This is a genomic window from Aeromonas sp. CA23, assembly GCF_002587065.1.
GTDB lineage: Bacteria > Pseudomonadota > Gammaproteobacteria > Enterobacterales > Aeromonadaceae > Aeromonas > Aeromonas bestiarum.
In genome coordinates this window covers 2,439,741-2,497,411 of record NZ_CP023818.1, presented here as the reverse complement: position 1 = coordinate 2,497,411, position 57,671 = coordinate 2,439,741, and the positions used below count along the sequence as shown (strand labels likewise).

General features: G+C 62.2%; 45 protein-coding genes, 2 tRNA genes and 2 pseudogenes (2 of these 49 cut by a window edge). 26 read left to right on the top strand and 23 right to left on the bottom strand.

What is annotated here, in order from left to right; all coding sequences use genetic code 11:
* From CK910_RS11800 to CK910_RS11790, 3 genes are all read right to left on the bottom strand, one after another.
* Positions 1 to 283 carry the beginning of an AAA family ATPase gene (locus CK910_RS11800; protein ID WP_098983187.1) on the bottom strand. It extends 3,476 nt beyond the left edge of the window, so only the first 283 of its 3,759 coding nucleotides appear in the window; the start codon lies at positions 281 to 283; its stop codon lies off the left edge, out of view.
* Positions 280 to 1,506: an exonuclease SbcCD subunit D C-terminal domain-containing protein gene (locus CK910_RS11795; protein WP_098983184.1), complete on the bottom strand. Its 1,227-nt coding sequence runs from the start codon at positions 1,504 to 1,506 to the stop codon at positions 280 to 282. Before CK910_RS11795 ends, CK910_RS11800 begins: the two co-directional genes overlap by 4 nt.
* A 105-nt stretch (positions 1,507 to 1,611) precedes the next feature.
* A complete protein-coding gene (locus tag CK910_RS11790; protein ID WP_043556397.1) occupies positions 1,612 to 2,040 on the bottom strand; it encodes a GNAT family N-acetyltransferase in 429 nt (142 codons plus the stop codon).
* Positions 2,041 to 2,220: 180 nt separating this feature from the next.
* Here CK910_RS11790 and rdgC point away from each other — a divergent pair, with 180 nt between their 5' ends.
* From rdgC to CK910_RS11770, 4 genes and pseudogenes are all read left to right on the top strand, one after another.
* On the top strand, positions 2,221 to 3,132 hold the full coding sequence (gene rdgC / locus CK910_RS11785) for a recombination-associated protein RdgC (RefSeq protein WP_042870993.1): 912 nt from the start codon (positions 2,221 to 2,223) through the stop codon (positions 3,130 to 3,132).
* Positions 3,133 to 3,312: 180 nt separating this feature from the next.
* Positions 3,313 to 5,095, top strand: a pseudogene (gene ggt, locus CK910_RS11780) (gamma-glutamyltransferase).
* Positions 5,096 to 5,480: 385 nt separating this feature from the next.
* Complete coding sequence (gene ybaL, locus CK910_RS11775; protein ID WP_098983181.1) at positions 5,481 to 7,124, top strand: YbaL family putative K(+) efflux transporter; 1,644 nt, start codon at positions 5,481 to 5,483, stop codon at positions 7,122 to 7,124.
* A gap of 384 nt (positions 7,125 to 7,508) precedes the next feature.
* Positions 7,509 to 8,690 (top strand): M28 family metallopeptidase, encoded by a 1,182-nt coding sequence (locus CK910_RS11770; RefSeq protein WP_098983179.1) that lies wholly within the window; start codon positions 7,509 to 7,511, stop codon positions 8,688 to 8,690.
* 70 nt (positions 8,691 to 8,760) lie between these two features.
* Here CK910_RS11770 and CK910_RS11765 read toward each other — a convergent pair whose 3' ends face one another.
* Entirely contained in the window at positions 8,761 to 8,979 is a 219-nt protein-coding gene (locus CK910_RS11765) for a hypothetical protein (RefSeq protein ID WP_098983176.1), read from the bottom strand.
* A 303-nt stretch (positions 8,980 to 9,282) separates the two neighbouring features.
* On the opposite strand from CK910_RS11765, the gene pykF reads away from it, so the two are divergent.
* From pykF to pgl, 4 genes are all read left to right on the top strand, one after another.
* Positions 9,283 to 10,695 (top strand): pyruvate kinase PykF, encoded by a 1,413-nt coding sequence (pykF, locus tag CK910_RS11760; RefSeq protein ID WP_042870985.1) that lies wholly within the window; start codon positions 9,283 to 9,285, stop codon positions 10,693 to 10,695.
* Between the two features lie 147 nt (positions 10,696 to 10,842).
* On the top strand, positions 10,843 to 14,163 hold the full coding sequence (gene mscK / locus CK910_RS11755) for a mechanosensitive channel MscK (protein ID WP_098983174.1): 3,321 nt from the start codon (positions 10,843 to 10,845) through the stop codon (positions 14,161 to 14,163).
* Positions 14,164 to 14,387: 224 nt separating this feature from the next.
* Positions 14,388 to 15,221 (top strand): hypothetical protein, encoded by an 834-nt coding sequence (locus tag CK910_RS11750; protein WP_098983171.1) that lies wholly within the window; start codon positions 14,388 to 14,390, stop codon positions 15,219 to 15,221.
* A gap of 65 nt (positions 15,222 to 15,286) precedes the next feature.
* Positions 15,287 to 16,294, top strand: coding sequence for a 6-phosphogluconolactonase (pgl, locus tag CK910_RS11745; protein WP_098983169.1), 1,008 nt, complete (start codon positions 15,287 to 15,289; stop codon positions 16,292 to 16,294).
* 74 nt (positions 16,295 to 16,368) lie between these two features.
* Here pgl and CK910_RS11740 read toward each other — a convergent pair whose 3' ends face one another.
* Positions 16,369 to 17,607 (bottom strand): uracil-xanthine permease family protein, encoded by a 1,239-nt coding sequence (locus tag CK910_RS11740; protein ID WP_172955298.1) that lies wholly within the window; start codon positions 17,605 to 17,607, stop codon positions 16,369 to 16,371.
* Positions 17,608 to 18,003: 396 nt separating this feature from the next.
* Entirely contained in the window at positions 18,004 to 19,719 is a 1,716-nt protein-coding gene (locus tag CK910_RS11735; protein WP_098983163.1) for an NAD-dependent malic enzyme, read from the bottom strand.
* Between the two features lie 237 nt (positions 19,720 to 19,956).
* Here CK910_RS11735 and CK910_RS11730 point away from each other — a divergent pair, with 237 nt between their 5' ends.
* Entirely contained in the window at positions 19,957 to 21,087 is a 1,131-nt protein-coding gene (locus CK910_RS11730; RefSeq protein WP_098983161.1) for a hybrid sensor histidine kinase/response regulator, read from the top strand.
* Between the two features lie 92 nt (positions 21,088 to 21,179).
* Here the strand turns inward: CK910_RS11730 and CK910_RS11725 are convergent, their stop codons facing one another.
* The 9 genes from CK910_RS11725 to CK910_RS11685 form a co-directional block, all read right to left on the bottom strand.
* The gene (locus CK910_RS11725; protein ID WP_098983158.1) at positions 21,180 to 22,151 is read right to left on the bottom strand and encodes a formate dehydrogenase subunit gamma; all 972 of its coding nucleotides are present in this window, start codon (positions 22,149 to 22,151) and stop codon (positions 21,180 to 21,182) included.
* On the bottom strand, positions 22,148 to 22,771 hold the full coding sequence (fdh3B, locus tag CK910_RS11720; RefSeq protein ID WP_042865547.1) for a formate dehydrogenase FDH3 subunit beta: 624 nt from the start codon (positions 22,769 to 22,771) through the stop codon (positions 22,148 to 22,150). The genes CK910_RS11725 and fdh3B overlap by 4 nt, the downstream gene beginning before the upstream one ends.
* Positions 22,772 to 22,775: 4 nt before the next feature.
* Positions 22,776 to 25,652, bottom strand: a complete 2,877-nt coding sequence (locus CK910_RS11715; protein ID WP_098983156.1) for a formate dehydrogenase subunit alpha — start codon at positions 25,650 to 25,652, stop codon at positions 22,776 to 22,778.
* A 23-nt stretch (positions 25,653 to 25,675) separates the two neighbouring features.
* Entirely contained in the window at positions 25,676 to 25,879 is a 204-nt protein-coding gene (locus CK910_RS11710; protein ID WP_043137891.1) for a transcriptional initiation protein Tat, read from the bottom strand.
* A gap of 73 nt (positions 25,880 to 25,952) precedes the next feature.
* Complete coding sequence (locus CK910_RS11705; protein ID WP_172955297.1) at positions 25,953 to 26,585, bottom strand: TorD/DmsD family molecular chaperone; 633 nt, start codon at positions 26,583 to 26,585, stop codon at positions 25,953 to 25,955.
* A gap of 10 nt (positions 26,586 to 26,595) precedes the next feature.
* Positions 26,596 to 28,326 (bottom strand): 4Fe-4S binding protein, encoded by a 1,731-nt coding sequence (locus CK910_RS11700; protein ID WP_441296864.1) that lies wholly within the window; start codon positions 28,324 to 28,326, stop codon positions 26,596 to 26,598.
* Between the two features lie 104 nt (positions 28,327 to 28,430).
* Positions 28,431 to 29,099, bottom strand: a complete 669-nt coding sequence (locus CK910_RS11695; RefSeq protein ID WP_098983148.1) for a DUF3306 domain-containing protein — start codon at positions 29,097 to 29,099, stop codon at positions 28,431 to 28,433.
* On the bottom strand, positions 29,092 to 29,661 hold the full coding sequence (locus tag CK910_RS11690) for a DUF3305 domain-containing protein (protein ID WP_098983145.1): 570 nt from the start codon (positions 29,659 to 29,661) through the stop codon (positions 29,092 to 29,094). Before CK910_RS11690 ends, CK910_RS11695 begins: the two co-directional genes overlap by 8 nt.
* Before the next feature lie 426 nt (positions 29,662 to 30,087).
* Positions 30,088 to 31,410, bottom strand: a complete 1,323-nt coding sequence (locus CK910_RS11685) for a HEPN domain-containing protein (protein WP_157774613.1) — start codon at positions 31,408 to 31,410, stop codon at positions 30,088 to 30,090.
* A gap of 240 nt (positions 31,411 to 31,650) precedes the next feature.
* On the opposite strand from CK910_RS11685, the gene CK910_RS11680 reads away from it, so the two are divergent.
* Together CK910_RS11680 and CK910_RS11675 are read left to right on the top strand one after the other, a co-directional pair.
* On the top strand, positions 31,651 to 32,508 hold the full coding sequence (locus CK910_RS11680; protein WP_098983140.1) for a formate dehydrogenase accessory sulfurtransferase FdhD: 858 nt from the start codon (positions 31,651 to 31,653) through the stop codon (positions 32,506 to 32,508).
* An 89-nt stretch (positions 32,509 to 32,597) separates the two neighbouring features.
* The gene (locus CK910_RS11675; RefSeq protein ID WP_005312265.1) at positions 32,598 to 33,464 is read left to right on the top strand and encodes a helix-turn-helix transcriptional regulator; all 867 of its coding nucleotides are present in this window, start codon (positions 32,598 to 32,600) and stop codon (positions 33,462 to 33,464) included.
* 124 nt (positions 33,465 to 33,588) lie between these two features.
* Here CK910_RS11675 and CK910_RS11670 read toward each other — a convergent pair whose 3' ends face one another.
* Together CK910_RS11670 and CK910_RS11665 are read right to left on the bottom strand one after the other, a co-directional pair.
* Positions 33,589 to 35,709, bottom strand: coding sequence for a sensor histidine kinase (locus CK910_RS11670; protein ID WP_098983137.1), 2,121 nt, complete (start codon positions 35,707 to 35,709; stop codon positions 33,589 to 33,591).
* A gap of 25 nt (positions 35,710 to 35,734) precedes the next feature.
* Entirely contained in the window at positions 35,735 to 37,090 is a 1,356-nt protein-coding gene (locus CK910_RS11665; RefSeq protein ID WP_098983135.1) for a sigma-54-dependent transcriptional regulator, read from the bottom strand.
* A gap of 250 nt (positions 37,091 to 37,340) precedes the next feature.
* On the opposite strand from CK910_RS11665, the gene CK910_RS11660 reads away from it, so the two are divergent.
* From CK910_RS11660 to CK910_RS11635, 7 genes are all read left to right on the top strand, one after another.
* Positions 37,341 to 38,186, top strand: a complete 846-nt coding sequence (locus CK910_RS11660; protein ID WP_098985064.1) for a substrate-binding domain-containing protein — start codon at positions 37,341 to 37,343, stop codon at positions 38,184 to 38,186.
* Between the two features lie 64 nt (positions 38,187 to 38,250).
* Positions 38,251 to 38,379 (top strand): hypothetical protein, encoded by a 129-nt coding sequence (locus CK910_RS24510; protein WP_290065050.1) that lies wholly within the window; start codon positions 38,251 to 38,253, stop codon positions 38,377 to 38,379.
* Positions 38,379 to 39,080, top strand: a complete 702-nt coding sequence (locus tag CK910_RS11655) for an ABC transporter permease (protein ID WP_043137869.1) — start codon at positions 38,379 to 38,381, stop codon at positions 39,078 to 39,080. The genes CK910_RS24510 and CK910_RS11655 overlap by 1 nt, the downstream gene beginning before the upstream one ends.
* A 115-nt stretch (positions 39,081 to 39,195) precedes the next feature.
* Complete coding sequence (locus tag CK910_RS11650) at positions 39,196 to 39,891, top strand: energy-coupling factor ABC transporter ATP-binding protein (RefSeq protein WP_098983132.1); 696 nt, start codon at positions 39,196 to 39,198, stop codon at positions 39,889 to 39,891.
* Positions 39,863 to 40,507, top strand: coding sequence for a molybdenum cofactor guanylyltransferase MobA (mobA, locus tag CK910_RS11645; RefSeq protein ID WP_098983129.1), 645 nt, complete (start codon positions 39,863 to 39,865; stop codon positions 40,505 to 40,507). Before CK910_RS11650 ends, mobA begins: the two co-directional genes overlap by 29 nt.
* The gene (locus CK910_RS11640; RefSeq protein ID WP_098983127.1) at positions 40,504 to 42,249 is read left to right on the top strand and encodes a bifunctional molybdopterin-guanine dinucleotide biosynthesis adaptor protein MobB/molybdopterin molybdotransferase MoeA; all 1,746 of its coding nucleotides are present in this window, start codon (positions 40,504 to 40,506) and stop codon (positions 42,247 to 42,249) included. The genes mobA and CK910_RS11640 overlap by 4 nt, the downstream gene beginning before the upstream one ends.
* A 63-nt stretch (positions 42,250 to 42,312) precedes the next feature.
* Positions 42,313 to 43,371, top strand: a complete 1,059-nt coding sequence (locus CK910_RS11635) for an FUSC family protein (RefSeq protein WP_043556363.1) — start codon at positions 42,313 to 42,315, stop codon at positions 43,369 to 43,371.
* A gap of 47 nt (positions 43,372 to 43,418) precedes the next feature.
* Here the strand turns inward: CK910_RS11635 and CK910_RS11630 are convergent, their stop codons facing one another.
* The 4 genes from CK910_RS11630 to CK910_RS11615 all read right to left on the bottom strand — a co-directional run bounded on the left by CK910_RS11630 (position 43,419) and on the right by CK910_RS11615 (position 46,527).
* Entirely contained in the window at positions 43,419 to 43,976 is a 558-nt protein-coding gene (locus CK910_RS11630) for a DUF3332 domain-containing protein (RefSeq protein ID WP_098983124.1), read from the bottom strand.
* 167 nt (positions 43,977 to 44,143) lie between these two features.
* A complete protein-coding gene (locus tag CK910_RS24505) occupies positions 44,144 to 45,445 on the bottom strand; it encodes a methyl-accepting chemotaxis protein (protein ID WP_043136011.1) in 1,302 nt (433 codons plus the stop codon).
* Positions 45,446 to 45,493: 48 nt separating this feature from the next.
* A complete protein-coding gene (locus CK910_RS11620) occupies positions 45,494 to 46,000 on the bottom strand; it encodes a GNAT family N-acetyltransferase (protein WP_098983121.1) in 507 nt (168 codons plus the stop codon).
* Between the two features lie 326 nt (positions 46,001 to 46,326).
* A complete protein-coding gene (locus tag CK910_RS11615) occupies positions 46,327 to 46,527 on the bottom strand; it encodes a YbfA family protein (protein WP_043136007.1) in 201 nt (66 codons plus the stop codon).
* A 214-nt stretch (positions 46,528 to 46,741) separates the two neighbouring features.
* On the opposite strand from CK910_RS11615, the gene CK910_RS11610 reads away from it, so the two are divergent.
* Positions 46,742 to 47,035 carry a hypothetical protein gene (locus tag CK910_RS11610; protein WP_043136003.1) on the top strand — a complete coding sequence of 98 codons (294 nt, stop codon included), beginning with the start codon at positions 46,742 to 46,744 and terminating at the stop codon, positions 47,033 to 47,035.
* 83 nt (positions 47,036 to 47,118) lie between these two features.
* Here CK910_RS11610 and CK910_RS11605 read toward each other — a convergent pair.
* Both CK910_RS11605 and CK910_RS11600 read right to left on the bottom strand, forming a co-directional pair.
* A tRNA-Cys gene (locus CK910_RS11605) sits at positions 47,119 to 47,192 on the bottom strand.
* Between the two features lie 57 nt (positions 47,193 to 47,249).
* Positions 47,250 to 47,325: transfer RNA gene (locus CK910_RS11600), tRNA-Gly, on the bottom strand.
* A gap of 248 nt (positions 47,326 to 47,573) precedes the next feature.
* Between CK910_RS11600 and CK910_RS11595 the strand changes: the two genes are divergently transcribed.
* From CK910_RS11595 to CK910_RS11565, 7 genes and pseudogenes are all read left to right on the top strand, one after another.
* Complete coding sequence (locus CK910_RS11595) at positions 47,574 to 51,011, top strand: ATP-binding protein (protein WP_172955296.1); 3,438 nt, start codon at positions 47,574 to 47,576, stop codon at positions 51,009 to 51,011.
* A 403-nt stretch (positions 51,012 to 51,414) separates the two neighbouring features.
* On the top strand, positions 51,415 to 53,100 hold the full coding sequence (locus tag CK910_RS11590; RefSeq protein WP_098983115.1) for an ABC transporter substrate-binding protein: 1,686 nt from the start codon (positions 51,415 to 51,417) through the stop codon (positions 53,098 to 53,100).
* Between the two features lie 117 nt (positions 53,101 to 53,217).
* Positions 53,218 to 54,201 (top strand): ABC transporter permease, encoded by a 984-nt coding sequence (locus CK910_RS11585; RefSeq protein ID WP_042867464.1) that lies wholly within the window; start codon positions 53,218 to 53,220, stop codon positions 54,199 to 54,201.
* Position 54,202: 1 nt separating this feature from the next.
* Entirely contained in the window at positions 54,203 to 55,111 is a 909-nt protein-coding gene (locus tag CK910_RS11580; protein WP_098983113.1) for an ABC transporter permease, read from the top strand.
* Positions 55,108 to 56,127: an ABC transporter ATP-binding protein gene (locus CK910_RS11575; RefSeq protein ID WP_043556351.1), complete on the top strand. Its 1,020-nt coding sequence runs from the start codon at positions 55,108 to 55,110 to the stop codon at positions 56,125 to 56,127. Before CK910_RS11580 ends, CK910_RS11575 begins: the two co-directional genes overlap by 4 nt.
* 11 nt (positions 56,128 to 56,138) lie before the next feature.
* Positions 56,139 to 57,131, top strand: coding sequence for an ABC transporter ATP-binding protein (locus CK910_RS11570; protein WP_098983110.1), 993 nt, complete (start codon positions 56,139 to 56,141; stop codon positions 57,129 to 57,131).
* A 114-nt stretch (positions 57,132 to 57,245) separates the two neighbouring features.
* Positions 57,246 to 57,671, top strand: a pseudogene (locus tag CK910_RS11565) (glycoside hydrolase family 9 protein) (it continues 1,333 nt past the right edge of the window).

Sequence of the window (57,671 nt, the reverse complement as noted above, 5' to 3'; positions counted from 1 at the left end):
GGCCACGGCTGAGGATGTTTTTCACATCATTGGCGGTTAACTTTTCTTTTTCGTCTTCATCCGCTCGGCCAATTTTCTCAACATTCTTGCGGTTGGCGATAAAGCGCGGCATCTCGTCGTACAGCGCCAGACAGATGGCATCGAGCAAGGTGCTCTTGCCGGCGCCCGTGTTGCCCGTGATGGCAAACAGACCGGCGGCGCCGAGCGCCCCCTTGGTAAAGTCGATGGTGAAGGCCCCGGTCAGACTGGCCAGGTTCTCACCGCTGAGGGACAGGATCTTCATGCGCCGGACTCCTTCACCTGTTGCAATATCTCTTCAAACGAGGCCACCAGTTCGGCCCCGGGTTCACCGTCAAACTGGCGCTGATAGCAGAGCCGGAACACCTCCGTGGGGGAGAGCTCATCCAGCCTGCGCTGGTTCTGGCCATCGGCCAGCCCCTGCCCGGATCCCAGATAACGGGTGCTGATGCGGGCCAGGCGCACCGGCTTGCCGGCCATGGCCGCCAGAATGCGCTCGCGGATGCGGGCCTCAGGTCTGGGCAACAATAGTCGTACTTCGAGGAAGGGCTGTGCTTCTTGTTGGCAAGCGGGTAGCGCCAGCGCCTCGATGGCCTTGAGCGCCCCTTCCAGTTCGCTCTCTGGCAGCCGGATCATCTCCACCGCGCGGGGCACAGGGAGCCGCTCCAGCCCCACCAATTGGCCCCCCTCAAATGTCACTTCCAGCACCTGATGGTTGTAGTTGGCCTCGGCGAGCGAGAGCGGCAACGGCGAGCCGCTGTAGTGCACGCCGGGGGCCGGGCTCTGGGCCAGATGCAGGTGCCCGAGCGCCGTATAGTCGGCGGCGGCGAAGATGTCGGCCGGCAGGGCATGCTGGTTGCCGCCAAGCACCCGCCGCTCGGAGAGCTCGGAGAGCTGGCCCGCCGCCAGATAGGCGTGACCCATAGCGATCAGCGCCTGATCGGGCTCGCAGCGCGCCCGCCCGGCACTCAGCACCTCTTCATAGACCTGACGAACCCCCTCGATCAGCCGATCCTGCCCCTCTTCAAGCTGCTCGACCCTCAGGTCGCTGCTGCGCAGGAAGGGAACGGCGGCGCACCAAGCGGCTATCTTGCCCTCCTTGTCTTGCAGCGGCACCAGCAGGCGATCTGTCTCAAGCCTGCCATCACTGTCCCGGCTGATGCTGCCCACCAGATGCAGGTCGAAGGCCCGCAGCAGCTCGTGGGGCGCATCCAGCTTGGAGGGAGAATCGTGATTGCCGCCGATCAGCACCATGTTGAGGCGGGGCATCTCGGCCCGCAGCCTCGCCAGGAAGCGATAGAGCTGCTGCCAGGCGCTGGCGGGAGGGTTGGCGGTGTCGAACAGATCGCCCGCCACCAGCAGGGCGTCGATCTGCCGCTGCTTGATGGTATCGGTCAACCAGTCGAGAAAGGCGTCGTGTTCGAAACGGCGTTCATGGCCATGGAGTTGATGGCCAAGGTGCCAGTCGGCTGTGTGCAGGATCTTCATGAGAAAACGGCTCGAAATGGAGGAGTGGTGCCCACGGCACCCAATGCAGACAAGATGAGGATACGCCACCCTTTTTTCAAGCAAAACAGGCCGGTGGCGTCAGATTCAGGCGGGCTCGCAACACATCTTGTACTGAGGATGGCCGGTGAGGGGATCGAACTCCTCCCCCTCGATCACAAAGCCGTGGCGGCGGTAGAAGCGCACCGCCTGATCGTTTTCCACGAACACCCGCGCATGCAGCCTGGCCCCCTGCGACTTGGCCTCCTGCAGCAGGGCATGGCCCACGCCGCGTCCCTGCCGGTCGGGGCGCACGAACAGGGCGGCGAGGTAGTCATCCACCAGCGCCATGAAGCCGAGCAGCTCGCCGCGCTCCTCGAATACCCAGATGCGGGCGTGGTCGAGATAGCGGGTGCGCAGATCTTCCTGGGCCTGCCACCAGCAGGAGGCATCGACGAAATCGTGGGCCTGCAGGGAGGCCAGCAACCAGATTTCGACGATCTCTTCCATGTCCTCTGACCGACTCGGCCTCAACATATCTGCATCCTTGTTAACAACTTGAACACCCGCAGTCTAGGGGAGTTTGATGACAGGGTTGGGGGCGAACATGGCTCCCTGTGAACTCGATCGCCCTTTATTTAGCGAGAATGATTGGCTGATCACAAAGCGCCTCTCTAGTACAATGCCCGCCGGACAATCTATGAGACCGAGGACGCCATGTGGTTTAAAAACCTGCAGATTTATCGCTTTACCCGCCCCTTTGACCTGACAGTGGATCAGCTGGAAACCCAGCTCGAGGCCTGCGCCTTCACCCCTTGTGGCAGTCAGGACATCTCCCGGTTCGGTTGGGTCAAGCCCCTTGGCAAATTCGGCTCGACCCTGACCCACTCGGCCGCCGGCCACATCCTGCTCTGTGCCCGCAAGGAAGAGAAGATGCTGCCGGGCTCCGTCGTCAAGGAGATGCTGGCGGAGAAGGTAGAAGCGATCGAATTCGAGCAGGGCCGCGCCCTCAAGAAGAAAGAGAAGGAAGCGCTGAAGGAGGAGATACTCCACACCCTGCTGCCCCGTGCCTTCAGTCGTACCAGCCAGACCTTCGCCTGGATCAATCCGGCCGACAATCTGATGGTGGTGGACGCGGGCTCCGCCAAGAAGGCGGACGATCTGCTGGCCCTGCTGCGCAAGAGCATAGGCACCCTGCCCGTGGTGCCCGTGGCCCTCAAGAATCCGCCCGAGATCACCATGACCGAGTGGCTGAGCGAGGGCAATCTGCCCGCCTCCTTCGCGCTGGAAGACGAAGCCGAGCTGCGCAGTGCCATGGAGCACGGCGGCATCATCCGCTGCAAGCAGCAGGATCTGATGACCGACGAGATCAAGAACCACCTGGCCAACGACAAGCTGGTGACCAAGCTGGCCCTCAACTGGGGCGAGACCCTGAGCTTCGTGCTGGGAGACGACATCTCCATCAAGCGCCTCAAGTTCAGCGAAGAGCTGCGCGAGCAGAACGACGACGTGACCAGCGAAGATCCCGCCGCCCGTCTGGATGCCGACTTCGCCCTGGTGACCGCCGAGCTGGCCCAGTTCATCCCGGCGCTGTTTGCCGCCCTGGGTGGCGAAGAGCAGTCCATCTAGCCCGGCCTGCTTCACCAAATTGCAAAAACCGCCCCAGGGCGGTTTTTTTATGGCCGGCGCTGACGGGTGGGGCCTATTGATAAATGAGTAAGGCATTGATCCTGTTCAACAACTTGAGTAACCAGTGCCAATCGTGACATAGTCGCCCCTCATGGTCATAAAACAGACAAGGAGAGTGTCATGTTGCTCAAACCCCTGGGGCTGACCCTTGCCCTCGCCCTGCTGGCCGGTTGCGCCAGCGACAAGGGCTTTCACTATGCCCCGCCGCCCCAGACCCTGCTTGCCCCCGAGGCGGCCAGCGGCTGGATCGACAAACAGGGCTGGCAGGGCCATGACTTCATGGTGGCGGCCGCCAACCCGCTGGCGGTGGATGCGGGCTACCAGATCATCCGGGCGGGTGGCAGCGCCGTGGATGCCGCCATCGCGGTGCAACTGGTGCTGACCCTGGTGGAGCCGCAATCCTCCGGCATCGGCGGTGGCTCCCTGCTGCTGGTGTGGGATGGCAGCAAGGTCGCGGCTGTGGATGGTCGCGAGACGGCCCCTGCCGCCGCCACGGATCAGCTGTTCATGAAGGATGGCAAGCCGATGGCCTTCTATGACGGCGTGGTGGGTGGCCGCTCGGTCGGCGCGCCGGGCACGGTGCGGGCACTGGCGCTGGCCCATCAGCGCTATGGCAAGCTGCCCTGGGCCACGTTGTTCGAGCCCGCCATCACGCTCGCGGAGCAGGGTTTTGTGATAAGCCCGCGGCTGGCCACCCTGCTGGCAAAAGATCCCTACCTCGCCAGGGACCCGGATGCCCGTGCCTACTTCTATCTGCCGGATGGCACACCCCAGGCCCGCCGGCAGCACGCTCAGCAACCCGGCGCTGGCCAAGGTGCTGCGCACCCTGGCCACACAGGGGGCGGATGCCTTCTATCAGGGACCGCTGGCCCAGGCCATGGTGGCCAAGGTGCGCCAGCATCCCACCAATCCCGGCGTGCTGGCGGCGGCGGATCTGGCCAGCTACCGGGCCAAGCTGCGGGACGGTCTCTGCTTTGACTATCGCCAGAGCCAGATCTGCGGCTTTCCCACCCCCTCCTCCGGCACCATAGCCCTGGGCCAGATCTTCGGCATGCTGGAGAGCCGCGACATGGCGGCCCTCAAGCCGATCGCCACGACGGAAGGGGGACTGGCCGCATCAAGCGAGGCCATTCACCTCTACAGCGAGGCGGCGCGGCTCGCCTTTGCCGATCGCAACCAGTATGTGGCGGACGGCGATCTTGTCAGCGTGCCGGTGAAGGGGCTGCTGGACAAGGGCTATCTGGCCGAGCGGAGCAAGCTTATCGGCGAGCGTTCCATGGGCCTGGCCCAACCGGGCACGCCGCCGCTGGCACTGGCTCGCGGCAAGGATGCTACCCCCGAGCTGCCTTCCACCAGCCACGTCTCCATCGTCGACAAGGCGGGCATGGCAGTCTCCATGACCAGCTCCATCGAGGATGGCTTCGGTTCGCGACTGATGGTCAACGGCTACCTGCTCAACAACCAGCTCACCGATTTTTCCTTCACCTCGGTGGATGCCGCCGGTCTGCCGGTGGCGAACCGGGTCGCGCCCGGCAAACGGCCGCGCTCCTCCATGTCCCCCCTGCTGGTGTTTGACAAGCACAGTGGCGAGCTCGAAATGAGCCTGGGCTCTCCGGGGGGCTCCGCCATCATCAACTACGTGGGCAAGACGCTGCTCGGCACCCAGGATTGGGGGCTGAACCTGCAGCAGGCCATCAACCTGCCCAACTTCGGCAGCCGCAACGGCCCCACCGAGCTGGAGGCGGGACGCACCCCCGAGGCAGTGGTCGAGGGGCTCAAGGCGAGGGGACACGAGGTGGTGCTGAGCGAGCAGACCTCGGGCCTGCAGGGGGTCGAGCGCAATGCCGGCGGCTGGTTCGGCGCCGCCGATCCGAGGCGCGAGGGGATTGCCAAGGGCGAATAAGTGCCCGCGTCTATGCAACAAGGCGACCTCAGGGTCGCCTTGTTGCTTGTTGCATCCTGGCGCCGCCCCGGGGCGCACACTTTGCAGACCAAAATCATCGCAGATTAATTACTCCTGCCAACAAAATGGAGAAAGGCGCCCCTTCCCCCCTGCATTTCGATACTTATGCACTTTTAATCGCAAATAAGCGTTGAAATGTGGATAAATATTGCTTTTAGGCAAAAAATGTATTATTTTTCAACAGAAACGACAACTGTTGTCCCCAATATCCAGTGTTTGTCGCGGCCAACATCTGTCTCTTTCGCCCCCTGCTCATTGACAGCTGCCCTGTTCATCCCGCGCGGTGATCTGGTAGCCCCCTGACTGCCATTAGCGAGGTGACGACATGGACCACTCCCTTCCCCTGATTACCACCCTGGTTGGCGGCTTCGTGCTCGCCTACGTGCTCGGCATGCTTGCCCATCGCCTCAAGATCTCGCCCATGGTGGGTTATCTGGCGGCCGGGGTGATCTCGGGCCCCTTCACGCCTGGCTATGTGGCCGACATGGCGCTGGTGCCCGAGCTGGCGGAACTGGGCGTTATCCTGTTGATGTTCGGGGTGGGCCTGCACTTCTCCTTCAGCGACCTGATGTCGGTGAAGAAGATCGCCATTCCGGGCGCCATCGTCCAGATAGCGGTCGCCACCTTGCTCGGCATGGGGCTCTCCTCCCTTATGGGGTGGGATCTCACCGCCGGTCTGATGTTCGGCCTCGCCCTCTCCACCGCCAGTACAGTGGTGCTGCTGCGGGCGCTGGAGAGCCGCCAGAACCTGGAGACCCTGCAGGGGCGCATCGCCATCGGCTGGCTCATCGTCGAGGATCTGGTGATGGTGCTGGCGCTGGTGATGCTGCCCATACTCGCCAATATCCAGCACGGCGATCAGAGCATGAGCTGGCAGAGCATAACGCTGGATCTGGGCTGGACCCTCGGCAAGGTCGCCCTGTTCGTGGCGCTGATGATGGTGGTGGGCAGCCGCTTCATCCCCTGGTTGCTGGCTCACACCGCCAGCACGGGCTCCCGCGAGCTGTTCACCCTGGCGGTATTGACCGGCTCCCTCGGCATCGCCTTCGGCGCGGTCAAGCTGTTCGGCGTCTCCTTCGCCCTCGGCGCCTTCTTCGCCGGCATCGTCATGAACAGCTCCGAGCTGAGCCATCGCGCCGCCAACAACACCTTGCCGCTGCAGGATGCCTTCGCCGTGCTCTTCTTCGTCTCGGTGGGCATGCTGTTCAACCCCGCTGTGCTGCTGACGGATCCGCTGGCGGTGCTGGCCACCCTGTTCATCATCATGTTCGGCAAGTCGGTGGCGGCCTACGCCATAGTGCGGCTGTTTCGCTACAGCCAGCGCACCGCGCTCACCATCTCCGCCAGCCTGGCCCAGATCGGCGAGTTCTCCTTCATCCTGATTGGCCTGGCCATCGTGCTCAAGCTGGTGCCGGAAGCGGCCCGGGATCTGATCCTGGTGGGTGCCAGCCTCTCCATCATGCTCAATCCGCTGGTGTTCAACGCCGTCGAGCGCTATCTGGAGAAACACCCGGATGCCGACAACACCCAGGCGCTGGCCGAGTGCAAGTGCCCGGCCGTCGAGATGAAGGAGCACACTGTGCTGGTGGGCTTTGGCCGGGTCGGCCGCCTGCTGGTGGAAGGGCTGCAAGCCGCAGAGCGGCCGCTGGTGGTGATAGAGCAGGATCCGCACCGGCTGGAGAGCCTGCACCAGGCCGGGATCCCTCATATCAATGGCAACGTGGCAAGCGATGAGGTGCTGTGTCGCGCCGCCATCGCCGATGCCAGCTGGCTGCTGGTGGCCATCCCCAACAGCTTCGAGGCCGGCGAGGCCATCGCCCAGGCCAGGCTGATCAATCCGGCCATCCGGGTCATAGCCCGCGCCCACAGCGATGACGAAGTCAACTTCCTCACCCGGCAGGGGGCAGACAAGGTGATCATGGGGGAGCGGGAGATAGCGCTCGGCATGCTGGCCGAAACCACGGGCTGAACGCCATTGGCACGGAGCAAACCGACAGAGAGGGGCCCCAGGCCCCTTTCGTTTGGGCCGCGCGCAGCGGCCAGCCCCTGCCATAGTGGTGCAATATCGCCGACATGGCACACTTTGGGTCCCTGCGTCAGCCCCCCAGCCGGGGCACAATGGCCAGGGCACGGCAACCAGACTGCCACTCCCCTTCTCATCAGCACAAAGCGCTGACCAGCCCGGCCCAACCCCCCGGGTAAACAGCAGATCCTGCAGTGACCCCCACCGGATGGGGCAGCCAGCCCGCCAGATGGGCAGATCCGGCGTGCACTCCCCTGACTAGACTGGGCAGGTCGTCTTATGACACCCACTTATGCCATTCATCTGTCACGCTACCCGGAAGGATCCGATATGAAACCCTTGCTGACCGCCCTCTTGCTCCCCCTGCTGCCCCTCGCCGTGCAGGCCGCCGACCCAGTCTGGATCACGGTCGGAGCCGACAGCGGCGTCGAACTCAAGCAGGTCAAGGCCAAGCTGGCCCCCCTGTTCAGTGCCAGCGGCGCCCCCGTCCAGCTGGCTCAGGTCGAGGCGAGCGAGCTCGGCACCCTCTCCCACCTGATGCACGAAGGCCATCAGCGCTGCGGCGGCTATGTGGTGCACAGCACCCTGGCCGACGCCCTGCAGAGCATGGCCCAGCCCCTCACCCAGAACCTGTTCAGCGCACCGCCGCTGACCCAGGGCGGCAGCGTCAACCGACTGCTGCCCTATCTGGATCAGGGCAACATAGTCGGCACCATCAGCAAGCTCGCCAGCTGGCGCAACCGCTACTACACCACCACCACAGGGGTGCAATCCGCCGACTGGGTGGCCAGCCAGTGGCAGAGCCTGAGCGCAACCCTGCCCTGGGCCAGCGTCAGCCGGGTCAAGCACAGCGGCTACCCGCAGCAATCCGTGGTGCTGACCCTCAAGGGCAGCCGCTATCCGGATGAGGTGGTGGTGATCGGCGGTCATCTCGACTCCACCGCAGGCTCGGCTCCCAACAGCCGCACCCTGGCCCCCGGCGCCGACGATGACGCCTCCGGCATCGCCACCCTGACCGAGGTGCTGAGGGTCATCGCCGAGCAGGGGCGCCAACCGGAACGCACCCTGCAATTTATCGGCTATGCGGCGGAAGAGGTGGGCCTGCGCGGCTCCAAGGACATCGCCAGTCGCTACAAGGCGGCCAACACCAGGGTGCTGGCCGCGTTGCAGCTGGACATGACCAACTATCAGGGATCGGCGGAAGACATCGTCTTCATGACCGACTACACGGACCAGGGACTGACCGGCTATCTCGCCCAGTTGCTCGATGCCTACCTGCCGCAGATAAGCTATGGCTATGACAGCTGCGGCTACGGCTGCTCGGATCACGCCTCCTGGCACAATCAGGGCTATCCCGCCGCCATGCCGTTCGAGTCGCGCTTCAACGACTACAACCCCAACATCCACACGGCGCAGGATACCCTGTCAAATTCGGACGCCTCCGCCGGTCATGCCCTCAAGTTCGCCCAGCTGGCCACCAGCTTCGCCATCGAGATGGGCAAGATCAACTGAGCCAGATGCCGTTGAAAACAGGATAAAAAGAGAGGGAGGCTTGGCCTCCCTCTCTTTTAACGTCTCCCGTTCAGTGCGGCCCGTGTTGCCAGCCGTGCAGACTGTCCTGGCGCAGCTGCCGCCAGGCGTCACGGGAGAGGCCGGGTTCGCTGGCCGCCAGCATCTGCTGCAATTCGACAAGCTCAAGGGCGCTGGCAGCCCGCGGGGCAGGATCGTCCGGCCAGCAGGCGGCAGGCAGGGCCTGCACGGCCAGCAGGGCGAGGGAGAGTATCAACAGATAGGGCGTCATCCTGGGGCTCTCATGTTCCGTCACCGGGTCTATTCTTGTCGGGACTGATGACGGCTTGATGACAGGGCGGGATCGTCATTTTACAACATCTGACGAGGCAGGCCGGCGCCTGGATACATATGGCAACATTTATGCCAAATCTGCGCGGACCAGTTAATTTATGCCCTAAAAAGTAGCCGGGAGGAAAACGTTATCCCTGAAAAGAAAACGTTATCTGGTCAAAACGTTGTTTCTGGATCATAAAAAGTATCCAAAAACTGGTGTATATTGCACGGCGGAAACTCCTTAACCATGAAGACTGACATGAAAAAGACCAAAATCGTCTGCACCATCGGTCCCAAGACCGAATCCAAAGAAATGCTGGCTAAAATGCTGGATGCCGGCATGAACGTCATGCGCCTGAACTTCTCCCACGGCGACTACGCCGAGCACGGCGGTCGTATCAACAACCTGCGCGCTGTCATGGCCGAAACCGGCAAGCACGCAGCTATCCTGCTTGACACCAAGGGTCCGGAAATCCGTACCATCAAGCTGGAAGGCGGCAACGACGTTGCCCTGGTCGCTGGCCAGACCTTCACCTTCACCACCGACCAGACTGTTGTTGGCAACAAAGACAAAGTGGCCGTGACCTATGCCGGTTTCGCCAACGACCTGCGCGTCGGCAACCGCATCCTGGTGGATGACGGCCTGATCGGCCTGGACGTGATCGAAATCACCGAGCGTGAAGTTGTCTGTAAAGTGCTGAACAACGGTGATCTGGGCGAGAACAAGGGCATCAACCTGCCGGGCGTCTCCATCAAGCTGCCGGCCCTGGCCGAGAAAGACAAGCGCGACCTCATCTTCGGTTGCGAGCAAGGCGTTGATTTCGTTGCTGCCTCCTTCATTCGCAAGAAAGAAGACGTGCTGGAAATCCGTGAGCACCTGAAGGCCCACGGTGGCGAGAACATCCAGATCATCTCCAAGATCGAAAACCAGGAAGGCCTGGACAACTTCGACGAGATCCTGGCTGTCTCTGACGGCATCATGGTTGCACGTGGCGACATGGGCGTGGAAATTCCGGTTGAAGAAGTGATCTTCGCCCAGAAGATGATCATCACCAAGTGCAACAAGGCACGTAAAGTGGTTATCACCGCCACCCAGATGCTGGATTCCATGATCAAGAACCCGCGTCCGACCCGCGCCGAAGCCGGCGACGTGGCCAACGCCATCCTGGATGGTACCGACGCAGTCATGCTGTCCGGTGAATCCGCTAAGGGCAAGTACCCGCTGGAAGCCGTGACCATCATGGCCACCATCTGCGAGCGTACCGATGCCGTGATGCCGTCCAACCTGTCTGCTGCCAACGACAGCAACAAGCTGCGCATCACCGAAGCCGTCTGTAAAGGCGCGGTCGAGACCTCCGAGAAGCTGGATGCCCCGCTGATCGTGGTTGCCACCGAAGGCGGCAAGTCTGCCAAGGCCATTCGCAAGTACTTCCCGCAAGCCTGGATCCTGGCCATCACCACCAACAAGAAGACAGCTGCCCAGCTGGTTCTGACCAAGGGTGTGATTGCTCACGTGGTTGACAGCATCGCCTCCACCGACGATTTCTATCGCATCGGTAAAGAAGCGGCGCTGGCCAGCGGCATGGGTCTGAAGGGTGACGTGGTTGTCATGGTCTCCGGTGCCCTGGTACCGAGCGGCACCACCAACACCGCCTCCGTTCACGTACTCTAATCCGTACCGAACCGATGAAACGGCGCCTGCGGGCGCCGTTTTTTTTATCTGCCCCCCTGCTTCCCGTTCAAGCCCGGTGTTAGAATCCACGCGGATTCAATCCAAGTGGGAAATTTCCCAACTATCGCGTAATAACCCGGAAGTTTTATGCTCTCAACACGCTTCAAAAGAGCCTCGGCCACCCTGTTGCCGCTGCTCTGCTTATTCATCAGCCTCTGCGTACCGCAAGCCATGGCGCAGGACGTGCCCCAAAGAGCCAGCGTACAGCGCGCGCTCGATGCCCTCGGCAAGTCAGACACCCTCACCGTCAGCCAGCAGGCCGACCAGAAGCTCCTGACCGAGACCCTCAGCCTGCTCGACAGCATCGAGAAGGAGCACGCCAAGGCCAGGAGCCAAACCCAGCGCCTTCGCTCCCTGCCGGGTGAACTCAGGGACATCAGCGCCAAACTCGATGCCCTGACCCAGAACAAGAGCGCCGAGCAGATCAAGAGCGAGTACGCCAGCATGAGCCTGGCGGAACTGGACAGCCGCCAGCCTGAAGTGCTGGCCAACATGCAGGATGCCCAGGAAACCCTCGGCACCATAGGCAGCCAGCTCACCAGTCTGCAAACCCTGCCGGAGCGGGCCCAGACCAACATGAGCCGCGCCTATCAGCGCAGCCAGGAGATCCGCACCCGCCTCAACGTCGGTGACAGCGTCAGCAGTGCCGAGAAGATGAAGCTGGGCGCCGAGCTGGCCTTGCTGGAGCTGCAACTGGCCAACCTGCAACAACAGCTGGATAACCGCACCAGCATGCAGGATCTGGCGGTCAAGCAACGGGACTACCAGAACGCCCGCCTCGCCAACGAGGAGCAGAAGCTGCAACTGCTGCAGGAGCAGAGCAGTGCCAAACGTCTGGGCGATACCGAAAAAACTGCCGAGCAGACAGGTGAACTGGTCGCCATCGACGATAACCCGCTGGTACAAAAAGAGCAGGAACTCAACCATCAGCTCAGCCAGCAACTGGTCAGCGCCACCACCAATCTCAACAATCTGGTGCAGAAGAACCTGCAAGCCAAGAGCTGGCTGGAACGCGGCACCCAGACAGAGCGCAACCTGAACGAACAGGTACAGATGCTCAAGGGCAACCTGCTGCTGTCGCGCATCCTCTATCAGCTCTACCAGCAGCTGGAGTCCGCCCCCACCTCTGCGGTCAAGAACCTGGAGGAGCAGATCGCCGACCTGCATCTGGCCCAGTTCGAACTGAGCCAGCAACGTGACCAACTGTTCCAGAAAACCCAGTATCTGGACAACCTGATCGCCAACAGCAGCGAACCTGTCACTGCAGAGGACAAGGCCAACCTCTCCACCCTGCTCGACACCCGCATCAGCCTGCTCGACCAGCTCAACCGTCAGCTCGACAGCCAGCTGACCAACGCCATCAGCCTGCAGCTGACCCAGCAGCAGCTGGCGCGGATCTATGCCTCCATCGAATTTACCCTGCAGCAACACATCTTCTGGGTCAGCAGCAACAAACCCATCGACATGAAGTGGTTCATCAACTGGCCAGCCCAGGCCTACAAGCAAGCCTCGGACTGGGTGCTGAAGCCGGACTGGGACGGCTGGGGCGAGATGCTGCTGCCGGTTTCCCTGCTCGCCTTCCCGCTGCTGCTGGTGGGTGGCCTGCTGATCTGGAAACGCCCGACCCTGGTCAAGCGCCAGCAGAGGATCGCCAAGGATCTGGGACGTTTTCGCCAGGACAGCCAGTGGCACACGCCGCGCGCCCTGCTCTATTCCGTGCTGCAGCGCCTGCCGGGCAGCCTGTTCATACTGGCGGCCGGTCTCTGGCTCACTTACTGCGGCCTGCTCAGCCCCAAACTGATTTTCCAGATCACCCTCAACCTGGCCCTCGGTTATCTGGTGTTCAGCGTCTATCTGGCGGTAATGCGCCCGGGCGGCATTGCCGAATCCCACTTCCGCATGCCGAAGGCCGAGCTGCAGGCCAAACGCACCAGCATGCGCTATCTGTGGCTGCCGCTGCTGCCGCTCATCATGCTCTCGACCAAGGCGGTGGTAGAGCCCTCGTCGCTGGGCAACGATGTTGTCGGTCAGGCGCTGACCCTGCTGCTGCTGGGCCTCACCACCTATCTGGTGTTCCCCATCTCTCGCGCCATTATCAAGGGCGAGGGCAGCATGCAGCAGTCGATCACCGCGGGCGCCCTGGCGCTGGCGCCGGTGGCACTGATGGTGCTGGTCGGTCTGGGCTACTACTACACGGCGCTGAAACTGACCGGCCGTCTGGTGGAGTCCTTCTACCTGCTGATCATCTGGAGCCTGGTCTACCGCACCGCCCTGCGTGGTCTGGAGCTGGCGGCCCGCCGTCTGGCTTACCGCCGTGCAGTGGCCAAGCGTGAGCACAGATCGGTGGAAGACGCGGAAGGTGGCGAGTCCATCGAAGAGCAACCCATGGATCTGGAGGATGTCAGCCAGCAATCCCTGCGCTTGACCCGTACCGTGCTGCTGCTGGTATTCGGTGTCGCCTTCTACTGGCTCTGGTCTGATCTGGTGGCTGTCTTCTCCTACCTCGACAGCATGGTGCTGTGGCACCGCAGTGAAGGGAGCGGCGCCAATGCCGTGCTCTTCCCGATCAGCCTGAGCGACGTGCTGATCGGCTTCCTCCTGCTCGGGGGTGCCTGGTCACTGGCCCGCAACCTGCCCGGTCTGCTGGAGGTGCTGGTGCTCTCCAAGTTGAACCTGGCCCAGGGTACCGCCTACGCCATCACCACCATGCTCAACTATGTGCTGATCGGCTTCGGCTCCCTGACCGCCCTCTCCATGATGGGTGTACAGTGGGACAAGCTGCAGTGGGTAGCGGGTGGTCTGTCGGTCGGTATCGGTTTTGGCATGAAGGAGATCCTCTCCAACTTCGTCTCGGGCATCATCATACTGTTCGAGCGTCCGGTGCGGATCGGCGACACAGTCACCATTGGTCCCTTCTCCGGTACCGTCTCCAGGATACGCATTCGCGCCACCACCCTGACCGACTTCGACCGCAAAGAGGTGATCATCCCCAACCAGCAGCTGATGACAGAGCGGCTGATCAACTGGTCCCTGAGCGATACCGTCACCCGCGTCATAGTGCGGGTCGGGGTCGCCTACGGCTCGGATCTGGAGCTGACTCGCACCCTGCTCAAGCAGGCCGCCGACGACAACAGCCGCGTGTTGAAAGACCCGGCCCCCATCGTCTACTTCCTCACCTTCGGCCCCAGCACCCTGGATCACGAGCTGCGCTTCTTCGTGAGCGAGCTCGGCGATCGCAACCCGGCCGTGGACGAGCTGAACCGCAAGATCGACGCCCTGTTCAAGGCGAACGGCATCGAGATCGCCTTCAACCAGATGGATGTCTACATCAAGAACATGAAGGGCGAAGAGCAGAAGGTGGAGCCCAGCTCCGCCGCCCTGCCGCCGCCGGGCCAGCAGCCCGCCTGATGCAGGACGACAACCAGTACCCAAGGCCCCGTGACGGGGCCTTTTTTATGGTCCTGGCCCGCCCGGCGGAACCGGGTTGGCGGTTTTGTGATGGCGAGGCGAGAACAAGCCGTCACTTATCAGTAACTTGGATAGCGGGTAAAGGGTGATGGCACGACCGCCAGTTCGGCCAAGCCGGGATACACTCAGGTGCCACATCCCCACATTTGCAATCGAGGTGCGCCATGAATTCACCATCCAGTCTGCTCGCTTTTCTCGGCTCCCCCCTGCTCGGGGTCGCCGCCACCTATGCCGATCCGGCCAGCAAGGAGACCGGCGTCTATATCTGCGGGGTCGAGATCCATGACGACGATACGCTGCTGCTCAGCTTTCCCAAGGGGCACCAGCTGGCGGCGGGCGACAAGATCACCCTGCACCTGGACAACCGCACCGGGGTCGATGAGTACGATGCCTCCCTGAGCGTCTATCGCGCCTCCTACAAGGGGCGGGTCGAGCGGGTTTCGCCCGGCAGGGTCCATGTCACCCCGCTGCAGTTCGAGCTCTGGTATGGCAATCGGGTGGTCCATGCCTTTGCCCAGCCGGACTACCAGCATCCGCAAGACGGGCGAGAGGCAGTTCCTCTGCCGATCACCCCGCTCACCGGCTTGCCCGTGCCTGACCTGCGCGAAGTGGAGAACAAGATAGGGGTACTGGTCACCCGGGCCCAGTCACAGCCGCACACCACAGTGCTGGCATTTCTCTCCTCGGATGAGGACGACATCTTCTTCATCACCTTCCCCGAGACCTTCAAATCCCGGCTGCTCAAGCGCGACGGCCGCTGCCATTTCGCCATCGACTCGCGGGCTGTGTTTACCTACACCCGGGCCATCGAGTGGAATTACACCATCATCGCCGCCGATGCCTACCAGATCCCGCAGGATCATCCACTGTTCGAGCCCATTCGCGCCGCATTCGTGCAGAAAAATCCGTGGGAAGTGGGCTTCTTCAGCCACCCGCAGGTGGAGCTCTATCACCTGAAGGCCCATCAGGTGGTGTGCCCGGGCCGGGCAAAAGAGTAAGCAAAACCCCGGAGGATGGAGATAAGATTGGCCTGCCGTTACCCATGACAAGGAGTAGAGATCAGATGCAGCAGGTCGTTTATGTGGCGAGCCCCGCCAGCCAGCAGATCCATGTGTTTGCCCTGGCCGAGAGCGGGGAGCTCGCGCTATTGCAGGTGGTCGATACCCCGGGCCAGGTCCAGCCGCTGGTGACAAGCCCGGATGGACGCTGGCTTCATGCCGCCGTGCGGCCCGATTTTGCGGTCATCAGCTACTGGATTGGCATGGATGGCCGGCTCAGCGAACAGGGCTCGGCGCCGCTGGCGGGCAGTGCCTCCCACACCGCCATCACGGCCGACGGCCGCTTCCTGCTGGCGGCTTCCTACGCCTTCAACCATGTCACCGTCTCCCCCATCGATGCCGCAGGCCTGGTGCAGGCCCCGCACCAGCATATGGATCCGCTGATGACGGCTCACTCGGTCACCCTGCTGGCGGACGAGCAGGGCAGGCAGGAGGCGCTGGTTGCCTGCCTCACGGAAGATGCCATCCGCCGCTTCACCCTGAACGACGAGGGGCGGCTGGCGCCCCATCCGCTGGGAGATCTGCAGACCGCCAGCGGCGCCGGGCCAAGGCACCTGGCGCTGCACCCCGTCAATGGTGATATCTACTGCCTGAACGAGCTAGATTGCACCATCAACCGCTATCACAGGCAGGCCGATGGCCATATCCATCTGCAACAGAGTCTGGACATGCTGCCCGCGGGGTATCAGGGAGAGCGTTGGGGGGCGGATCTGCATGTCACGCCGGATGGCCGTTTTCTCTACAGCTGCGAGCGGGCCAGCAGCCTGCTGACCCTGTTTGGCATAGCGGAGCGGGATGGCAGCCTGACCCCGCTGGCCCACTTCCCGACCGAGACAATGCCGCGCGGTTTTGCCATCGATCACAGCGGCCGCTATCTGCTGGCAGCCGGGCAAGCCTCCCACCAGCTCGCCGTGCACCGCATAGACCCGGGCAGCGGCGAGCTGACGCTGCTCGCGCGCCATCCGGTGGGCGACGGGGCCATGTGGGTGCGGGTGCTGGCCTTGTCCGAGTGACGCCGAAAAACCGGTCCAAATGAGTGAGGCCACCCTGGGGTGGCCTCACTATGTGACTGACAGCAATCCTTTGCTTAGTCCTTGGCGCTCTCCATGGCACCCTCTTCGGAGCTGGCAGGCAGGATCAGGTTGAGCAGTATGGCGGCAACCGATGCCAGGCCGACACCGGCCAGGGCGAAGTCACCTATCTTCATCTCCAGCGCGCCGACGCCGACCGTCAGGGTCACGGCCACGATGGCGATGTTGCGGGCCAGCCCCAGATCCACCTTGGACTCCACCAGCGTCTTGAGACCGATGGCGGCGATGGATCCGAACAGCAGCAGCATGATGCCGCCCATCACCGGCATGGGGATGGAGGTGAGCAGGGCGTTGAACTTGCCGAAGAAGGCCAGAATGATGGCGAACACCGCGGCCCAGGTCATGGTGACAGGGTTGAAGTTGCGGGTGATCATCACTGCGCCGGTCACTTCGGCGTAGGTGGTCACGGGTGGGCCACCGATGAAACCGGCGAAGCAGACGCCGATACCGTCACCGGCCAGGGTGCGGTGCAGACCCGGATTCTTGGTGTAGTCCTGCCCGGTCACACCACCGATGGCGAGCACGCCGCCTATGTGTTCGATACAGGGGGCTATGGCCACCGGCAGCATGAACAGGGCGGCAGCCCAGTTGATCTCCGGCGTTTCGAAGTGAGGCAGCGCCAGCCAGGGGGTGTTGACCAGACCGTCGAAGTTCACCTGGCCCATCAGCACGGCAGAGACATAACCGGCGATGACACCGCACAGTATGGGGATCAGCTTGATCCAGCCCTTGCAGAACACGGCCGCAATCAGGGTCACCGCCAGCGAGATGCCAGCCAGCGTCAGTGCAGTCCCAGCAGGCACCACCTGCTCACCACCGGCACGGCCCATCGCCATGTTGCAGGCAACCTGAGCGACCGACAGGCCGATCACCATGATCACTGGGCCAATCACCACGGGCGGCAGCAACTTGTGCACAAAGCCCATGCCCCGCACGCGAATGAGTGCGGCCAGGATGAAGTACATGAAACCGGCGGCAAACAGGCCAAACATGGTGGACGGCAGTCCCCATGTCTGGGTGGCGTAGATGATGGGGGCGATGAAGGCAAAGCTGGAACCGAGGAAAATCGGGACCTGGCGGCGAGTGCAGAGCTGGAACAACAGGGTGCCCACACCGGCGCCAAGCAGGGCCATGGAGGGGTTCAGTCCGGTGAGCAGGGGCACCAGAACCATGGCACCGAAGGCGACAAACAGGATTTGCAGCCCGGCGACACTTTGCTTGACTAAGGAAAACATGGATGTCCTTAATTTTTTGATAACTGACAGGGATATTTGACACTTTTCAGTTATCACAAGACGCTTTCAAGGCGTGAAATGGGCCAGTTGGCGTCATTCGTTACCTTTTACTGCTTGGGGAGGGCATGAAACTGGCTTTTTAGGCGGGATTCGTTGCTACAAGCATCGAGTATGCGATTTTACGCACTTTTATGGCGGACGCCAATCGTTTTTCTGGTGGACTTTATTGATAAGGCTTTCAGCTGGGCGATGTTTTGAGCACCAACCTGATACCTGCACCGCAACTGCCCCCGGAATGACAAAGGCAACAATTTGATGCGACCAACATCGGATGATGGTCAAACGAAAAAGGGGGTGGCCGACGGCCACCCCCTTTTCATCTCACGCTTTCGGCCGTCATACCCGGCGATAAGGCAGGTAGAGCGGCTCCCACATGTGGCTCAGGATATGCTGCTGCAGATCCTGCCCGATCAGCGGATGGGAGGGATCCTTGCGCACTATGTCTTTGAGCACGGCAGTCGCCACGTGCACCGAGATGTTGCGCAGCTCGCGAATGCGCGGATAGACGGAGCCTTGTGCCAGATCCACCTCGTTCACGCACTCGGCCAGCGCAAAAGCGGCCGTGGTGAAGATATCCGGGCTGATCTCGCTCAGCTGGCTGACGATGGCCGCCAGCCCCACACCTGGGAAGATGAAGACGTTGTTGCCCTGGCCTATGCGGTAATCCTTGCCCTCATAGTGCACGTCCTTGAACGGGCTGCCGGTGGCGACTATGGCCTTGCCCTGACTCCAGCGGTAGATGTCTTCCGGCAGCGCTTCGCAGTTGGCAGTCGGGTTGGAGAGCGGGAACACCATGGGGCGGGCACAGTGCTTTTGCATCAGTTGCACGTGCTCCTCCTTGAAGGCGCCGCCGGAACCGCTGGTGCCGAGCAGCACTGTGATGGGCACATGGCGCAGCACGTCGGTCAGGTTGGCCCTGCCGGGCACTTCGGTATCCCAGCCCGCCAGCAGCAGACCCGGTTTGGCGTAACGGCGCTTGTACTCGTCGAGCCCCTCGCGGTTGTCACATACCAGCCCTTGGGTATCCAGGATATAGATGCGATCCCGGGCCGCCTGCGGATCCAGTCCCTCGCGGATCATGCCGGCACAGATCTGATCCGCAACCCCTACCCCGCCGGCGCCGGCGCCATAGACCAGGTAGTTCTGCTGGCCCAGGGTCTCCCCCTTGACCTTGACCGCCCCTATGATGCCGGCCAGTACCACGGCCCCCGTGCCCTGAATGTCATCGTTGAACGACGGCAGGGACTGCTGGTAGCGGGAGAGATTGTTGAAGGCGTTGGACTTGCTGAAGTCTTCCCACTGCAGCACGGCGTTCGGGAAGTGGCGCTTGACCCCGGCCACGAACTTGTCGATGAAGTCGTCGTACTCCTTGCCACGGATGCGCTTGTGAGGCTGACCCAGATACATGGGGTCGTCCAGCAGGGCCTGATTGTCGGTGCCCACATCCAGTGCTATGGGCAGGCAGCAGGCAGGGTGAATACCGGCCGCCAGAGTATAGAGAGAGAGCTTGCCGATGGGGATCCCCATGCCGCCCACCCCCTGATCACCTATTCCCAGGATGCCCTGGCTGTCGGTCACCACGATAATGCGCACCGATTTTGCGTCCAGCTGGCGGGCCAGGGAGCCCATGTCCTCGACGTTTTTCGGGGTGATATAGAGGCCGCGCGCCTTCTGGTAGCGGTGGCTGAACTCCTGGCACGCCTTGCCGACGGTCGGGGTATAGATGATGGGGGTCATCTCCTCCACGTGGCGTGACAGCAGGGCATAGAACAGAGTCTCGTTGCGATCCTGCAGGGCGCGCAGGTTCTGGTACTTTTCGATGTCGCTGCAGGCGCTCAAAAAGCCCTGATAGACCCGCTCCAGCTGGGCCTCAAAAGTCTGAACCCGGGGAGGCAACAGGCCGTCGAGCTCGAAGTCGGCGCGCTCCTGTTCGGTGAAGGCGGTGCCCTTGTTGAGATTGCGATCGTTGAGCAGATCGGTGCCAGTCAGTGCAACGGGGCGAAAATCCTGTCCCTGTGCATCTTTCCACAGCAGATATTGTCCGGTAGCCATAGTCGTTCTCTTTGATTTACGTGAAATTGCCGTTCGGCAGGAGAGCAAGACTCATAATGAAATCAATCATATGACGTTTGGTTGTTTAGTTTTGTGAGCTTGGGCATACCCTGCGGCCAAAAAACGCGCCAAACCGGTTTATGGCCTCATACCGGCCACGCACAGCCTAAATCGGCCAACTATGCTGAACAACAGGCCACCAGCAGGATGAGTTTCCTCAGGGGCGGGAGAGAACACATGAGTGATATCCTGATCGTCGATGACATGGCGTCCAACCGCTACATATTGCGCTGCCTGCTGGAAGAGGCGGGTTATCAGGTGCGCGAGGCGACCGACGGCCAGCAGGCGCTGGATGCCGCTACCCGGTTTCCTCCCGCACTGGTGTTGATGGACATCAACATGCCGGTGATGGATGGCTATGAAGCGTGCCGCCGCATCAAGCAGTTGCCGGGCCAGTGGTGCCTGCCCGTCCTCTTCATCAGTGCCAACAACGAGATCAGCGCCCTCGAGCAGGCCTTTCAGGCCGGCGGCTGCGACTATGTCTCCAAGCCGTTTCACCAGCTAGAGGTGCTGGCCCGGGTGCAAAACCAGCTGCGCCTCAAGGATCTGAGCCGCCAGCAGGCCAAGGTTCAGCTCTACCAGAGCCTGTTCCAGCTCACGGCCGGGATTGCCCACGAGATCAACACCCCGGTCGGCATCGGCATCACGGCCTCCAGCCTGATCCACGGCGCGGGCGATCTGCTGGCGAACGCGGTGCAAAACGGCATGCTGGGCCAGCGCCTGCTCCACCAGCAGCTCACCGACATCAAGGAGGGCACAGAGCTGGTCGAATCCAGCCTGCGCCGGGTCGCCCTGCTGATCACCCGCTTCAAGGAGCTGACCCGGGATCAGCACGAGCCGCCGGCCCTCCCCTTCCCGGTGCAAAAAAGCCTGCGCAAGCTGCTGCAGGCCTTCTCGCCCGAGTTTCTCATCGCCAGAGTCAATGCGGATGTCGGGGGCGAAGAGGTGACCCTGACCGCCCCCGAGCCGCTGTTTCTCGATCTGGTGCAGGAGCTCATCAAGAACAGCATGGATCACGCCTTCAAGGGGCCGGGGCAACACAGCTTCGGCCTCAACATAGCGCAAAGCGGCAACGAGCTGCTGCTGACCTACAGAGACTCGGGCCCCGGCATGACGGCCGAGCAGTTGCCCCGTCTGTTCGAACCCTTCTTCACCACCCAGCGCGGCAACACCAACCACTGCGGCCTGAGCGCCTGCCGCATCCACAACCTGGTGGAGAACAACCTGCACGGCCAGCTGACCGTGACCAGCCCTCCTGGCCAAGGGCTGACATACCAGATCCGGCTCCCCCTGCAGCCGCCCCTGTAAAGAGGCTGGCGCTGACGAGTGCAATGACAAACAGACAATAAAAAGGGACGCCACAGCGCCCCTTCTCTTTCATCGTTGAATCACTGCCAGCCTCAGTCGGGCTTGCCTGCCTTGGGCTGGTCGAGCTGGTGCTTCACCTCTTCATACCAGAGATCGTGGTGCTCCTTGGCCCAGGTCTCGTCCACCTCGCCGCTGATCATCCCCTCCAGCGCCCCTTCCAGCTGGAACAGGCCCATGTAGATATGGAAGATGAAGCCGCAGATGAGGATCAGCGCCCCGACGATATGGATGAAGCTGGCCCACTCCATCTGGCGGCGCAGCTGGCCGAAGATGGGGAAGTCCAGAAACAGCCCGGTCGCCACCACTATGCCGCCAAACCAGATCAGCAGCCAGAAAATGGCCTTCTCGCCGCCGTTGGAGAAGCCCGCCGAGGGGTGGCTGCCCTTGTGGGGGCCCAGCATGCCGCCCGCCTTCATGAACCAGCGCACATCCACCATGTTGACTATGTTGTGGCGAAACCACTTGATGAGCACGCCGAGCAAACAGAGGAAGAAGAGCGGCCCCACGTAGTTGTGGAACTCCTTGGCGAACCAGATCCAGTTCTCCCACACCCCCATGCTCACCACCGGCTTGATGAAATGCTTGCCGTAGATGATGGCCAGCCCTGAGCCGGAAAGGGTCAGGAACATGCCCGCCGTGGTCCAGTGCAGCGCCCTATCCAGCCGGCTCCAGCGTTTGAGCTTGCGCCCGGTGCGTGGCTTGGAGAGCTTGGTCGGCCCCACAGCCCAGTACATCAGGCCGCACATAGCCAGGGAGCCGAAGATGGCGATGGCACCGAGCGGTGACACCCACTTGGTCTTCACCTCGAACCAGAGCTGGCCCGGCACCGAGATCAGCACCCCGTGCTCCGGCGAGCGGGAGGTGGTCACCCCCTCCTGCCCATCCTTCACCGCCCGCCAGTAGTCGGCGCCGGCAAAACCGACCGCCTCCTTCTCGGCGTCGGCGAAGCTGGCAGTGCTCACCAGCAGCAGGGCGGCAAACAGGGCCATTAGCCAGGTTTTCATGCCGCCCCTCCCTTGCCCGCCTTGCTGGCGTCATGGAACAGCTCTTCACCGCTGCCCCAACCCGCTTCCTTGGCGCCGCGATAGGCGACCCGCTCGCGGAAGATGTCGGAGATGACCTGCGCATCCCCCGCCAGCAGCGCCTTGGTGGAGCAGAGCTCGGCACACATGGGCAGCTTGCCCTCGGCGATGCGGTTGGCACCGTACTTCTGGCGCTCCGCCTCGCTGTGATCTTCTTCCGGGCCGCCGGCGCAGAAGGTGCACTTGTCCATCTTGCCCCGATCGCCGAAGGCGGCAGTTTTCGGGAACTGGGGCGCCCCGAACGGGCAGGCGAACAAGCAGTAGCCGCAGCCGATGCAGAGATCCTTGTTGTGCAGCACTATGCCGTCGTCCGTGTGATAGAAGCAGTCCGCCGGGCAGACCGCCATGCAGGGAGCGTCGGTGCAGTGCATGCAGGCGACCGAGATGGAGGTCTCCCCCGGCAGGCCGTCGTTGAGGGTCACCACCCGGCGCCGCTGTATGCCCCACTCCAGGGCATCGTCGTTCTCGTTCTTGCACGCCGTCACACAGCCGTTGCACTCGATGCAGCGCTTGGTGTCACACATGAATTTCATTCTGGCCATGAGATCAGGCTCCTACTTTGCGAAAGCGGCACAGGGTGACCTTGGTCTCCTGCATCTGGGTGACTGGGTCATAACCATAGGTGGTGACTATGTTGACCGACTCCCCCAGCACATAAGGGTCAGACCCTTCCGGATATTTGGATCTCAGATCCTGGCCCTCGAAGTGGCCGCCGAAGTGGAACGGCATAAAGGCCAGCCCCGGTTTGACCCTTGGGGTCACCAACGCCTTGACCAGCACCCGGCCCCCTTCCGGCCCCTCGACCCACACATCCTGACCGTCGCGCACGCCGACGTCGTTGGCATCCGCCGGGTTCATCTCGACGAACATCTCCTGCTGCAACTCCGCCAGCCAGGGGTTGGAGCGGGTCTCATCGCCGCCTCCCTCGTACTCCACCAGACGGCCGGAGGTGAGTATGATGGGGAACTCCTTGCTGACGTCCTTCTCCTGAATGGAGGCGTACTGGGTCGGCAGGCGCCACAGGCTCTTGGAGTCAGACCAGGTGGCGTAGTCGGCCAAGAGATCCCGGCGCGGGGTGTAGAGCGGCTCGCGGTGTTTGGGCACCTGATCCGGGAAGGTCCACACCACGCAGCGCGCCTTGGCGTTGCCATAGGGCACGAAGCCGTGCTTGATGGCGACCCGCTGGATACCGCCAGAAAGGTCGGTCTTCCAGTTCTTGCCCTCGGCCTCCTTCTTCTCGGCCTCGGTCAGCTCATCCCACCAGCCGAGCTGTTTCATCAGATCGGCGGTGATCTCGGGATAGCCATCTTCCACCTCGCTCCCCTTCGGCCAGGAGTCTTCGGCGAGCAGCGAGACGCCCTGATACTCGATGCCGAAACGGGCGCGGAAACCGCCGCCCCCCTCGGAGACCGGAATGCTGGTGTCGTAGAGGATGTGGCTGCCTGGGTGTTTCATCTCAGGGGTGCCCCAGCAGGGCCAGGGCAGACCATAGATCTCGCCGCTCACCGGGCCCCCTTCGGCCTTGAGGTTGGTCTTGTGGAAGGTGTGCCAGTTCTGCTGGTGTGCCTTGAGCCGCTCCGGGCTCTGGCCTGTGTAGCCCACGCTCCACATGCCGCGGTTGTACTCGCGGGTGATGTCTTCCAAGAGCGGCTCGTTGTTCTCCACCTTGATGTGCTTGAACAGCTCATCGGCGAAGCCCAGCTTCTTGCTCAGCAGATACATGATCTCGTGGTCGACCCTGGATTCGAACAGGGGCTCGACCACCTTGTCGCGCCACTGCATGGAGCGGTTGGTGGCGGTGACGGAGCCATAGGTCTCGAACTGGGTGGTGGCCGGCAGCAAGTAGACGCCGTCGGTGCGATCGTTCATGACGGCGGCGACTGTGGGGTACGGGTCGACAATCACCATGATGTCGAGCTTTTGCATCGCCTTCTTCATCTCGGGGCCGCGGGTCTGGGAGTTGACCGCATGGCCCCAGTAGAACATGGCGCGAATGTTGGAGCCCTGCTCGATGAGATCGGCGTTCTCCAGCACACCGTCCACCCAGCGGGAGACAGGAATGCCGTTGTTCTGCATCGGCAGCTTGCCGTTGTAGGCCTTGTTGTCAAAACGCGCCTTGATCCACTCGTAATCCACATCCCACACCCGGGCCCAGTGTTTCCAGGAGCCCTCTTCCAGCCCGTAGTAGCCGGGCAGGGAGTCGGAGGTGACGCCAAAATCGGTGGCGCCCTGCACGTTGTCGTGACCGCGGAAGATGTTGGTGCCCGCCCCGCTCTTGCCCACGTTGCCGAGGGCCAGTTCGAGGATGCAGTAAGCACGGGTGTTGTTGTTGCCCGTGGTGTGCTGGGTTCCGCCCATGCACCAGACCACGCAGCCGGGGCGGTTGTCGGCCAGCAGCTTGGCGGCGCCATGAACCTGCTGTTCGTTGAGGCCGGTCACCCGCTCCACTTCGGCCGGAGTCCAGCGCGCCACCTCTTTTTGCACCTCGTCCATGCCGTAGACACGGGTGCGGATGAACTCCTTGTCTTCCCAGCCGTTCTTGAAGATGTGCCAGAGCATGCCCCAGATAAAGGCGACGTCTGTGCCCGGACGCAGGGAGAGGTACATGTCCGCCTTGGCGGCGGTGCGGGTGCGGCGCGGGTCGACCACCAGGATCTTGCAGCCGTTGCGCTCTTTCGCCAGCAGTATGTGCTGCATGGCGACCGGGTGGGCCTCCGCCGGGTTGGAGCCGATAAACATGATCGACTTGCTGTTGTGCATGTCGTTCAGGCTGTTGGTCATGGCGCCATAGCCCCAGGTGTTGGCTACCCCGGCGACCGTGGTGGAGTGGCAGATGCGCGCCTGGTGATCCACGTTGTTGGTGCCCCACAGGGACGCCATCTTGCGAAACAGGTAGGCCTGCTCGTTGGAGTGCTTGGCGGAGCCGAGCCAGTAGACACTGTCGGGGCCGGACTCCTTGCGAAGGCGCAACACCTCGTTGCCCACCTCTTCGATGGCCTGCTCCCAGCTCAGACGCTGCCACTTGCCGCCCACCAGCTTCATCGGGTACTTGAGGCGACGCTCGCCGTGGCCGTGCTCACGCAGGGCCGCCCCCTTGGCGCAGTGACCGCCGAGGTTGAAGGGGTGATCAAACGCCGGCTCCTGACCGGTCCAGACGCCGTTTTGCACCTCGGCGTAAACGCCGCAACCCACAGAACAGTGGGAGCAGATGGTGCGCTTCACCTCGACCGGCACCTCGGCCGCCACGGTTTTGGCCTCGGCCCGTTGCATCATGGCGGGGGCCAGCCAACCGGCGGCAACGGCGCCGCCGGCCACCAGACTTGAGTTGACCATAAAGGCGCGGCGGGTCAGCCCCTGGCCGCGAGCGGCCGCATTGCCTTGCTCGCTCGCGTTGACCGGCTCGGCTCGTTTTGTCAGTTTCATGAGTTCTCCTTCACTGAGCCGGCTCAGTCGGTGCCGCGCAGGGTGCGATAAAAGTCGTGAACATGGGGTGTCTCCCGATAGCCCTTGTCGGGCTGGGTATCGTGGGTCAGCGCCTCCTTGCTCACCACCCGACCGGTGGCACCGGCCAGCACGCCTATGGTGGCGACCACGCCCACCCCCTTGATCAGATTGCGTCGGGACGGGTCTTTCAGCTTTTCATCGCTCATCTTTCTGTGACCTCTGTTTTTGTTATGGCCAGCCGCACTGTGCCGGCTTCGCTATGAGTGAGTGGGTGCCGCGTCATGGCAGCGTCACCACAGGGGTACCAAAGGGCAGGCGCAGATCCTGCTCCAGTTTGAAAAAGTCTTCGGCAAGCGCCCCGACCGCCCGGTAGAAGCTGCCCCCCTTCGCCTCTTGCTGATCGCGGCAGCAGGCAAGCACCCAGGGGGCCAGATGCCGTTCATAGAAGCGGTTGCGCTCGGGGTGCTGCTCGGCAATCAATACCGCCATCACCTCGCACAGAGCGGCCAGGTGGTCCTCGGGTTCGCACACCCCGCTCTGGCGCTCGAAACCCAGGGATTGCAGATCGGCCCGCAGCACCGCCAGCGGCAGCTCCATCAGAGAGCCGGTGAGATACCAGGAGGCAAACGGCACTATCTCGCCGCGCCCCAGGCCGATAAAGAGATCCTGATACTCCTCGGCGAGTTCGCTTTCGCGGTGGCTGCTGGCGGCCAGTTGCACCAGCCCCAGCCCTCTGGCAAAGGGGCCCGGCATGGCCTGCAAGCCTTGCAACCAGGCGAGTTGCTCGCCTCGGGGAGCGGCGCGCCACAGGCTCGCCAGCAGGGCATACATGTCGGCGCTGCTCTGTTCCAGATCTGTCATGGTCAGTTCGCCTGCATTCAGTGCGGTATGGCTATTCGGTTGTTCACTCATCACAGGCCCCTCATATCTTGAGCTGGGCGGCAGGATCCGCCGCCAGCGCCGTAAACACATCCTTGACCCGGCAATCCTCACACATCAGCAACCGCGCGGCGGCTTCATTCTGGAAGTGGGAGTGACCGGCCAGCTTTTGCTGGATGCGACGAATGAGGGAAGCTGGCGCAAACGGCTTGGAGCAGCGAATGCAGCAGGCGGCCTCCTCGGCTTTGAGGCTCTGCACGGCGCGGCGCACCTCGGGCACAGGCTGCAGGCGGGGTGCAAGGACGATGGCCTGCTCGGGGCAGGCTTTTTCGCACATGCCGCACTGGATGCAGTCCTGCTCGATAAAGTTGAGGCCGGGCGTGTGGCCCACCGCATGCAGGGCGCGGGTCGGGCAGACAGCCACGCAGCCCATGCAGAGGGTGCAGTCCGATTCCTTGAGCACCACGGCGCCGTAAGGGGCGCCGTGGGGCACAGCCAGCGGCTCGTGGTTGCCCCCGTTGGCCTGCCAGAGGGCATCGAAGGCGGCAAACAGGGTCTCCCGCTTCTCCCCTTTGAGCGGTTTGTCGAACAACGCAGTGCCAGGGTGTTCACTGGCACGCTCCATGGCGCTCAGGGAGTGGAGCGCCACCCGGTCCGCCGATAAACCGGCCCCCACCAGCAGTACGGCGGCGCTGGCCAGCTCCCGCTCCAGCAGGGCCCGCACGCTGGCGGGGGCGTCCTCGCCAAGCACTATGCGCACCGCGCTGGCACCATAGGCGAGCGCCGCCAACCAGCTCTCAACCCCCAGGCTGGCGCTCTCTTCCACCCAGACCGGCAACCAGTGGGTTGGCAGGGCGGGCAGGCTGGCCTCAAGCCGTGCCCGCTCGTTCTCCCCGGCGATCAGCAGCACAGGGTGGGCGCCGCCCGCCTCCCGATAGCGTTTGAGCAGGCGCAGCAGGTAGTCGCCGCTGGTGCTGGCATCGGGCTGGTGATAGGCAATCGCCCCGGTCGGGCAGGCGGAGGCGCAACTGCCAAAGCCCTGGCAGAGGTGCGGATCTATCTGGATGCGGCCGTTGACGGGCTTGAGCGCATCGGTCGGGCAGACATCGAGGCAGCGGCTGCAACCTGGCACGCCGCGAGCGGTAAAGGCACAGGCCTCGGCGTCGAGGCGAAAATAACGCGGCTTGTCGAAGATGCCGGTCAGGGCGCACAGCTCGGCGAGCTGTGCGGCCAACCCTTCGTCATCAACCAGATGCAGATAGCCGATCGGTGGGCGCTCCAGCGCAAACAGCGGCGTGCGGCCCAGATCGGCCACCAGATCGAAGCGAGGCTCGCCATCAGAAACGGCCTGCTGCGGGAAACCCTGTTGTGGAAAACAAAGCCCCGCCAGATCAACCCGCTCCCCCTGCCCGTTCAGGCCGGTTAGCTGGTACTGACCGAGATAGCCCTTGAGGCTCGGCTCGCGCAGGGTCAGGGCAGCGAGGGATGCGGTGGCGTCGAAGATGGCCTCGAGATCTGCCGCCTCGGCATCGTGGACGGATTCGGTGACCAGCAGGGTAGGCATCACGCCTTGGGGCAGCAGGCTGGCGGCGCGGCGAATGCGATCTTCCGGGCCAACCAGCAACAAGCGGCCCTGGCTCTGGTAGGAGACGGTGGCCGGGATCAGGTTGTCGGTCTTGACCGTGTGGCGCAAGGCGTCGGCGCGGGCTCGCTCATTGCGCCCCGCCACTCCCCCATCGGGGGTCAGGTTTGAGTAATGTTGTTCGATGCTCACATGCACTCCTGTGCGGTCCACCTCATGGGATGGATCGCTTGTTGGTCTTGTGGAGGAGCAAGAGCCGAGCCAACTCCCCCGGAAAAATAGTGACTGGCAGGGAGTCAGGATCCCAGACGCTCCATTCCCCCATCCTTGGTTGGGACATTTTGTCCACCCTCATCAACCAAAATGTCCCGATCCTTGGTGTGGGCTTGTGGATCCGGGGCCGGCAAGATGGCGGGCGGTTCACTCCGCTGGGAGGCGGGAGAAGAAAAAGAGGGGGCAGCGGCTGGCTGGTTGGCAAGGGCCTGCTCGGGTGATGCCTGATCTGATGGCGACAGTGCGCTGCCGGACTCGGCCTCTGGCGCCGTCACCGTCTCCACCAGCCAGTTGCGCAGCCCGGCGGTCAGGGCCGCCGGCAACAGCTCGGGCTGGCTGAAATCCTGGGTGTAGTCATCCAGCCCGTCCGGCTTGTGAGTGCGAAACATGGCTCTCAGTGTCTCTTTGTCAGGCAGTGCAGATTTGCCCGGCTGGATTGGTCTGGCCGGCTGCGAAGCGGCGTCATCGATAGCCGGTTTTCCCTCCGACACCTCATACAGGAGACCCTCGGCAGCCTCGGGTTCACCACTCCTCTTGTCAGTGCTGACTACGCGGCTATCCAGCTCTGTATCTGGCATTTCATCTTTGCCATTGCCTTCGGTGGGGATAACAACAACCTCGGGGTCGGCCTGCTCCCGTGGCTGCAATGCCTGATGCTTTCGAGCCGACCAGCGCTTGAGGAACTCACTCATGGGAGCCTGCTCCCGAACGCTCGCGGCCATCGGGGCCTGTGGCCTTGACGGCACCGCAATTGGCTTGATCACTGGCCTCTCTTGATGTCTCAACTCTCGTATCGACCCCCAGCTGATCCTGCGCCCGCCCCTTGCCCTTCTTGCCCTTGCGACGGGCCTCCAGCAGCTCGCCATGGCGGCCGATAAAGGCCTCCACCCAGGCTTGCAGCGCCTCGGGCAGCGGGCAGGAGAGCACCTGTCGCTCGCCATCCATATAGGCGGCCGCCACTGTCTGACTCAGGGTCAGCCCATCGGCCACAAAGCCATTGTCCACGCGGCTTCCGGTGACAAAGAGGCGTGGCGAGCCGGAGCTTAAGTTAAAGCGATAATCCCCCCGCTCATCGCGAAACAGGGTGAGGGGCAGCGCACCGGCAGCCTCGGGTTCGGCGGGATGGAGCGCCGCAATCTCGAAGCGGCGGCTCTGCCAGCGGCCAACCTGGCTGTCGATGGCATTCAACTCCAGCTGCAGCCAGCGCTGCGGGGAGAGGGGTTTGGTTGTGTCTTGCACTGTCGCGACTCCCATCAGAAGGTCTCTGCCGGGCCGCCCTTCTCTATGATTAGCCCCGGTCGGGGCTGGTCACTGCGGGTAAATCGAGGCGGCCACGGCCATCAATGGGATAAGACATAGCAAGAGTGGGGCCAAGGCGGGTGTGGTGGTTGATGGGGGCTTTGATGCGGGTTGGGGCATCGTGCGGGAGGTAGGTTGGCGCTGAGCGCAGCGAAGCCCAACATGCAAAGAAAAAACAATTCCCCCCCCAATCCAGCTTGGTGTTGGCAATAACCGAGTGACCAGATGATTGCCTATATCAACAAGATCACGCGGTAAACGTTGGGCTTTACTTCGTTCAGCACCAACCTACGATTTAGCCCAATATACGAGATATTAGGAACTGTTATTTCGGATTTTTCCAAACGAACAATATGCATCTCAATATATAACTTTTCATTTTCAGCTATGACTCAAACGTCCCTGATACTGGTGGATTTGTTCTTGGTGAATACCCAACTTTGCAAATAAATGTGAGATAACTACAAGTCTAAGAATTTGGCCAATATCAATATAGTCATCAATATTTAATTTCTTCATCATTACTTTCGGACGCCCAACATGAGCTAATTCATTACGTAAAGAGGCAATCGCACGACCCAAGTCAGGCTCCTCAGTTTTCTCAAAAATTTTAGCCAATTGAGATTTTAGTTCCGATGATGCATATGTATTAAACGGTCTTACATATTTTTCGGATGAACCACCACCTAAATCAACATTTATAGCTTCTAATTGAGTTGAATACAGAATGATATCGCTTTGAGCATAATGAAGAGTTCTAAAGCCAGTTTCATACTGATGTGATATAGACAGCACTTGAAAATCATCATAAACATCAAGCCAGTTTGAAAGCACGTTCTTCATATCAATCTGCTTCCAATTAATAGGGATGAATCTATGGTTAATCTCTTCCTTAGCTAACTCAACTGTACGACCTTCCAATACCAAGCTATTAAGTACATTTAGTGTGTAGTCCTTCCCTGTCAATTTCAACGTTATCTCATCAGGAAATACTGGGCGAGACATTAGAATAGAAAATAGAGCGGATATCTTTGTTATATCATTTATAAGTCTGTCGGCTTCTTGTTGTGTGTCTGTTGTGTAACGAACATAATATTTAAGCGTTTTTCTCAAATTAAAGTACGAGGTAGGATGCTCCTCTTTTATTTTCTCTAATGCGGCCGCCAGTTTTTCTGTTGCTTCTTTATCTCGAGAATAGATAAGATTTATTATCTGATTACCGACCATAGAGTAAGTGGCAGCATTTTCAACCTTGATATTCCACCCATCACCATCGACTTCTACAATAGGTTCCTCTTGATATTTTAGTTGCGTAGCAAATCCTTGTGGATGAATGAACTCCTGCATACCATTAAATGTAAAAAGTGCACACTCAAACGTTTGCCCAGAATTAACAAAATCTCCAATAATTAAGTATAAGAATCCATGTACTCCTGATTTTACAAAAACAGAACCCATGTAGTGAGTTCCGCTTTCAAAATCAAAACTTCCAACTAGAGTACATTTTTTACCATTACTTAAAACCCCAAATAATCGATCGCACGTACTAGGAAAACTGCTATTTGAAAGGCTGTATTCTAATTGCAAACCATTCTGTGGAGAATATTTAATTTTTGCAGGAAACCTAACTCCTTCAGTATTTCCTTGCGTAAAAAAATCACCAAAAAACTCGTAGCTTTCGAAAGCACTATATTTTTCACTCATCAAACCCGCCTCTATTTTATAGATATTTGAGTTACAAAGCCTCAATTAACATTTAAAATATTTATTGCATTGTTGGCGTATATATTCTTTCGCTGACCACCATTTGTCCAGCCAATTTACAAGCAAGATATCCATGTTCTGCCATGTAACACAAAACCTTATTATCCCTCTCCAAATAATCTGGAACAAAACTTGCTGTATCCCTCTCCTTAGATCCCGGCAACCGGTCGCGAGGGGCCCATGACACCGACCTTTATCAAAAGCAATGCTGCCGCCCAGCTCACCATGGCCGTCGAGGTGATGGATGAACAGGGCACGCTGCAAACCCGCCAAATCGCCTGTGAGCGGCCACTGACGGTCTACCTCAACTGGAAGGAGATAGTGACCCTGATGACGCTGGGGGCCCGCCCCGAGGCGCTGGTGTTGGGCTATCTCAAGAATCAGGGCTTTATCGAGGATATTGCAGCCATAGAGTCGGTGATCGTCGACTGGGAGAGCGAGGCCGCCGCCGTGGTGAGCAGCCAGCAGGCCGAAGATCTCGACCAGGCGCTGGAGAAGAAGACGGTCACCTCCGGCTGCGGTCAGGGCACCATGTATGGCAGCGTGATGAAGAAGCTCGAAGGGGTGGTCTTGGCGGCACCCACGCTGAAACAGAGCACCCTCTATGCCCTGCTGAAAGCCCTGTCGGCCCATAACGAGACCTACAAGATGGCCGGCGCCGTGCACGGCTGCGCCATCTGTCGCGGCAGCGAGATCCTCTCCTTTGTCGAGGACGTGGGGCGCCACAATGCGGTGGATACCCTGGCGGGCGAGCTCTGGATGACCGGCGAGAGCGGCGCCGACAAGATCTTCTACACCACGGGCCGGCTCACCTCGGAGATGGTGATCAAGGTGGCGCAGATGGGTATTCCCGTGCTGCTGTCGCGCTCCGGCGTCACCCAGATGGGGCTGGATCTCGCTCGCCAGCTCGGCATCACCATGATTGCCCGCGCCAAGGGGCGCCACTTCGAGGTCTTTACCGGCCAGCAGCATCTGGAGCTGGACGAGAAGCCACCTGTGCTGCCCAGCAGCCCCTCAGGTCGGGGTCAACGAGAGTAAGCCATGACTGAATTTATGAGTGCCGAGCAGATCGCCCTGTATCTCGACCGGGCAAGCCAGAGGATCAAGCGCAAGCCATGAACGAATTTATGAACGTGAAGCAGGTGGCCGAGTATCTCGATCTCAACGAGAAGAAGGTCTACCAGCTCGCCAACGAGGCGCGCATCCCCGCCACCAAGGCGACCGGCAAGTGGCTGTTTCCGCGCTCCCTGCTCGATCGCTGGCTGCTCGGCAGCTGCCACGAGGGGGTGATGAACGACCGGCTACTGCTGGCAGGCTCCGACGACGTACTGCTGCACTACGCCAGCAGCCGCTTGGCCCAGCAGCTCGGCACCCAGGCGCTGGTGGGCTACACCCCGTGCGGCACCCGTCAGGGGCTGGCGATGCTGGCGCGCGGCCATGTGGATCTCTGCGCCATCCACTGGGGGCAGGCCGAGGAGGCCCACCTGCGCCACCCGGCGCTGGTGCAACAGTATCAGGGCCACCGGCAATGGGTGATCGTGCATGGCTTTCGGCGGGTACAGGGACTGGTACTGCGGCAAGGGCTGCAGCCCAAGGAGGCGAAAGAGGCGCTCGACTGGCGCTGGGCCATGCGCCAAGAGGGTGCTGGCAGCCAGCGCGCCCTGCAGGAGTGGCTGCAAACCCAGGGGGAGTCGTTGACCAGGCTGGAGCGCACCATTGAGGTCAACAGCGAGCGGGAGCTGGCCGCCGCCATCAGCCGTGGCGATGCCGACGTGGGGCCCGGTGCCCAGAGCACCGCCACCGAGTTTGGCCTCGGCTTTATGCCGCTGTCGCAGGAGTGCTTCGATCTGGTGATGCCGCAGGGGGTCTTCTTTCGCACCCTGCTGCAACAGCTGATCGGCTGGCTGCAATCCCCCGAGGGGCGCGAGCTGGCGGCCCGCCTCGGCGGCTATGACCTGACCCAGAGCGGCAAGCTGGTGTGGAGCCCGCAGTAGCGAAAGAGGCTAGCCCTCTCTTTGTGCCGACAGCCCTGACCAGCACGGGCCTGCCACCCTGGCAGGCCCGTCTGTTTTATTGCCCATCTGTGCTATTCATCCGCTCTGATAAATGGGTAGGCACTTACCCTTTCCGTGACTCACCCACTGCCGAGTCAGGCTCATGCACCGCAGTGCCAGATTCACGCCCTTCGGCCCCGAGCGCGATGCGCCATCCCTCCAGCTGGGCGGGCTCGCCGCCGCTGGGCAGGCGGGCACGGCTGAGCAGCCTGATGGTAAAGCAGCTTCCTTTGCCCAGGGTGGAGGCCACCACCAACTCCCCGCCCCAGCGGCTGATGATGCGGTGGCTCAGGGCCAGCCCAAGGCCTGTGCCTGTGGCACGGGTGGTGAAAAAGGGGTCGAAGATCTTGTCCATGATGGCGGCGTCTATGCCGCTGCCGTTGTCGATGACCCGCACCTCGGCCCCTTGCAACCCTCCCGCCGCGTCGAACCAGTCGCGACTCTCGACCCGGATCTCTCCCTGCTCCCCCAGCGCATGGCTGGCGTTGACCAGCAGGTTTATCAGCACCTGCAACAGCTGCTGGCGATCCGCCTCTATGGGTTGCTGGGCCTGCAAGTCGGCCACCAGGTTCACCTGCTGCTGGCGCAGGGCGGAGCGGACCAGGGTCAGGCTCTCTTCGATGATGGGGGTGAGGTGCTGCCAGACGGGCGCCGTCTCGTAGTCGCCGGGGCGGGAGTATTGGAGCAGGCTGCGGGTGATGGCGCGAATGCGCTCTATCTGGGCCAGCACCAGCGCCAGCTCCTCGCTGACCGGGGCGGCAGCCTCCCCCAGCTCCAGCTTCATCAGCTCCACATTGCCGAGGATCACCGCCAGCGGGTTATTGATCTCGTGGGCTACCCCGGCGCACAGCTCGCCGAGGGCCGCCAGCTTCTCGCTGATGAGCAACTGCTGGCGCGCCTGGGTCAGCATATGGATGTGGTGTTCAAGCTCGGCAGTCTTCTGCTTGAGGCTCAAGGTGCGCTCGGCCACCTTTTGTTCCAGCTCGTCGGCGCTACGGGCCAGCTGCTGCTGGTGCGCGGCCTGCCTGTCCAGCATGGCGTCAAACTGACGCCCCAACTGGGCCAGCTCGTGGTCGGGGTCGAGCGGCAGCGCCCCTACCCTGGCAGACTGGTCGTGCTGCACCTGACGCACCACGCCGTGCATCCGCTCTATGGGGGTGAAGAGATCCCGCGCGCCGCGATAGACCAGCAGGCCCGAGAGCAGGAGCAGCACCACCACGCCTGAGCCCAGCTCCAGCAGGTTGGTGAGGTAGGTGCGAATGAAGGGCCACTCCAGAAAGCCGACGTAGAGCATGCCGATGCGCTCACCGTGTGCCCCGAGCAAGGGCTCGTAACCGGAGACATACCAGGCGTCGTGCACGAAGGCGCGGTCGACCCACAGCTCCCCCCGGCCCAGCACCTGCTCGCGCACCGGTGCCGAGACCCGGGTGCCCACTGCTCGCCCCAGCTGGCGACTGCTGCTGGCGGGCACGTTGGTGCTTACCCTCAGATCGCCGAGAAACAAGGTGACAGTGCCTATGCTCCCCGCTGGCAGGGTATTTTTGGCAAACACCTGCCCCTTGAGCTCGTCCACCAGCCGGGTGCTGCCGTTGATGAGCTCGCCCCCCTCCAGCACGGCCCAGAGGGAGCCGTCTCTGGCCATGACGGGCGTCAGGGAGAGGCTGACTAGCCCCCGGGTCTCCTGGCCAGGGGCGGCCGTGTGCTCCCTGTCCAGCACGGCGCGACTGGCAAGGGCGGGCGAGAGGGCCAGCAACTGCTCCCGCGACCAGACCACGAAGTGGCTCACGCTGCGCCCGGCGGCGAGGGCCGTGCGCTCCCGGGCGGTCAACTGATCCAGTTCGGCACCACTGCGCAAGCGCAGAAAATCGAGATCGTAGTTGGCCGCCAGCGGCATCACCCAGGCCTGCAGCTCTTCGGGCGTCTGGCGCAGCCGCAGCTGGAAGGCCCAGGCATCGCGCAGGTGCTCCAGATGTTCGGCCTGACGCTGCTGCTGCACATTGACCGCATGGTGGGCCACCCCGAGGTCGCCGCGCACATTGGTGAGCAGGTTCTGCCAGCTGTAGGTGAGGGTCCAGTAAAGCGTCAGCCCTATCATGCCCACCAGGGTCAGCATGATGGGCACCGAGGTGAGCAGCAGCAGGCGCCAGCGTACCTTGGTCTTGAGCCAGCGCGGCAGCAGGGTCATAGCGGTGCCATCCGGTTGCAGGTTTTCATTCTATGGCCCACTCCTTGAACTTGCGCTCCAGGGTCTTGCGCGCCACCCCCAGCACCCGGGAAGCGGCGGATTTGTTGCCATCATGGCTCGCCACCACCTGCAGGATATGGGCCTTCTCCACCTCGGCCAGCGGCCACGCCAGCGGATAGCCCTCCTCGCTCGCCCCCTTATCTTCTGCCTTGCTGCTCTGCCAGTAGTCGGCGGGGGGCTTGCCCAGCAGCAGGCAGCGCTCGATCAGGTTGCGCAGCTCGCGCACGTTGCCGGGCCAGGGATAGGCCTGCATGGCCACCACGTCCTCGTGGGTCCAGCTAAGCGAGCCCATCCCCATCTCGGCGGTGAGCTGGCGGGTGAAGTGGTGCACCAGGGCCGGGATGTCGTCGACGCGATCGCGCAGGGGCGCCACCGGCAGCGCCACCACATTGAGGCGGTAGAAGAGATCTTCCCGAAAGCGGCCCGCCTCCACCTCGGTTTTGAGGTTGCGGTTGGTGGCGGCGACGATGCGCACATCCACCGACAATTCACGTTCGGCGCCGACCGGCCGAATGGCTTTTTGCTCCAGCACCCGCAGCAGGGACGATTGCATGGCGAGCGGCATCTCGCCTATCTCGTCCAGAAAGAGGGTGCCCTGGTGGGCGACCCGGAACAGGCCGTCGCGCCCCTTGCGGGCACCGGTGAAGGCCCCCTGCACGTGGCCGAACAGCTCGCTTTCGAGCAGCTCGGGGGCGATGGAGGCGCAGTTGAGCGGCACGAAGGCCCCCATGCGGCCGGAAAGCTGGTGCAGGGCGCGGGCCACCAGCTCCTTGCCGGTGCCGGACTCCCCCTCCACCAGCACGGCGGCGTTGGAGGGGGCCACTCTGGCGATGAGCGTCTTGAGCTCGCGGGTCTTGGCGCTGTCGCCTATCAGGGTGGGCGGGAACAGCTTGCTCACCTCCCGGCGCAGCAGCAGGTTCTCCCGCTCCATCTGGCGGCGCTCTATCACCCTGTCCACCGCTTGCACCATCTGATCCAGGTTGAAGGGTTTGAGGATGAAGTCGCTGGCGCCGAGCCGCAACGCCTTGAGGGCTGTCTCCATGTCGCCGAAGCCGGTCATGAAGATGATGTCGCTGCGCCGGGTGGCAGGGTCTATGGCCTCGTGCCACTCGATGCCGGAGCGCCCCGGCAGCCGGATGTCGGCGATGATGAGATCGAAATGCAGACGGCAGCGCAGGGCTTCCGCCTCCTCCACGCTGGCGGCCGTCTCTATCTGGGCGAAGCGCCTGGCCAGCGCCTTGGCCAGAAAGCTGCGCATGCCGGGCTCGTCATCGACGATGAGCAGAGAGAGGGCGGACCAACGGCTGGCGGGTGCAGTCATGAAAAAAGTACCTCAGATTCGACAAGGTTCCGGGATTGTCCCACCGACCTTATAAACTGTGGGACATTTTGTCGCTAACCGGCCCCCAGTGCCAACCCCCTTTATTAAAAGCGACGGGGCCATCACGCAATTAACGCCGTTAACCGACTGTTTTAGCATTGAAAACCGTGCTGCTGGCAGCATGCGGCCAGCTTGGCACCCTGCTTGCTTATTCCTGCCCTCTCCCCATCACCCGGATACGATGAACATCATGATCACAGGAACCGTGCGCCAACGTCTCGCCCTTGCCCTCTCTACCGCCCTGCTGCTGAGCCTCCCCTTGCTGAGCACAGCCAGCCATGCCGAGAGCGCCAAGGCGCCCATTCGCCTCGCCACCACCACCAGCACGGAGCAGTCCGGCCTGCTGGGCTGGCTGCTGCCCCAGTTCACCAAGGAGACGGGTTATCCGGTACAGGTGATGGCGGCCGGTACCGGCCAGAGCCTGAAAATGGGTGAGAACGGCGACGCGGATCTGGTGATGACCCATGCTCCGTCTGCCGAGAAAGCCTTTGTTGACGCGGGCTTTGGCATAGAGCCGGTGCACCTGATGTACAACGACTTTGTCATCGTCGGCCCGAGCCAGGATCCGGCCGGCCTGACCAAGCTGCACGACGCCGCCAGGGCGCTGCAGGCCATCAAGGATAAGAAGCAGACCTTCATCTCCCGCGGGGACGAGTCCGGCACCCACATCAAGGAGAAGACCCTGTGGCAGGCAGCCGACGTCAAACCCGAGTTTGCCGGCTACAAATCCATCGGCCAGGGCATGGGCCCGACCCTGACCATGGCTTCCGAGCTTGGCGCCTATACCCTGACCGACCGCGGCACCTGGCTCGCCTATCAGAGCAAGCTGGATCTCGCCGTGCTGCTGGAAGGCGACAAGCGCTTGTTCAACCCCTATCAGGTGATCCTGGTCAACCCCAAGCGCTACCCGGATCTCAATACCGAAGGGGCCCGCACCCTGAAGAACTGGCTGGTCTCCGAGCACGGCCAGACGCTTATCGGTGACTTCAAGGTGGCAGGCCAGGCGCTATTTGTGGCCGATGCCAACGGGAAATAATGCAGCCCTTGTTCCATACGATCACATGGATGGCTCTCGCCCCGCACGACAGGGGAAGCGTCTGATGCCGACCTTGGTCGAAACGACGCTGGCCGCCCTCGCCCTACCCCATGAGGAGAGACGCCTGATGCCGGCCCTGCTGGATATGACCGCATTGACGGCCCTCGCCCTGCCCCATGAGGCAAGCGTCTGATGCCGACTCTGCTGGATACAACGCTGGCCGCCCTCGCCCTGCTGTTCGGGGGCGACACAGATCTGTGGCAGGTGGTGGGGGTCTCCTTCTCCGTCTCCTGCCTGGCACTGGCGCTGGTGCTGGTGCCGGCGCTGCTGCTCGGCTTTGCGCTCGCCTATCTGCCGATCCCGGCGCGCTGGCTCTGGCTCTCCTGCATCAACACCCTGCAGTCGGTGCCGACCGTGGTGATTGGCCTGCTGCTCTACATGCTGCTGTCGCGGGCCGGCCCCTTCGGCGACTGGAAGATGCTGTTCACCCAGCAGGCCATGGTGGTGGGACAGATGTTGATCGCCTTCCCCGTCATCGCCACCATGGCCCACGCCGCCTTTATCCAGAGCGACAGACGCGCCTGGGAGACGGCGCTCACCCTGGGGCTCTCCTGGCCGAGGGCGCTGCTCGGGCTGATGCGCGAGTGCCGTTTCGGCCTCTTGGCGGCGGTGATCGGCGCCTTCAGCCGCATCGTCACCGAGGTGGGCTGCTCCATGATGGTGGGGGGCAATATCCTGCACTTCACCCGCAACATCCCCACCGCCATCGCGCTGGAAACCCAGAAGGGCGCCTTTGCCCAGGGGGTGGCGCTCGGCATAGTGCTGCTGAGTCTGGCCCTGCTGCTCAACCTGCTGCTGACCGCGTGCCGCGGTCACAGTTATTTGAAAAACTGACCATGGCACCGCGCATTTTTATCCCTGACCGGATGCTGCTGACCCCATCTCTGTCGTGGCCACAGCAAGTTGAAGAACCGACCATGCCCCCACTGTTTATCAACTGGAGTATCCCATGGCCCTGACCGCCCACCAGCTGATGATGCGCTTTGGCGAGCGCAACCTGTTCCAGATAGAGCGGCTATCCATCGCGGCGGGCGACGCCATCTGGCTGCGCGGGGCGAACGGGGTGGGCAAGACCACGCTGCTCAAGATACTGGCCGGCCTGCTGACGCCGACCCTGGGCCACACCAACCTGGCCCGGGGCTGGCGCGCCAGGCTCGAGCAGTGGATCACACGGGATCCCGGCCCGGGCCGGGTCACCTATCTGCACCAGACCCCCTATCTGTTCGATCGCAGCGTGCACGACAACGTGGCCTGGGCCCTCGGCCATCAGGCCGCCGACGAGGTACGGGTGTTCGAGGCGCTGCGCCGGGTCGAGCTGGAGGGGCTGGCGCGGGAGCACATCAGCATTCTGTCCGGTGGCGAGCGCCAGCGTCTGGCCATGGCCCGCGCCTGGGCGCTGCAGCCCGCCTTCTTGCTGATGGATGAACCCACCGCCAATCTGGATGCACATTCGGTTGCCCTGATGGCCGCCTTGGCGCAAGATCTGCGGGAACAGGGCAGCGGCCTGGTCATCATCAGCCACCAGAGCAACGATCTGACCGACCTGTGCGAGCGGCAATGGACCCTAGCCCGGGGCCGGCTGCACGAACCCACCCCTTTGAAAATCATCGAGCGACATGACCTCAAACAGCGAACCCAGAACTGATGCCTTCCCCGTCTCTGCCGTGATCCTGGCCGGTGGCCGCGCCACCCGCATGGGGGGCGAAGACAAGGGCTGGGTCCAGCTTGCGGGCCGCCCGCTCATCGACCACGTGCTTGACCGACTGAGGCCCCAGGTGGACGAGATCCTGATCAACGCCAACCGCAGTCAGGCCCGCTATCAGGCGCTGGCTCCTGTCATCAGCGACGACAACCCGGACTATCTGGGCCCGCTGGCGGGCATGCAGGCGGGCCTTGCCGCCGCGCGCCACGACTGGGTGCTGTTCGTGCCCTGCGACGGCCCCGCCCTGCCCCGCGATCTGATGAGCCGTTTTCGCGCCGCCCTCACCCCGGATACCGAGCTGGTGGTGGCCCACGACGGCGACTGGCTGCAACCCGTGGTCGCCCTGCTGCACAAGTCCCTGCTGCCGTCGCTCACCCTTGCCCTGGCCGAAGGGGAGCGCAAGATAGATATCTGGTTTGCCCGCCACCGGATGGCGGTGGTGAGCTTTGCCGACCAGCCGGATGCCTTCATCAATCTCAACAGTCCGGCCGAGCTGGCCGCCTACGAGGCGCGCCTGCTGAACTCGTCTACCGACCCCCAACAAGGAGCCACCCCATGACCCCGGCCCCCACCCTGCCCCTGCTCGGCTTTGCCGCCTGGAGCGGCACCGGCAAGACCACGCTGCTGGAGCAGCTCATCCCCATGCTGGTGAGTCGTGGCCTGCGCCTCGGGGTGCTCAAGCACGCCCACCACGACTTTGACATCGACCAGCCGGGCAAGGACAGCCATCGCCTGCGCAAGGCCGGTGCCAGCCAGATGATGGTCGCCTCCCGTCGCCGCCATGCACGAATGGTTGAAACCGAGCTGGCCGAGGCCGATTTTCGCGAGCTGCTGGCCAGCTTCGATCAAACCAGCCTCGACCTGCTGCTGGTGGAGGGGTTCAAGCACGAGCACTTCCCCAAGATAGAGCTACACCGCGCCGCGCTGGGCAAGCCGCTGCTGTTCCCGATTGATCGCGACATCATAGCCCTGGCAAGCGATCAGCCCCAGGAAACCGCCCTGCCCCGGCTCGATATCAATGATCTGGACGCCATCGCCGACTTCGTCTGCGCCTACCTGACGCAGAGCCGGCAGCAGGAGCAGGCGCCGGGGGCCGGCTTCTTGTCGGTCGAAGGCGCGCGCCAGGCCATCCTTGACGCACTCGAGCCCGCCACCCGCAGCACGGACACGCCGCTGGCCCGCAGCCACGGCGCAGTGCTGGCGAGGGATCTCGTCAGCCCCATCAATGTGCCCCCCCACGCCAACTCGGCGATGGACGGGATTGGCCTGCGCGGCGACGACCTCGCCGCCGGTCGCTGGCAACTGGTGGGTCAGGTATTGGCGGGCCAGCAGCGCCACGAGCCGGTACTGGCGGGTCAGGCGGTGCAGATCATGACCGGCGCCCCGCTGCCCCCCGGCGTCGATACCGTGGTGATGCGCGAAGAGACTCAAGTTGACGGCGACTGGGTCACCCTCAGCGCTCCCATCAAGGCAGGGCAGAACGTGCGTCTGGCCGGTGAAGATCTCGCCAAGGGCGCGGTCGCCATCCCGGCCGGCACCCGCCTCGGCGCCCCCCAGCTGGGACTGGCGGCATCGCTCGGTCAAGCCACGCTCAGCGTGCGTACCCCGCTCAAGGTGGCGCTGTTCAGCACGGGTGACGAGGTGCAGGCGCCGGGCGAGACGCTGGCTCCGGGCCATATCTTCGACAGCAACCGCTTCACCCTGATGGCGCTCATCGCCGCCGCCGGCTGCGAGGTGGTGGACTTGGGCATCATCCCGGATGATCCCGCCATACTGCGCCGGCAGCTGGCGCAGGCATCGGCCGACGCCGATCTGGTGCTGAGCTCGGGCGGCGTCTCGGTGGGCAATGCCGACTTCATCAAGCAGGTGCTGGCCGAGCTTGGCCAGATAGCCTTCTGGCGCATCCAGATGCGGCCGGGCCGACCGTTGGCGTTTGGCAAACTGGGGCAGACCCCCTTCTTCGGCCTGCCGGGCAATCCGGTGGCGGCCATGGTCTGCTTCCTGCAATTTGTCGAGCCCGCCATCGCCCGCCTGCAGGGCCGGGTCTGGCAGCCGCTGCGCCTGTCGGCACAGGCCGAACAGAAGATGCAGAGCCGCCCTGGGCGCACCGAGTTCCTGCGCGGCATCTTCCATCAGGATGCCAGCGGCGTGCTGCGGGTGCGCACCACAGGGCCGCAGGGCTCCGGCATTCTCAGCTCCATGGCCGAGGCCAACTGCCTGATTGAAATTGTCCCCGCCCAGCCGACCATTGCGGTCGGCGAGCGGGTCTGGATCCACCCACTCCAGGGACGAGTGGCCTGATATATAGCGATCACCCCGCCGGGCGTGGCGGGGTGTTTGCGCTCATGACCCGAGGCTTGTCCCTTGCGCCTGAATACCCCGCTCTCCCGGCTCGATCTGCTGATCTATGGCCGCTATCGCATCGTCCACGGCCTGCGCATCGCGCTCGCCTTCATGCTCACCTTTCTGCTGACCCGTGAACTCAAGCTGCCGGAAAGCACCTGGCCGCTGATCACGCTGGTGGTGGTAATGGGGCCCATCTCGTTCTGGGGCAATGTGCTGTCACGGGCCCTGCAACGGGTGGTCGGCACCATCTTCGGCGCCGGTTGCGGTGTGGTGGCCCTCTATCTGGAGCTCTACTCCCTGCCGCTGACCCTGGTGTGGTGCGGCTGCATCATGTTCCTGTGCGGCTATCTGGCGCTCGGCAAACGCCCCTACGTGGGGCTGCTCATCGGCATCACCCTGGGCGTCACCATGGGGGCCATGCCGGGGGACATAGAGACGGCGCTGTGGCGCAGCGCCGACGTGATCCTGGGCTCCCTGCTGGCGCTGCTGTTTTGCAGCATCTACCCCCAGCGCGCCTACAGCCACTGGCGGCTGCAGATGCACGACACCCTGCTGCAGGCGCACCGGCTCTACCATACCCACCTCTCCCCCAACATTCTGGAGCGACCCAGGCTGGCCCAGAGCCACTCTCGTCTGCTCTCCAAGATGGTGAGCCTGCGCCCCCTGCTGGCCCCGGCGGTCAAGGAGACCCGCCTTGGCAGCGCCCTGTTCGAGGCCATCCAGACCACGATGCGCAACACCCTCTGCACCCTGGAGATGCTGGCCAACACCTACTGGAGCGATCGCCAGAGCCACTTTCTGATGCAGAGCACCCCCGAGCTGCGCGCCTGCCAGCAGGCGACCGAGGCCGTGATGATCCAGCTGGCGCTCATGCTCAAGAGCGGCGAGTTGAAGGGGGCTGAGCAGGCCATCAGCGAGTTGCAGGAGGCCGCGACCCGGGTGCGGCTCGATGCCGGGGGCGAGGCCGCCATCAGCGGCTATCTCTGGCTGAGCCTGCAACTCACCGAGCAGCTCACCCACCTGCGCCGCCTGCTGGGGCTGGTGATGTACCCGCCCCGCAGCCAGAGCCACCCATAGCAAAACGCCCCGCAATGCGGGGCGTTCTTGTATCCTGGGCTGGCCACTCAGGCCATGGCAGGGTTGCTGCTCGCCAGCTCATCCAGCTGGGCCTGAGTCAGGGTCGAGACCAGCCGGCCATCGAAGTAGATATCCAGCAGCTCGCCGCGTTTTTCACCGCGCATCAGGCTGCTGCGACCATCCAGGTAGTGCACCTCCATCTGGGCGGTACGCTCGTCCGGATAGCTCATCTCGACCTCGCGCACCCCTTGCGGCAACATGGCCAAGGGCACCTTGTTGAGAGCCGGGTCCAGATGCTGGTTGACCTTGATCAGGGCATCGAGCTTCTGATCCACCAGCGCAGGTGACTTGCCGGTGATGGGGTTCTTGCCCGACCAGAATTCGATGGTATTGAACACGAACAAGTCCGCCGTCGCCGCCAGACCATAGACGGGGGAGAGCAGCAGGAAGACCCCGGCCCGACCGTAACGGTTGTCCACCACGCTGAGATTGCCCTTGGTCACCATGGAGGAGAGCCCCATCTGCCCCATGCAACCGCTCAACCCCATGCTCGCAAGCATGCCCGCCAACAGGGCCAAGGCCCTGCTTTTTGCTCTTGTTGCCATTACGTTTTCTTGCTCCAGAATCGTGAGGCGGCAAGCCTAAACAGGCCGCCCCCGGCGGGCAATTGACAAGCAGGGGGTGATACAGCAGGGGTTCAGATTGGTGAGCTGACCGCTCGGATTGTGCACAGCCGCCAGGACGGCAGCCGTGCTCGGGGAGGAAAAATGACTCAGGCGCCGATGGCCAGACCCGAAACAGTCTGGGTCACGTTGGTCGCCCCCTGCTCTATCTGTACCATCACGCTGCTCACCTCGACGATCTGTTCCTTGCCACGCAGGGCACTCACGGCGACTTCGTTGATGTTGTTGGTGATCTGTGCCGTCAGTTCACGGTTTTTCTGTACCACGCTGTCAATCTCGCTGGTAGAGAGGGAGGTTCGGGCGGCCAGTTGCCGCACCTCATCCGCCACCACGGCAAAGCCACGGCCCTGATCCCCGGCCCGCGCCGCCTCTATGGCCGCATTAAGCGCCAGCAGGTTGGTCTGCTCGGCGATGCTGCTGATGGTGGAGACGATGGCCTCGATACTCTTGGATTGCTCGTTGAGCAGCCCGATCAGATCGGACATCCGGCCCACCTGCTCCGAGATGGCCGTGGAGATGCTGACCGAGGAGTTGAGCAGGGTCGCCCCGGTTGCCGCCGCCCTGGTCGTCTCCTGCGATATGCTGTGGGCGATGCGGGCCGCCTCGCTCACCGCCTGCGCGCGCTGGATCCGCTCGGTCACATCGCTGGCAAACTTGATCACCTTGATCACCTTGCCGGCCTCGTTCTTGATGGGGTTGTAGCTCGCCTCCAGCCAGATCTCGTTGCCATGGCTGGTGCGACGCAGGAACAACCCGGACTTGACCTGCCCCTTGGCCAGATCCTCCCAGAAGTGCGGCTGCTCCCGATAGAAGCTCTCATCGCAGAAGATCCTGTGATGCTGGCCCTTGAGCTGCGACAAGGAGTAACCCATGCAGGAGAGAAAGTTCTGGTTGGCGCTGACAATCTCCCCCTTGGGGGTGAACTCTATGATGGCCTGGGAGCGATCGAGGGCGGTCGAGGTGGCCTCCTGGCTCAGCAACTGCTCATGGCTGTGGGTGATGTCGGAGGCAATCTTGATCACCCGCACCACACGCCCCCCCTGCTTGACCGGGAAGTAGGTGGCATCCAGCCACAGGGTGTGGCCCTGCTTGTTCAGCCGCCGGAACACGCCACTGTGGCTGCGCCCCTGACGCAACTGCTCCCAGAACTGCTGGTAAGCGCTCGACTGGGCATACAGGCCGTCACAAAATATCCGGTGCGGCTGGCCCACTACCTCCTGCTCGCTGTAGCCCACCACTCCCAGAAACAGCGGATTGGCATCCAGGATCTGCCCCTCTGGACTGAAGGTGATCACCGCCACCCCGCCTTTGACCGCATCGATAAAGGTCTGTGCCTGCGTCAATTGCTCCTGACAAGCCAGCAGTTCGGCTTTGAGTTTAAGATTGAACATCTTGTCTATACCTCGTCATCAGGGAAAGCTCCCCCGCCTGAATTGATCTTAGTCAAGGTTTCTAGCTTCTCGGCGCTCAGATAGCAACGGGGAAGGGGTGGCCGACCACTCCAAATAGGCCGGATTGGCCACAAAACCGACCCGTTCATACAGAGGACGCCCCTCATCGCTGGCATGCAGCCACACCTTGCCAAGTCGTTCGGCGCTGGCATGGGCCACCATGGCATCGAGCAGGGCGCTGGCCATGCCCTGCTTGCGGTAGGCCGGCAGTGTATACATGTTGAGCAGATAGGCCTCCCGTCCCGACAGGTTGCCGGGATAGGGCGGGCGCACAAACAGGGCCAGCGTGCCGCTCGCCACCACCTCACCCCCGACCTCGGCCACCCAGGAGCGCGCGCTGCCATCGGCCTGCGCCGTGCTGAAATAGGCACGGGTCGCCTGCCAGAGATCCAGATCGGCCAGCGGATCGCTCAGCTCGCCCACCTCGCAAAACAGCCCCATGCGCAGACTCACCAATGCGGGAATATCAGCCTGCGTTGCCTGACGAATGATCATCTGCACCTCCTGGTGTCATCACGGCTCCAAACATGACAAGGCGCCCCCGAAGGCACGCCTTGTGGAGGGAGCAGTGTGTGCAGATATGTCCCCCTTGGCAAGGCGACCGGGCTCCCGTACCCGGGGACTCCGACCCCCACGGGCCAACTATATCCAGCCCGCGGCGGGCGATCAAAAAAGCCCCGCCAGAGGACGGGGCCAAGCAGCCTGGCAGCCAGGGCAAACCGGGCGAGACATGACCTGGTCACCCACCAGGCCGGTTGCTGCAATCTCTTGATAACAATAAAAAAGACAGCCGAAGCTGTCTTTTTTGTCTGAAGCCGAACTTAGTAGAAGATCCGCTCACCACGTTCGCTCATCTTGAGCCACACCGGCTTGGTGCTGGTCTTGCTCCAGATGCGGTGCAGATAGCTGTAGAAACGGGCGCGATCACTGCGAAACAGCATCACGGGGAAGGCCAGAATACCCACCAGCAGCACATAGATGCGACGAAGAATTATCTGAGTCAGGGAATAGGGATGAAACATGATAGCACTCCTTACTGGTAAGACCACTGAGCAAAGATTACTCCACAATTTGTAGGATTACTACACCAACAACCTCGTTTTTTCGCAAAAAAGTTCGTCAAAAGCCACAAAATGAAATTAGGTTACATCCATTAACTTACAAGCAACAAAATCTGGCAAAGCGGCGCCGTTTGACCAGATTTAATGAGTTGGCAGTCAACATGGAGTCTGTGCGATGAAACCCGCAGAAGTGGCGATCATAGGAGTGTTGGGTCTGTTGCTCTGGTCGGAGTGGCAGGATTGGCGGCTCAATCAAAACGACAGCATAGAGCTGGCCTACAAGGGGGCTCCGACCATCAGCTTGTGGCAATGCGGCCAGTTGAAACAGAAGATGATGGATCTGACCGAGCATTCGGCCGAGGTGCAGTTTCAATTCCGGGGACAGGATCTGGTGGAGGTCAATCGCTATCTGGAACGGGAGTGGCAACAACAGGGCTGCGAACCCTTGCTGACGCAGCAGGGATATTGAGAAAACCGGAATAGCGGGAAACAGAAACACACACATGAATGTGTGGGATCTTGGTGCAGGGATGAGGCTTAACAGAAAGATGATGGAGGCACGTTCCGGAGTCGAACCGGACTAAACGGATTTGCAATCCGCTGCATAACCGCTTTGCTAACGCGCCATGCTGACAAGGCTGATTGCCTTGAAAGTGATACCCATAGTTGGTGCTATGAGAAATTGGAGCGGGAAACGAGACTCGAACTCGCGACCCCGACCTTGGCAAGGTCGTGCTCTACCAACTGAGCTATTCCCGCCTGACTGCCGTGTGCCAGTTACCTGACAACGAGGCGCATTATACGTACCCCAAGCGCGGGCACAACCCTTTTTTCGCACTTTTAGCCCTTGCCCGTGCTGTTTGCTCAGGGTTTAGACGGCTTGGCCAAAAAAACCACATCAGGCTGTGACCCCACAGGCGAATTTAAGATAAAGTCATTGAAATGATTAGTCTTTAGTCAGAGACTTGTGGCGCTTAGTAACTGGATTCTCAATTGAAAATCACACGATGAAATGGATCTTCAAGCCTCGTGGGCTCAGGCCGCAGCTAATGCTGGCTTTTTTCATGCTGGCCATGGTGCCCTTCCTGGTCGTCACCCTGTTCTTCCTCTACAGCCACGGCAAAGATCTCACCACCCAGACCTCCAATCATCTGGTGTCGGTGCGCAACATCAAGAAGAGCCAGCTGGAGGATTACTTCGGCAACCTCAAAGAACAGATCATCAACTTCTCCCAGCAGGATTTTGCCGGCAACAGTATCGGCCGCTTCTATGGCTTCACCGGAGCCTTCGAAAAACTCGGCGTCACGCCACAGGAGGCCCGCGCCCGCGCCCAGGCCCGCTATGTGCCCGGCTCCTGGGATCAGTTGCAAAAACCCGACGACAAGGCCGACATAGAGCCCTCCATCAGCGCGCTGATCCTGGCGGACGAGATGTATGGCCGGGTGCACCAGCGCTTTCATCGCGGCTATGCCGACATGGTGCGCAAATCCAACTACAGCGACATCTTCCTCATCGATCTCAACGGCGACGTGGTCTACTCGGTCACCAAACGCCCCAACTTCGCCACCAACCTGCTCTCGGGCCCCTATCAGGCGAGCGGCCTTGGCAGCACCTTCGCCAAGATCAAACGGCGCCTCGACGGCGGCCAGAAGCCGCAGCAGATCTTCGAATTCACCGACTTTGGCCGCAACGAGCTGACCGGCCAGGTGGTCGCCTACATGGCCGCCCCCGTGATGCAGTACGACTATGTGCGCGGCGTTGTGATCTTCGAGCTGCTGCCGGACAAGCTCAACCAGATCATGGCGGAGCGGGAAGGCCTCGGCGAGACCGGCGAGACCATCCTCATAGGCCCGGACAAGCGGATGCGCGCCAACGCCTGGCTGGCGCCGGAATTCAGCGTGGAGAACAGTTTCAGCCCCAATTTCAGGCCGCTGCAGACACCGCTGGTGGTCAAGACCCTCTCAGGCGAGCAGGGTGTCGGGCTGTTTCGCTCCTATCACGATGACGAGGTGCTGGCCGCCTACACCCAGGTGAAGGTGTTCGACACCGAGTGGGCCTTCATCGCCGAGATCTCCACCAGCGAGGCCTACCGCCCCATCCGTCAGCTGGAGACGCTGGTGATCCTGCTGGGGGCCGGCTCCCTGCTGCTGCTGATCCTGTTCTCGCGCTGGCTTTCCCACTCCATCACGGCCCCGCTGCGCTCCCTCACCGCCGCCGCCGAGCAGGTGGCGGACGGCGCTTTGGATCACCCCATCACAATCCCCCGCACCGACGATGACATAGACAGGCTGGCCCAGGCGTTTCGCCACATGCAGCGCTCGGTGAAGGACAAGATAGAGCTCATCGAACGCCAGACCCAGGAGCTGCAACAGCAGGTCAAGCTGACCCACAAGCAGAACCTCAGCCTGCAGCAGGCGGACAAGCTCAAGGATGAGCTGCTGGCCAACACCTCCCACGAGCTGCGCACCCCCATCCACGGCATCAAGGGGATGGCCGAATCCATGCTCGCCAGCCAGCAGGATCTCACCGAGGGCCAGCAGAAGCAGCTCGGCCTCATCATCAAGAGTGCCGACGGCCTGGCCCGGCTGGTGGACGATCTGCTCGACTACCACCAGATGCGCTACGGCCAGCTGGAGATACATCCCCAGCCGGTCGCCTCCAAGGGAGTCATACGGCTGGTGCTGGATCTCTGCCAGCACCTGGTGCAGGCCAAGCCCCTCACTCTGGTGGACATAAGCCCGGCGGAGCTGCCGCCGGTGCTGGCGGACGAGCAGCGCCTCGAACAGGTGCTCTACAACCTGGTGGGCAACGCCATCAAATACACCCCCCAGGGCAAGGTGGTGCTGAGCGCCCAGGTGGAGGGCAATTTCCTGCGCATCAGGGTGACAGACACCGGCATCGGCATCGCCAGAGATCATCTGGAGCACATTTTCGAGCCGCTGGTGCAGATGAGCCCGGAAGTGAGCAAGCAGGGGGCTGGCCTCGGCCTCTCCATCACCCGCCAGCTGGTGCACCTGATGGGGGGTGAGCTGTTCGTGGAGAGCGAGCCGAGCGTCGGATCCACCTTTGCCTTCACCCTGCCGCTCGCCAGCGGCAAGGCGGGCAGCCTGACGCTGGACAGCCGCCAGATAGAGCACCAGCTGGTGCGCCAGCAGCCGCTCATCCTGCCGGACTGGGAGAGCGATGACCTCCCCCCTCCCCCCGAGGATGCGCCCCTCATACTGGTTGTGGATGACGAGCCCATCAACCTGCACATACTGCGCCACCTGCTGCAGCCCTGCGGCTACCGCATACTGCCCAGCAGCGACGGCCACGATGCGCTGGCCAAGCTGGCCCAGGAGCCGGTGGACCTCATATTGCTGGACGTCATGATGCCGACCCTGTCGGGATTTGACGTCTGCCGCCGCCTGCGCCAGCAGCATCCCAAGGACCAGCTGCCGGTGCTGCTGCTCACCGCCCTCAACCAGCCCAAGGACATAGAAGAGGGCTTCAACGCCGGCGCCAACGACTATCTGGTGAAACCCTTCTGCAAGGAGGAGCTGTTTGCCCGGGTCAGGGCACTGCTGGAAGCCCGGGCTGGCCGCGCCTCTCTGGTGGAGAACCGGTTGCTGAAACAGGAGATAGAGCACCGCCTCACCCTGCAGGAGCGGCTGCATCAGGATCAGGAGCGGCTGCTGGCCCTGCTCGGCGAAGGGGCCGATCCCATGGTCTTCATCGACGAGCAGGGCACAGTGCTGTTTGCCTCCCGGGTGCTGGCCCGCTTGCTGGGCCAGGAGCCGGAAGCCATGGAGGGTCAGCCGCTGGACGAGTGGCTGGCCAGCCCGTTGACCTCCCAATGGCCCGATCTGAAGGCCCGCCAGGAGCAGCGTCTGGAATTCCTGGTGGCCGGGCTGAAGGACGAGCTCAATGCCCGTGCCCTGCCCATCAGTCTGGGGGGACAGGCCGCCTTCGCCCTCACCCTCAGCACAGAACCGCGCCAGGACGAGAACCGGGTGATGGCGCTGGAGAACGCCCTCAAGAGCCTGTCGCGCCAGGCCATCATAGAGGACGGTCAGCTGCTGGGTGAGCTGAGCCGGTTGGGGGGAGAGTTCCGATCGCTCGCCGACGATCTCATCCGCCAGCAGGATGACGAGCCGCTGCGCCGGGCCCTGGTGGATACCATGCGCCTCACCCTGGATGCCTGGCAGCAGAGCACGGGCAAGGGCAAGATAGTGCTGGCGGAGAAGAGCAAGCTGTGGCGGGTCTACATGGACAGATCCAGCCCCCAGACCCGCACCCTCGACAAGTACCTGAGCCTGGACACCCTGCCCAAGGCGCCGCGCTGGAAGACGGTGGTGGCCACCGCCGAGTACGTGCTCACCCACGGCCCGCTGAGCGATCCCCAGCGCCAGCAGTTGCACCACAGCGCCCAGACCCTGCGTCAACTCGCCAACCGCAAACCCTGACATGACCCGCCCCGATCTGCGCCCTGGCTCACACTTGCCGGGGCGGTTTTTTTTTGTGCAGAATTAAGCGGGCAAAAGGCGTCAAAACGAGAGCCGATCCAATTCACACAATTGTCATGACGAGCGTATGGATGGGGACTTATTACGCCAAAGCAAATAACATAACTTAATGATTTAAAATGAGTTAAAAGTCATTTTGACGGAATTGACGTAAGCGCCGCGATTTTTACGATATCGACGAACGGAACAGTTGTTGTTTTCCTGTTAACTCTGCTTTGCTAGGGACGTTGGATGACACAACTACAAGGGTGAAAAACCTGACCAACATTGAGGGCCGACCTCCACAGCATGCGATGTCGGTGCTCAAATCCGAACAAGGAATATAAATAAGAAAGGACATAATATGCTTGCCAAAGTATCCAAAATCTCTACTGCTGTACTGCTGGGAACCATGATGCTGGCCGGAGCTGCCGGCACTGCCATGGCTGCCGACAACAAGACTGTGCTGACTCTGGTCGCCCAACAGGAGACCGCCTGGGTCAAGAACTTCAACCCCTTCCTGCAAGCGGGCCTGCTGCACACCACACGTCACTTCATCTATGAACCTCTGGTGATCTTCAACGATATGCAAGGGGGCAAACCCGTCTATCGTCTGGCCACCAACTACGCCTTCAGCGATGACCTGAAATCCGTCACCTTCGATCTGCGTGACGGGGTCAAGTGGTCTGACGGTCAGCCCTTCACCGCCGATGACATCCTCTTCTCCTTCAATCTGGTCAAGGCCAACAAGGCGCTGGACGAGCGCTCTATCTGGACCCAGATCAAGAGCGTCGAGAAGCTGGCCCCCAACAAGATCAAGTTCGAGCTGACCGACGTCAACACCAACGTGGTGAATGACCTGGTACTGGTGCCCATAGTCCCCGAGCACCAGTGGAAATCCGTGAAGGATCCGGTTGCCTTCACCAACGACAAGCCGGTCGGTACAGGTCCCTTCACCGAGGTGGACAACTTCTCCGCCCAGCTCTACACCCAGTGCCGCAACCCGCACTACTGGGATAACGCCAACCTCTCCATCGACTGCCTGCGCATGCCGCAGATGGCCACCAACGATCAGGTGCTGGCCGCCGTGATGAAGGGTGACGTGGACTGGTTCGGCTCCTTCGTGCCGGACATAGAGCGCCTCTACGTCGGCAACGATCCGAAGAACAACAAGTACTGGTTCCCGGCCTCAGGTACAGTGGCATTCAACGTCAACTTCCAGACCAAGAATCCCGGCAACCACGAAGCCTTCAACGACATCAACTTCCGCCGCGCCTTCTCCATGGCGATGGACCGTCAGTCCATGGTGGACATCGCCGGCTACGGCTACCCGACCGTCAACGAATACCCGTCAGGTCTGGGCAAGGCGTTCGCCTCCTGGGACAACCCGGAAGTCGAGAAGAAATACGGCAAGTTCAACAAGTTCGACCTGGAAGGTGCCAAGGCCCTGCTGAAACAAGCCGGCTACAAGGACTGTGACGGCGACAAGTTCCTCGACACTCCCACCTGCCAGAAGATCACCTTCAAGGTGCTGGTACCGAACGGCTGGACCGACTGGGTCAACACAGCCCAGATCGGGGTCGAAGGCTTGCAGGCCCTGGGTCTGAACGCCAAGACCGCCACCCCGGAAGCCACCGTCTGGACCGAGAACCTGATCACAGGTGACTTCGACGTTGCCCTGCAGGGATACTTCGCCGGTGCCAACCCGCACAAGTACTTCGAGACCGCCTTCCACTCCCGCAACATGGGTGAGCGTGGCAACCGCTTTGCGGCGCCCCGCTACAAGGATCCGGCACTGGACAAGCTGATCGATGACTTCACCCAGACCGCCGATGCCGCCAAGCAGAAGGCCATCATGTTCGAGATCCAGGACAGGGTCGGTGCCAACCAGACCATAATCCCTGTGTTCAACAACCCGACCTGGTATGAATACAGCACCAAGCGTTTCCACGGCTGGTTCAGTGCCGACAACCCGGTCGCCAAGCCGCAGGTTCACCCGGATACCCCGGAGCGTCTGCTGCACGTGTTGTCACTCAAGCCAAACAGCTAACCACCCCGGCCCCCTGCGGGGGGCCATTTTCCCCGCCATGTCTTCCATCCCCCGGATCCTACGGGGTTGGGGGAGCTTTGCCCGGCGCGGGGCAGGCTTGCAGTAAAAGGGTTTACCATGGGATTTATACTGAGACGTTTCTCCTTCTATCTGGTCGCCTTCCTGGTGGCCGCCACCATCAACTTCCTGCTACCCAGAGCCATGCCGGGGGATCCTGTCTCCGTCATGTTTGCCCGGGCCGGCGCCATGATGGAACCTGCCGCACTGGAGGCCCTCAAGGCGACCTTCGGCTTTGTGGACGGCCCCATCAGCACCCAATTTCTCACCTATGTGAAGAGCGTCTTCACCTGGGATCTCGGCACCTCGGTGCGCTACTACCCCCAACCGGTCGCTGACGTGCTCGGTCGCGCCATCGGCTGGACCCTGTTCCTGGTGGGCACCTCCACCATCCTCAGCTTCTCCATCGGCTCCATCGTCGGCATCTTCGCCGCCTGGCACCGGGGGGGACGCATGGACAGCATACTCTCCCCGCTAACCCTGGTGATGCAGGCCATTCCGCCCGTGGTCATCTCCCTGCTCGCCCTCTTCCTGTTCGGGGTCAGTCTGGAGTGGCTGCCCATCGGCTATGCCTACAGCCCGGAGATCACCGCCGATTTCGGCTGGGAACACATCAAGAGCATCATGCTGCACGCCGTCATGCCGGTGCTGACGCTGGCCATGGTGCAGGTGGGGGGCTTCCTCATCACAATGCGCAACAACATGATCAACCTGCTGGGGGAGGACTACATCACCATGGCCAAGGCCAAGGGGCTCTCCAGCAACCGGGTCATCTTCAACTACGGTGCCCGCAACGCCATACTGCCGAGCGTCACAGCGCTCTCCATGGCGCTCGGTTTCGTCATCGGCGGCTCCCTCATCACGGAGGTGATCTTCAACTATCCCGGCCTGGGTCTGACCCTCTATCAGGGCATCCTGGCCCGCGACTACCCGCTCATTCAGGGGCAGCTGCTCATCATGACCATCACCATGCTCAGCTTCAACTTCCTGGCCGACGTGCTCTACGTCTTCCTGGATCCCCGTCTGCGTACAGGAGGCAAATAAGATGCGCATGCCGACTATCTTGAAAATCCTGCTGGGCAACAAGAAAGCCGCCTTCGGCCTCTTCATCGTGGTCAGCTTCGTGCTGATGGCGCTGCTCGCCCCGCTGCTGGCCAGCAACGAACCGACCAAGCGGGTCTCCCGTCCGCACCAGCCCCCCAGCGCCGAGTACGTGATGGGCACCACCCGCATGGGCCACGACATCTGGTCCCAGTTTGCCAACGGCGCCCGCATCTCCCTGATGGTGGGCTTCGGGGCCGGCATACTGGTGTGCGCCCTCGCCATCACCATCGGCATCACAGCCGGCTACTTTGGTGGCGTGATCGACGAATGCCTCACCTTCCTGATGAACGTGGTGCTGGTGATCCCCAACCTCCCCCTGCTACTGGTGCTGGCGAGTTTCATCGGGGAGGCGTCACCGACGGTGATTGCGCTCATCATAGGCTTTACCTCCTGGGCCTATGGCGCGCGCGTCATCCGGGCCCAGACCCTGGCCCTGCGCGAGAAAGAGTTCGTCATCGCCGCCGAGGTGCTGGGGGAGCCGGCCTGGCGCATCATTCTGGTGGAGATACTGCCCAACCTCATCTCCATCATAGGGGTGAGCTTCATCGGCTCCATCATCTACGCCATCGTCACCGAGGCGACCCTGGAGTTCCTGGGGCTCGGCGATCCGACCGTGGTCAGCTGGGGCATCATGCTCTACAACGCCCAGACCTCGAGCGCCATCTTGGTGGGTGCCTGGTGGGAGATCCTGGCCCCCTGCTTCGCCATCGCCACCCTGGGCGCGGGCCTGGCCCTGCTCAACTTCGCCATCGACGAGATAGCCAACCCTCAGCTGCGATCCCATAAAGGGCTCAACCGCTGGAAAAAACTCGCCGCGCCCGTCTCAGCACCACAGGAGAGGACAGCATGAAGACCCCACCCCTGCTGTCGGTACGCAACCTCTGCGTCGACTACATCACCGAGAGCGGCGACGTGCGCGCCGTCAACTCGGTCAGCTTTGACATAGCCCCCGGCGAGGTATTCGGCCTCGCCGGCGAGTCCGGCTGCGGCAAGTCCACTATCGCCTTCTCGGTGGCCCGGCTGCACAAGCCGCCCGCCTACATCAGCGGCGGCGAAATCCTGTTCAAGGGCGAGAACATTCTCCACTACGGCGAAGAGCGGCTGCGCTCCTATCGCTGGCAACAGGTCTCTGTGGTGTTCCAGTCCGCCATGAACGCGCTCAACCCCGTACTGCGCATGGAGGAGCAGTTCTGCGACGTGCTGCTGGCCCACAACCCCGGCATGACCCGTTATGAGGCGATCAAGCGCGCCCAGGTGCTGCTGGAAATAGTCGACATACACCCGAGCCGGCTGCGGGATTATCCGCACCAGTTCTCCGGCGGCATGCGCCAGCGGCTGGTGATCGCCATCGCCATGGCGCTCAACCCCGAACTCTTGATCATGGATGAGCCGACCACGGCGCTGGACGTGGTGGTGCAGCGGGAGATATTGCAGAAGGTCTACGCCCTGAAAGAGCAGTTCAACTTCTCCATCCTGTTCATCACCCACGACCTCTCGCTCATGGTCGAGTTCTGCGATCGCATCGGCATCATGTACGCCGGTGAGCTGATCGAGGTGGCCCCTTCCAAGGCGATCCTGACCTCGCCCCTGCACCCCTACACCCGCGGGCTCGGCAACTCCTTCCCGCCCCTGCACGGCCCGAAAACCGTGCTGGAAGGGATCCCGGGCACCCCGCTCAACCTGCTGGAGGTGCCGGTCGGCTGCCGCTTTCAGGCCCGCTGCGGCAAGGTGCACGCGCGCTGCCGCCAGGAGTACACCCGCCTGGTCGAGATCCGGCCGGGACAACAGACCGCCTGCCACCTCCATGAGGCGCAGGATGAGCAACAAGATCCCCTGATCTATCTGGACAAGGCCGCTGGCTGTTAAGGATGTCTGTCATGCAAATCGCCCAAACCGACGCGCCCATCATCGAAGTCCAGCACCTCTACAAGGACTTCCCCGTCAACTCCAATGCCATCAAGAGCGGCAAGATGCGGGCTCTCTCCGACATCACCTTCAACCTGCACCGGGGCCGCGCCCTGGCGGTGGTGGGGGAGTCGGGCTCCGGCAAGAGCACCATCGCCAAGATCATCGCCAAGATGTACAAGCTCTCCAGCGGCCGCATCCTCTATCGCGGCCGGGATCTGGAGGAGTTCAACAAGGGCACGGCTCTGCTCGACTATCGCCAGAGCGTGCAGATGGTGTGGCAAGATCCGTTCGGTTCGCTCAACCCGACCCACACCATCTACCACCACATAGCCCGCCCCCTGCTGCTGCACAGCAAGGTGCTCGACAAGAAAGATCTGCCGGACATGGTCCATGCCCTGCTGGAGAAGGTAGGGCTGACCCCGGCCAAGGCAACGGCGGCCAAGTACCCGCACCAGCTCTCCGGCGGCCAGCGCCAGCGGGTCAACATAGCCCGCAACCTGGCGGTGGAGGCGGAAGTGGTGCTGGCGGATGAGCCCACCTCCATGCTCGACGTCTCCATTCGCATCGGCATCCTCAACCTGATGGAGCAGATGAAGAACGAGCTGGGCGTCTCCATGCTCTACATCACCCACGACATCGCCACCGCCCGCTACGTGGCGGAAGACTTGGCGGTGATGTACGTGGGCCACATGGTGGAGTGGGGCGAGGTGGACGAGATACTGCACCACCCCCAGCACCCCTACACCCAACTGCTTATCTCGGCGGTGCCCGACCCCGAGAAGAGCATCCACGCCGAACTGGAGGGGGGCCGCAAGGGGGAGATACCGCTCTGGACGCCGGAATCCTGCGGCTGCCCCTTTGCCGGGCGCTGCAATCAGGCCATGGCCCGCTGCAAGGATGAGCTGCCCCCCATCACCAGGCTCGCAGACAACCACTTCGTGCGCTGCTACCTCTACGAATGAGGGTGAGCCTTATAGCGGCCGGACAGCACTGTCCGGCCATGCCTCGCTACGGGGCAGCCACAGCCCCGTGATGTGCCTCACCGCCCGTCGGTGAACCACAGGAGTAATACCTTGATGGAACTCTTGATCAATCAGGTGGGCTACGAGTGCGACGGGCAGAAGATTGCCCTGCTGCAGACCACCACCCAGCTGGCTATCAGCGGCCATGTCAGGCTGCTGCGCCAGTGTGATGACCAGATCCTGTTTGAAGCGCCGCTGCAACAAGCCGGCCGGGTCGACGGCTGGCAGGGCCGCGCTTACTGGCGCGCCGATTTCTCCTCTTTCAAGGAGCCCGGTCACTACCGGCTGGAAACTGTCATCCAGGCCGGCACCGACGAGCGCATGGTCAGCTCCGCCCCCTTCGCCATCGGCCACCACCTTTTGGCGAGCCAGTGCCTCTCCGATGTCATTCACTACTTCAAGGGCCAGCGCGCCAGCGGCGCCTTCGATCGGGCCGACCGCACTGCCCCGCTGTTTGGCACCGATCAACGCAAAGACGTA

Excerpts from the sequence above, each read along its gene's own strand:
- CK910_RS11620 (WP_098983121.1), bottom strand. The coding sequence starts at position 46,000 with ATGATCATTCGTCAGGCAACGCAGGCTGATATTCCCGCATTGGTGAGT.
- CK910_RS11735 (WP_098983163.1), bottom strand. The coding sequence starts at position 19,719 with ATGGCTACCGGACAATATCTGCTGTGGAAAGATGCACAGGGACAGGAT.
- fdh3B (WP_042865547.1), bottom strand. The coding sequence starts at position 22,771 with ATGGCCAGAATGAAATTCATGTGTGACACCAAGCGCTGCATCGAGTGC.
- CK910_RS11655 (WP_043137869.1), top strand. The coding sequence starts at position 38,379 with ATGCCGACTCTGCTGGATACAACGCTGGCCGCCCTCGCCCTGCTGTTC.
- CK910_RS11725 (WP_098983158.1), bottom strand. The coding sequence starts at position 22,151 with ATGAAAACCTGGCTAATGGCCCTGTTTGCCGCCCTGCTGCTGGTGAGC.
- CK910_RS11615 (WP_043136007.1), bottom strand. The coding sequence starts at position 46,527 with ATGTTTCATCCCTATTCCCTGACTCAGATAATTCTTCGTCGCATCTAT.
- pgl (WP_098983169.1), top strand. The coding sequence starts at position 15,287 with ATGCAGCAGGTCGTTTATGTGGCGAGCCCCGCCAGCCAGCAGATCCAT.
- ybaL (WP_098983181.1), top strand. The coding sequence starts at position 5,481 with ATGGACCACTCCCTTCCCCTGATTACCACCCTGGTTGGCGGCTTCGTG.
- CK910_RS11770 (WP_098983179.1), top strand. The coding sequence starts at position 7,509 with ATGAAACCCTTGCTGACCGCCCTCTTGCTCCCCCTGCTGCCCCTCGCC.
- CK910_RS11765 (WP_098983176.1), bottom strand. The coding sequence starts at position 8,979 with ATGACGCCCTATCTGTTGATACTCTCCCTCGCCCTGCTGGCCGTGCAG.
- CK910_RS11650 (WP_098983132.1), top strand. The coding sequence starts at position 39,196 with ATGGCCCTGACCGCCCACCAGCTGATGATGCGCTTTGGCGAGCGCAAC.
- CK910_RS11670 (WP_098983137.1), bottom strand. The coding sequence starts at position 35,709 with ATGACCCTGCTGCCGCGCTGGCTCAAGACCAAGGTACGCTGGCGCCTG.
- CK910_RS11690 (WP_098983145.1), bottom strand. The coding sequence starts at position 29,661 with ATGGGAGTCGCGACAGTGCAAGACACAACCAAACCCCTCTCCCCGCAG.
- CK910_RS11740 (WP_172955298.1), bottom strand. The coding sequence starts at position 17,607 with ATGTTTTCCTTAGTCAAGCAAAGTGTCGCCGGGCTGCAAATCCTGTTT.
- mobA (WP_098983129.1), top strand. The coding sequence starts at position 39,863 with ATGACCTCAAACAGCGAACCCAGAACTGATGCCTTCCCCGTCTCTGCC.
- CK910_RS11590 (WP_098983115.1), top strand. The coding sequence starts at position 51,415 with ATGCTTGCCAAAGTATCCAAAATCTCTACTGCTGTACTGCTGGGAACC.
- CK910_RS11665 (WP_098983135.1), bottom strand. The coding sequence starts at position 37,090 with ATGACTGCACCCGCCAGCCGTTGGTCCGCCCTCTCTCTGCTCATCGTC.
- CK910_RS24505 (WP_043136011.1), bottom strand. The coding sequence starts at position 45,445 with ATGTTCAATCTTAAACTCAAAGCCGAACTGCTGGCTTGTCAGGAGCAA.
- CK910_RS11630 (WP_098983124.1), bottom strand. The coding sequence starts at position 43,976 with ATGGCAACAAGAGCAAAAAGCAGGGCCTTGGCCCTGTTGGCGGGCATG.
- CK910_RS11710 (WP_043137891.1), bottom strand. The coding sequence starts at position 25,879 with ATGAGCGATGAAAAGCTGAAAGACCCGTCCCGACGCAATCTGATCAAG.
- CK910_RS11610 (WP_043136003.1), top strand. The coding sequence starts at position 46,742 with ATGAAACCCGCAGAAGTGGCGATCATAGGAGTGTTGGGTCTGTTGCTC.
- CK910_RS11790 (WP_043556397.1), bottom strand. The coding sequence starts at position 2,040 with ATGTTGAGGCCGAGTCGGTCAGAGGACATGGAAGAGATCGTCGAAATC.
- CK910_RS11580 (WP_098983113.1), top strand. The coding sequence starts at position 54,203 with ATGCGCATGCCGACTATCTTGAAAATCCTGCTGGGCAACAAGAAAGCC.
- CK910_RS24510 (WP_290065050.1), top strand. The coding sequence starts at position 38,251 with ATGCCGACCTTGGTCGAAACGACGCTGGCCGCCCTCGCCCTACCCCAT.
- CK910_RS11680 (WP_098983140.1), top strand. The coding sequence starts at position 31,651 with ATGACACCGACCTTTATCAAAAGCAATGCTGCCGCCCAGCTCACCATG.
- mscK (WP_098983174.1), top strand. The coding sequence starts at position 10,843 with ATGCTCTCAACACGCTTCAAAAGAGCCTCGGCCACCCTGTTGCCGCTG.
- CK910_RS11705 (WP_172955297.1), bottom strand. The coding sequence starts at position 26,585 with ATGAGTGAACAACCGAATAGCCATACCGCACTGAATGCAGGCGAACTG.
- CK910_RS11750 (WP_098983171.1), top strand. The coding sequence starts at position 14,388 with ATGAATTCACCATCCAGTCTGCTCGCTTTTCTCGGCTCCCCCCTGCTC.
- CK910_RS11695 (WP_098983148.1), bottom strand. The coding sequence starts at position 29,099 with ATGAGTGAGTTCCTCAAGCGCTGGTCGGCTCGAAAGCATCAGGCATTG.
- pykF (WP_042870985.1), top strand. The coding sequence starts at position 9,283 with ATGAAAAAGACCAAAATCGTCTGCACCATCGGTCCCAAGACCGAATCC.
- CK910_RS11685 (WP_157774613.1), bottom strand. The coding sequence starts at position 31,410 with ATGAGTGAAAAATATAGTGCTTTCGAAAGCTACGAGTTTTTTGGTGAT.
- rdgC (WP_042870993.1), top strand. The coding sequence starts at position 2,221 with ATGTGGTTTAAAAACCTGCAGATTTATCGCTTTACCCGCCCCTTTGAC.
- CK910_RS11575 (WP_043556351.1), top strand. The coding sequence starts at position 55,108 with ATGAAGACCCCACCCCTGCTGTCGGTACGCAACCTCTGCGTCGACTAC.
- CK910_RS11730 (WP_098983161.1), top strand. The coding sequence starts at position 19,957 with ATGAGTGATATCCTGATCGTCGATGACATGGCGTCCAACCGCTACATA.
- CK910_RS11640 (WP_098983127.1), top strand. The coding sequence starts at position 40,504 with ATGACCCCGGCCCCCACCCTGCCCCTGCTCGGCTTTGCCGCCTGGAGC.
- CK910_RS11595 (WP_172955296.1), top strand. The coding sequence starts at position 47,574 with ATGAAATGGATCTTCAAGCCTCGTGGGCTCAGGCCGCAGCTAATGCTG.
- CK910_RS11570 (WP_098983110.1), top strand. The coding sequence starts at position 56,139 with ATGCAAATCGCCCAAACCGACGCGCCCATCATCGAAGTCCAGCACCTC.
- CK910_RS11585 (WP_042867464.1), top strand. The coding sequence starts at position 53,218 with ATGGGATTTATACTGAGACGTTTCTCCTTCTATCTGGTCGCCTTCCTG.
- CK910_RS11675 (WP_005312265.1), top strand. The coding sequence starts at position 32,598 with ATGAACGTGAAGCAGGTGGCCGAGTATCTCGATCTCAACGAGAAGAAG.
- CK910_RS11795 (WP_098983184.1), bottom strand. The coding sequence starts at position 1,506 with ATGAAGATCCTGCACACAGCCGACTGGCACCTTGGCCATCAACTCCAT.
- CK910_RS11715 (WP_098983156.1), bottom strand. The coding sequence starts at position 25,652 with ATGAAACTGACAAAACGAGCCGAGCCGGTCAACGCGAGCGAGCAAGGC.
- CK910_RS11660 (WP_098985064.1), top strand. The coding sequence starts at position 37,341 with ATGATCACAGGAACCGTGCGCCAACGTCTCGCCCTTGCCCTCTCTACC.